General features: G+C 50.6%; 41 protein-coding genes (1 of these 41 running past the window's edge). 19 read left to right on the top strand and 22 right to left on the bottom strand.

All coding sequences use genetic code 11. From position 1 onward, the window contains the following. The 4 genes from DEF47_RS23350 to DEF47_RS23335 all read right to left on the bottom strand — a co-directional run. On the bottom strand, positions 1–200 hold the 5' end (the start) of the coding sequence (locus tag DEF47_RS23350; protein ID WP_012191729.1) for a tetratricopeptide repeat protein. The gene continues 253 nt to the left of window position 1, outside the view; 200 of the gene's 453 nt are visible here — the first part of the coding sequence; it begins with the start codon at positions 198–200; its stop codon lies beyond the left edge, outside the window. 59 nt (positions 201–259) lie between these two features. Further along, a complete protein-coding gene (gene mdh, locus DEF47_RS23345; protein WP_012191730.1) occupies positions 260–1,204 on the bottom strand; it encodes a malate dehydrogenase in 945 nt (314 codons plus the stop codon). A 212-nt stretch (positions 1,205–1,416) separates the two neighbouring features. Next, on the bottom strand, positions 1,417–3,183 hold the full coding sequence (gene accC / locus DEF47_RS23340) for an acetyl-CoA carboxylase biotin carboxylase subunit (RefSeq protein WP_012191731.1): 1,767 nt from the start codon (positions 3,181–3,183) through the stop codon (positions 1,417–1,419). Between the two features lie 61 nt (positions 3,184–3,244). Next, positions 3,245–3,502 carry a hypothetical protein gene (locus DEF47_RS23335; RefSeq protein ID WP_012191732.1) on the bottom strand — a complete coding sequence of 86 codons (258 nt, stop codon included), beginning with the start codon at positions 3,500–3,502 and terminating at the stop codon, positions 3,245–3,247. A 110-nt stretch (positions 3,503–3,612) separates the two neighbouring features. On the opposite strand from DEF47_RS23335, the gene DEF47_RS23330 reads away from it, so the two are divergent. Further along, positions 3,613–4,386 carry a TspO-related membrane protein gene (locus tag DEF47_RS23330; RefSeq protein ID WP_012191733.1) on the top strand — a complete coding sequence of 258 codons (774 nt, stop codon included), beginning with the start codon at positions 3,613–3,615 and terminating at the stop codon, positions 4,384–4,386. Positions 4,387–4,465: 79 nt separating this feature from the next. On the opposite strand, the gene DEF47_RS23325 is transcribed toward DEF47_RS23330, so the two are convergent. From DEF47_RS23325 to DEF47_RS23295, 7 genes are all read right to left on the bottom strand, one after another. Beyond that, entirely contained in the window at positions 4,466–5,731 is a 1,266-nt protein-coding gene (locus DEF47_RS23325) for a vWA domain-containing protein (RefSeq protein ID WP_012191734.1), read from the bottom strand. Between the two features lie 227 nt (positions 5,732–5,958). Then, positions 5,959–7,206 (bottom strand): vWA domain-containing protein, encoded by a 1,248-nt coding sequence (locus DEF47_RS23320; protein WP_012191735.1) that lies wholly within the window; start codon positions 7,204–7,206, stop codon positions 5,959–5,961. Between the two features lie 12 nt (positions 7,207–7,218). Continuing rightward, positions 7,219–8,865, bottom strand: a complete 1,647-nt coding sequence (locus DEF47_RS23315) for a protein phosphatase 2C domain-containing protein (protein ID WP_012191736.1) — start codon at positions 8,863–8,865, stop codon at positions 7,219–7,221. An 80-nt stretch (positions 8,866–8,945) separates the two neighbouring features. Next, positions 8,946–10,313, bottom strand: coding sequence for a VWA domain-containing protein (locus tag DEF47_RS23310; protein WP_012191737.1), 1,368 nt, complete (start codon positions 10,311–10,313; stop codon positions 8,946–8,948). 4 nt (positions 10,314–10,317) lie between these two features. Continuing rightward, positions 10,318–11,082 (bottom strand): glutamate racemase, encoded by a 765-nt coding sequence (gene murI, locus DEF47_RS23305; protein WP_012191738.1) that lies wholly within the window; start codon positions 11,080–11,082, stop codon positions 10,318–10,320. Then, on the bottom strand, positions 11,079–11,840 hold the full coding sequence (locus DEF47_RS23300) for a gamma-glutamyl-gamma-aminobutyrate hydrolase family protein (protein ID WP_012191739.1): 762 nt from the start codon (positions 11,838–11,840) through the stop codon (positions 11,079–11,081). The genes murI and DEF47_RS23300 overlap by 4 nt, the downstream gene beginning before the upstream one ends. A gap of 60 nt (positions 11,841–11,900) precedes the next feature. Further along, positions 11,901–14,054, bottom strand: a complete 2,154-nt coding sequence (locus DEF47_RS23295; RefSeq protein WP_012191740.1) for a diguanylate cyclase — start codon at positions 14,052–14,054, stop codon at positions 11,901–11,903. A gap of 525 nt (positions 14,055–14,579) precedes the next feature. Between DEF47_RS23295 and mgtE the strand changes: the two genes are divergently transcribed. Continuing rightward, complete coding sequence (gene mgtE / locus DEF47_RS23290; protein WP_012191741.1) at positions 14,580–15,938, top strand: magnesium transporter; 1,359 nt, start codon at positions 14,580–14,582, stop codon at positions 15,936–15,938. Positions 15,939–16,037: 99 nt separating this feature from the next. Here mgtE and DEF47_RS23285 read toward each other — a convergent pair whose 3' ends face one another. Beyond that, positions 16,038–16,685: an SH3 domain-containing protein gene (locus DEF47_RS23285; protein ID WP_012191742.1), complete on the bottom strand. Its 648-nt coding sequence runs from the start codon at positions 16,683–16,685 to the stop codon at positions 16,038–16,040. Positions 16,686–16,873: 188 nt separating this feature from the next. Here DEF47_RS23285 and DEF47_RS23280 point away from each other — a divergent pair, with 188 nt between their 5' ends. The 6 genes from DEF47_RS23280 (at position 16,874) to ndk (ending at position 25,380) form a co-directional block, all read left to right on the top strand. After that, positions 16,874–17,851 (top strand): aldo/keto reductase, encoded by a 978-nt coding sequence (locus tag DEF47_RS23280; protein ID WP_012191743.1) that lies wholly within the window; start codon positions 16,874–16,876, stop codon positions 17,849–17,851. A gap of 135 nt (positions 17,852–17,986) precedes the next feature. Next, on the top strand, positions 17,987–18,520 hold the full coding sequence (locus DEF47_RS23275) for an HNH endonuclease (RefSeq protein ID WP_012191744.1): 534 nt from the start codon (positions 17,987–17,989) through the stop codon (positions 18,518–18,520). An 11-nt stretch (positions 18,521–18,531) separates the two neighbouring features. Further along, complete coding sequence (locus DEF47_RS23270) at positions 18,532–18,924, top strand: response regulator (protein WP_012191745.1); 393 nt, start codon at positions 18,532–18,534, stop codon at positions 18,922–18,924. Between the two features lie 210 nt (positions 18,925–19,134). Next, positions 19,135–24,408, top strand: a complete 5,274-nt coding sequence (locus DEF47_RS23265) for a tetratricopeptide repeat protein (protein ID WP_012191746.1) — start codon at positions 19,135–19,137, stop codon at positions 24,406–24,408. Between the two features lie 32 nt (positions 24,409–24,440). Continuing rightward, positions 24,441–24,788: a roadblock/LC7 domain-containing protein gene (locus DEF47_RS23260; protein WP_012191747.1), complete on the top strand. Its 348-nt coding sequence runs from the start codon at positions 24,441–24,443 to the stop codon at positions 24,786–24,788. A 142-nt stretch (positions 24,789–24,930) separates the two neighbouring features. After that, positions 24,931–25,380 carry a nucleoside-diphosphate kinase gene (ndk, locus tag DEF47_RS23255; protein WP_012191748.1) on the top strand — a complete coding sequence of 150 codons (450 nt, stop codon included), beginning with the start codon at positions 24,931–24,933 and terminating at the stop codon, positions 25,378–25,380. A 212-nt stretch (positions 25,381–25,592) separates the two neighbouring features. Here the strand turns inward: ndk and DEF47_RS23250 are convergent, their stop codons facing one another. Beyond that, the gene (locus tag DEF47_RS23250; RefSeq protein ID WP_012191749.1) at positions 25,593–27,797 is read right to left on the bottom strand and encodes a glycosyltransferase family 39 protein; all 2,205 of its coding nucleotides are present in this window, start codon (positions 27,795–27,797) and stop codon (positions 25,593–25,595) included. 270 nt (positions 27,798–28,067) lie between these two features. Here DEF47_RS23250 and DEF47_RS23245 point away from each other — a divergent pair, with 270 nt between their 5' ends. The 4 genes from DEF47_RS23245 to DEF47_RS23230 all read left to right on the top strand — a co-directional run bounded on the left by DEF47_RS23245 (position 28,068) and on the right by DEF47_RS23230 (position 32,701). Continuing rightward, on the top strand, positions 28,068–28,259 hold the full coding sequence (locus DEF47_RS23245) for a hypothetical protein (protein WP_012191750.1): 192 nt from the start codon (positions 28,068–28,070) through the stop codon (positions 28,257–28,259). 146 nt (positions 28,260–28,405) lie between these two features. Beyond that, the gene (gene obgE, locus DEF47_RS23240) at positions 28,406–29,719 is read left to right on the top strand and encodes a GTPase ObgE (protein ID WP_012191751.1); all 1,314 of its coding nucleotides are present in this window, start codon (positions 28,406–28,408) and stop codon (positions 29,717–29,719) included. Then, a complete protein-coding gene (locus DEF47_RS23235) occupies positions 29,695–31,197 on the top strand; it encodes a sugar transferase (protein WP_287045362.1) in 1,503 nt (500 codons plus the stop codon). The genes obgE and DEF47_RS23235 overlap by 25 nt, the downstream gene beginning before the upstream one ends. 250 nt (positions 31,198–31,447) lie before the next feature. Beyond that, entirely contained in the window at positions 31,448–32,701 is a 1,254-nt protein-coding gene (locus DEF47_RS23230; RefSeq protein ID WP_012191753.1) for a phospholipase D-like domain-containing protein, read from the top strand. 94 nt (positions 32,702–32,795) lie between these two features. On the opposite strand, the gene DEF47_RS23225 is transcribed toward DEF47_RS23230, so the two are convergent. Both DEF47_RS23225 and DEF47_RS23220 read right to left on the bottom strand, forming a co-directional pair. Next, positions 32,796–33,923 (bottom strand): ABC transporter permease, encoded by a 1,128-nt coding sequence (locus tag DEF47_RS23225; protein WP_012191754.1) that lies wholly within the window; start codon positions 33,921–33,923, stop codon positions 32,796–32,798. Between the two features lie 19 nt (positions 33,924–33,942). Continuing rightward, positions 33,943–34,857, bottom strand: coding sequence for an ABC transporter ATP-binding protein (locus DEF47_RS23220; RefSeq protein ID WP_012191755.1), 915 nt, complete (start codon positions 34,855–34,857; stop codon positions 33,943–33,945). 148 nt (positions 34,858–35,005) lie between these two features. Here DEF47_RS23220 and DEF47_RS23215 point away from each other — a divergent pair, with 148 nt between their 5' ends. Continuing rightward, positions 35,006–35,710: a class I SAM-dependent methyltransferase gene (locus DEF47_RS23215; RefSeq protein WP_012191756.1), complete on the top strand. Its 705-nt coding sequence runs from the start codon at positions 35,006–35,008 to the stop codon at positions 35,708–35,710. Positions 35,711–36,068: 358 nt separating this feature from the next. Beyond that, positions 36,069–36,614 (top strand): PadR family transcriptional regulator, encoded by a 546-nt coding sequence (locus DEF47_RS23210; protein ID WP_012191757.1) that lies wholly within the window; start codon positions 36,069–36,071, stop codon positions 36,612–36,614. Between the two features lie 56 nt (positions 36,615–36,670). Here DEF47_RS23210 and DEF47_RS23205 read toward each other — a convergent pair whose 3' ends face one another. Together DEF47_RS23205 and DEF47_RS23200 are read right to left on the bottom strand one after the other, a co-directional pair. Then, on the bottom strand, positions 36,671–38,821 hold the full coding sequence (locus DEF47_RS23205; RefSeq protein ID WP_012191758.1) for a hypothetical protein: 2,151 nt from the start codon (positions 38,819–38,821) through the stop codon (positions 36,671–36,673). Between the two features lie 261 nt (positions 38,822–39,082). Continuing rightward, entirely contained in the window at positions 39,083–40,693 is a 1,611-nt protein-coding gene (locus DEF47_RS23200; RefSeq protein WP_012191759.1) for a DUF8689 domain-containing protein, read from the bottom strand. 346 nt (positions 40,694–41,039) lie between these two features. Here DEF47_RS23200 and DEF47_RS23195 point away from each other — a divergent pair, with 346 nt between their 5' ends. Together DEF47_RS23195 and ppc are read left to right on the top strand one after the other, a co-directional pair. Continuing rightward, positions 41,040–41,417 carry a response regulator gene (locus tag DEF47_RS23195; protein WP_012191760.1) on the top strand — a complete coding sequence of 126 codons (378 nt, stop codon included), beginning with the start codon at positions 41,040–41,042 and terminating at the stop codon, positions 41,415–41,417. A gap of 39 nt (positions 41,418–41,456) precedes the next feature. After that, on the top strand, positions 41,457–44,246 hold the full coding sequence (gene ppc, locus DEF47_RS23190; RefSeq protein ID WP_012191761.1) for a phosphoenolpyruvate carboxylase: 2,790 nt from the start codon (positions 41,457–41,459) through the stop codon (positions 44,244–44,246). Between the two features lie 386 nt (positions 44,247–44,632). Here ppc and DEF47_RS23185 read toward each other — a convergent pair whose 3' ends face one another. The 4 genes from DEF47_RS23185 to DEF47_RS23170 are packed head-to-tail and all read right to left on the bottom strand — an operon-like array spanning position 44,633 to position 50,635. After that, positions 44,633–46,216 carry a long-chain-fatty-acid--CoA ligase gene (locus DEF47_RS23185; RefSeq protein WP_012191762.1) on the bottom strand — a complete coding sequence of 528 codons (1,584 nt, stop codon included), beginning with the start codon at positions 46,214–46,216 and terminating at the stop codon, positions 44,633–44,635. A gap of 58 nt (positions 46,217–46,274) precedes the next feature. Beyond that, positions 46,275–46,655 (bottom strand): response regulator, encoded by a 381-nt coding sequence (locus DEF47_RS23180; RefSeq protein ID WP_012191763.1) that lies wholly within the window; start codon positions 46,653–46,655, stop codon positions 46,275–46,277. Further along, on the bottom strand, positions 46,652–49,846 hold the full coding sequence (locus tag DEF47_RS23175) for a response regulator (RefSeq protein WP_012191764.1): 3,195 nt from the start codon (positions 49,844–49,846) through the stop codon (positions 46,652–46,654). Before DEF47_RS23175 ends, DEF47_RS23180 begins: the two co-directional genes overlap by 4 nt. A gap of 3 nt (positions 49,847–49,849) precedes the next feature. After that, entirely contained in the window at positions 49,850–50,635 is a 786-nt protein-coding gene (locus DEF47_RS23170; RefSeq protein WP_012191765.1) for an enoyl-CoA hydratase/isomerase family protein, read from the bottom strand. A 194-nt stretch (positions 50,636–50,829) separates the two neighbouring features. Here DEF47_RS23170 and carA point away from each other — a divergent pair, with 194 nt between their 5' ends. The 3 genes from carA to DEF47_RS23155 all read left to right on the top strand — a co-directional run bounded on the left by carA (position 50,830) and on the right by DEF47_RS23155 (position 54,177). Further along, positions 50,830–51,960, top strand: coding sequence for a glutamine-hydrolyzing carbamoyl-phosphate synthase small subunit (gene carA, locus DEF47_RS23165; protein ID WP_012191766.1), 1,131 nt, complete (start codon positions 50,830–50,832; stop codon positions 51,958–51,960). Between the two features lie 136 nt (positions 51,961–52,096). Then, positions 52,097–52,624, top strand: a complete 528-nt coding sequence (locus DEF47_RS23160; RefSeq protein ID WP_012191767.1) for an RNA polymerase sigma factor — start codon at positions 52,097–52,099, stop codon at positions 52,622–52,624. Further along, the gene (locus DEF47_RS23155) at positions 52,621–54,177 is read left to right on the top strand and encodes an anti-sigma factor family protein (RefSeq protein ID WP_012191768.1); all 1,557 of its coding nucleotides are present in this window, start codon (positions 52,621–52,623) and stop codon (positions 54,175–54,177) included. The genes DEF47_RS23160 and DEF47_RS23155 overlap by 4 nt, the downstream gene beginning before the upstream one ends. A gap of 42 nt (positions 54,178–54,219) precedes the next feature. Here DEF47_RS23155 and DEF47_RS23150 read toward each other — a convergent pair whose 3' ends face one another. Continuing rightward, positions 54,220–57,438: an N-acetylmuramoyl-L-alanine amidase gene (locus DEF47_RS23150; protein ID WP_012191769.1), complete on the bottom strand. Its 3,219-nt coding sequence runs from the start codon at positions 57,436–57,438 to the stop codon at positions 54,220–54,222. Positions 57,439–57,671: the final 233 nt, after the last annotated feature.

Here is a 57,671-nt window from a genome sequence, read left to right as displayed (position 1 = left end):
TCGCCCTCAGGGTCGGCAAACGAAACGTGCTCAAAATGGGATTGGGCTTGCTCGCGATCATTCAATTCGGCATATACGCGGCCACGCTCAACTAGCGCCGCCAGATTGGCTTGGTCAGCGGCGAGCAGTTGGTTCAATATCTGCATAGCGCTCGCATAATCGCCACGCAAACGAGCATTTTGGGCAGTTTCAAGCGTCATTGTTTAAAAAAGGGCGCTGTGGCCAAAAACCACAGCGCTGCTTGCAACCAAACGATCAATTAGAAATCGATCAAGGTGCGTAAGGTATCGACTGAGCTGCGAACCAAGTCGGCTGATTTGGCCATCAAGGCCTTTTCGTCGTCGCTCAATGGCAATTCGAGAATTCTTTCAACACCACCAGCGCCCAAAACAACTGGCACGCCGAAGTAGAGATCGTTAATGCCATATTCGCCTTCGAGATAAGCAGCGGCTGGCAGAACACGCTTCTTATCCTTCAAGATCGCTTCAACCATTTGGATGGTAGCAGCGGCAGGAGCATAGTAGGCTGAGCCAGTTTTGAGCAATGAAACGATTTCGCCGCCACCCTTTTTGGTGCGTTCGACGATTTGGTTCAAGCGTTCAGCGCTGATAAATTCGGTTACAGGAATCCCTGAAACCGTGGTGTAGCGTGGCAATGGAACCATTTCATCGCCGTGGCCGCCCATCAACATGGCTTGAATATCTTCAACTGAAACATTCAATTCTTGCGCCAAGAAAGTGCGATAGCGAGCTGCATCCAACACGCCACCTTGACCCATCACGCGCTCTTTGGGGAAGCCTGAAGCCACGCGAGCGAGGTAGGTCATCGTGTCCATTGGGTTGTTGACCACAATGATACAAGCGTTAGGCGAGGTTTTGGCAACCTTTTCGATGTTTGATTTGGTAATTTCAGCGTTGATTTTGAGCAAATCTTCGCGGGTCATGCCTGGTTTGCGTGGCGCACCTGAGGTCAAAATTACCACATCTGAATCGGTGGTTTCTTCATAGCTGTTGGTGCCGATCACGCTGACATCAAAGCCTTCAACTGGCCCTGATTGTAGTAAATCCAAGCCTTTGCCTTGAGGAATGCCCTCAACAATATCGACTAAAACAACATCGGCGAGTTCTTTGCTTGCCAACCAGTGTGCACAGGTTGAGCCAACAAATCCAGCCCCGATGATGGTTACTTTCTTACGATTAGCCACACATGCCTCCAAAATATCAAGCTGTGGTTACGATTCAAGTGTCGGAGATGCGTCTACGACCCATCTCTCACGCTTGCGCCTTAACCGTAATAAGTTCCCTCACCCCCTAGCCCCTCTCCCGCCCAGCAGGCGAGGGGGAAGCACCTACCTAACTCCCCTCTCCCGCCGCAGTGGGAGAGGGGCTGGGGGTGAGGGATTATCGATAGCCTCATTTATGCTTCGAGGGTTGCTAGCACGCTGCCAGCCTCGATGCTTTTGCCAACCTCGGCATTGATTGTAGCAATTGTACCAGCCCGTGGAGTTGCGATTTCGTTCTCCATCTTCATTGCTTCGACGACAAACACCACTTGGCCAGCCTCAACCGCCGCGCCAACGCTGGTTTTAATCGCCACAATTGTACCTTGAATTGGACAAATCACTGCATTGGGATCTGTCGCAACTTCACGCTTTTTGTTGGCAGCGCGATGGCGGGTTGGCGCAGCCGCTTTATTGCTAGCAATTGGTGTATTCAAACCTTCGCCAGCAACGCGCACAGCAAAGCGTCGCCCATTGACCTCAACCATTAATTCGCGGCTAGGTTGCTCGGCGGCTGGCTCGGTAGTGCTCGGCGTGGCGCTTGGCAATTGCTTGAGTTTTGCTTCCAAATAGCGTGGAATAAAGCTCACCGTCACATCGCCATGCTCAAAAGCTGGCTCAGCCAAAGCCAATTTATGGAAAGGAATCACCGTGGTAATGCCTTCGATCGTGTAATCGTTGAGGGCACGGCGCATGCGTTGCAAGGCTTCGCCACGAGTTGCACCCCAAGTCACCAATTTGGCAAGCATCGAATCGTAGTATGGTGGAATGGTTGTGCCTTGCTCAACCCCAGCATCGACCCGCACGCCATAGCCTTTAGGTTCGTTGTAAGCGCTGATCGTGCCAAGCGCTGGGCGAAAACCTGCCGCCGCATCCTCAGCATTGATCCGGCATTGAATCGCATGGCCGCGTAGCTGAATTTCCTCTTGGGTGAACCAAAGCTTTTCGCCTTGGGCGATGCGGAGTTGGGCTTGCACCAAATCGATGCCCGTAACCATTTCGGTCACAGTATGCTCAACTTGAATCCGCGTGTTCATTTCGAGGAAATAGAATTGACCATCGGGGGCTAGCAAAAACTCCAAAGTGCCAGCGCCAACATAACTCGTTTCGCGGCATAAGCGCAAAGCACATTCGCCCATGGTGCGGCGCAATTCAGGCGAAACTGCTGGCGATGGAGTTTCTTCAATCAATTTTTGGTGGCGACGCTGCACCGAACAATCGCGCTCGCCCAAATACACCACATTGCCATATTGATCAGCCAGAATCTGAATTTCAATGTGGCGTGGATCGAGCACATATTTTTCAACAAACAATTCGCCGTTTTTGAAAGCCGCTTCGGCCTCGCGACGTGCACTTTCGAAGGCAAATTCAACTTCTTCAGGCTGGTAGGCCACCTTCAAGCCACGGCCACCGCCGCCAGCACTAGCTTTGATGGCAATTGGGTAGCCATATTGTTCGCCAAGTTCAAGGGCTTCGGCGACACTTTCAACCGCCTCGGTTGTGCCTGGAACCAGCGGGACATGAGCACGTAAAGCCACTTGACGAGCGTGAATTTTACCGCCCATCAAATCCATGGCATCAGCGGTTGGCCCAATAAAGGCAATGCCCGCCGCATCACAAGTGCGCACAAAATCGGTATTTTCCGAGAGGAAGCCGTAGCCAGGGTGAATCGCGCCAGCGCCACTGCGCCGCGCAACATCGAGGATTGTTTCAGTTTGCAAATAACTTTGGACTGCTGGAGGGGGACCGATCAAAAAGGCATCGTCGGCATAACGGACGTGGAGCGAATCGCGATCCGCTTCTGAGTAGACGGCGACGGTGCGTAAACCTAATTCCTTGCATGCCCGCATCACGCGCAGGGCAATCTCGCCGCGATTGGCGATCAGCACTGTATCGAAACTCATATGCCGTTGCAACTCCGTTGTGCTATGGCAAGTCTTACGTTAATCATTGCCGTATGCGAAATTAGAGTCCCGTAATGCCGTAAAAGCCGCCAGCTGCTCGTCGGCGTAAACGTTCGATGGTGGCCCAGCGTGGCCGGACACCAGTGCGGGCTGGCCGCAGCCCTTGGCGTGAAAGCTTGGCTGAGGCTTGCCAGGTATTGGGCGCGACCGTGATCGCTGGCTCGGCTACAACCTCGGCCAACACACTGACAACTGCCGCACTGAGTGCCGCTAGTTCTGCATCGCTAGGCATTGTTGCGCTTGTCACAATCATATTCATAGCGCTATTATACTCCACTCGGCGGGGGATGCCAATATCCATCCATTGGTCCGATCTTTGCGTTAAACCAATCAGAGCAAGCAGAATTTCAGTCAAATAAGGAGTCTCTGATGAACAGCAAGGTTTTGCGCTTTGCCAATGTGGCAGCGATTATCGCGACGATTGTGATCAACGCCTTAGCCAATATTTTGCCGATCAACGGGCTTGATACTGGCACGATCTCCGATTCGTTTCCAGTGCGTTTCGTGCCAGCGGGCTATGTTTTCAGCATTTGGGGCTTAATTTATTTGGGCCTTAGCGCCTTCGCAGTTTATCAAGCATTGCCTAAGCAGGCCAATAATCCAGCCATTGCTAAAATTGGCTGGTGGTTCGTGGCCTCATGTGGCTTCAATAGCGCTTGGATTTTCGCTTGGCACTATTTGCAATTCCCACTCACAATCGTGTTAATTATTGGTTTGTTAGTTTCGCTGATTATGATTTATCGCCAGTTGAGCAGCGTTCGTGCTGAAGCTAGCACCGCTGATCGTTGGCTGATTCATACGCCGTTTTCCATTTACTTGGGTTGGGCTACGGTGGCAACCATCGCCAATGCCACGATTGTGCTCTACGATGCTGGTTGGCGCGGCGGCCCACTCAGCGATTCAGTTTGGACGGTGATTTTGTTGGTAATTGGGGTTTGTTTGGCAGCCTTCATTACCCTGCGCCAACGCGATATTGCCTATAATGGCGTGCTGTTGTGGGCGTTCATCGGCATTGCAGTTAAACAAGCAGCCTTCCCATTAGTGATGAATGCAGCAATTGTCGCGGCAGTTGCGATTGCCTTGTTGATTGGGCTGGCGCTCATTCGTAGCTTGCCAACGCAACGACGCAAAGCTATGGCGTAGCTGAAACCACAAAGAACACCAAGAGCACGAAGAAATCTTTGACATTGATTTTTCGTGCTCTTGGCGTTCTTAGCGGTTACTAACTTTTTGGTAGATCCAAATCGCTGAGCCGCACGGTTTTGCGGGTACCAAATTTGATGGTTTTTTGACCAGCTGAGGTCATTTGCCCATTGGTTTGTAGATTTTCGATCTCTTGTTGCATGGTTTGGGCTAGCTCGGTTTCGCCTTGGTTGAGCAAGCGGGTCACAGCACCTTGAAGCTTTTGGGTCGCTGCACCAATATTGCCCTCGGCCAAATCTTCTAAGGCCCGAGTTTGCAGCTTGTGGGCGCTGACCTTTTCAACAATATTCATCACTTGGGGCACAACTCCGGTTGCCTGAGCCGGATCAGCCACAAAATTCAACATGACATCGTAGCGAGCTTTTTCGCCAACTACCTGCATTTGAGGAATATCGTAGTTGACCTCGATTTGGCCCAGCCGATATTGGCCCGCCTGCTTGGGATCAACCAGCATTTCGATTAGCACCATCCGATGTTCGTCTTTGGAAATATCGCCGAGGCTCACGCCAACCGCCCGATCGCTAATTGGCCGATAGGGCAATTGTTGAATTAATGGGGTTACTTGCCAAAGGGCGCGTGGCTCAACTCCCTGCACAAAGCGCAAGGTCAAGGCTGAGTTTTGCACCACCGCCGATTGGGCTTGCTGCACCGCACCTTGGAAGAACGAGGCGATATCGTTGGGATTGCTGAAATATTCGGCAACGCCACCTGAGCGATTCGCCATTTCGATCAACAGATCTTCGTTCCAATCGTCGCCAACGCCCAGTGCCGTCAATGGCACACTAGCTTTGCCAATTTCCTCGGCCAAGCGCAAACAATCGCGTTCGCCCTCGGTTTGACCGTCGGTCAGCAAAATAATGCGGCTGATCGTATTGGCATTTTGGCTACGGCGAATTTCATTCAAGGCAGCTTCGAGCGCAGGTGCGATTTTTGTACCACCTGCATCTTTGATTTTACCAACTTCAGCTTGTAAGGCAGCAACGTTGCGAACAGGCTGAGCACTGATAATCGTTTCGCGGCGATGGTCGAAAATCACCACCGAAACAATATCTTGCGGCCCCATCAAGCCCAGAGCGCGTTGGGTAGCTTCGCGCACACAGCGCATTTTGTCGCCCTTCATCGAGCCACTATGATCGAGCACGAAGCTCACATTAACTGGCATTTGAACGTGAGCAACCGCTGGTGTTGCCGTAATATCCAGCAGTAAATAAACAACCTGCTGGGTTTGCAAGGCTGGCAACGCCGGTCGAGCCAACGTACCAGTTAATTGAACTTCACCTGCCATTGGTGATCTCCTTTATAGAGAACATAGAACATAGATTGAGTGTTCTCGTTCCCTCACCCCGACCCCTCGCCCACGGCGGCGGGAGAGGGGAGAAATCCTGGAGTGGTTCCCCCTCGCCTCGCGTGCGGGAGAGGGGGTCAGGGGGTGAGGGAACGCTGGCCGTTGTTAATGCGACAAACTATTACACATAGCCAACAGCCCAATAGCCCAAAGTCTATAGCCCTCGATTACTCTTCTAATTTTTGGGTTAGTTTGCGGGTGGCGTAGCGCAGGGCTTTTTGATCAGCGGCTGCGATTTGACCACCAGCCTCAAGTTGTTGGGCACTTTGTTCCATGGTTTGGGCCAACTCAGTTTCGCCTAAATCGAGCAAACGGGTGGCGGCGGCGCGTAATTTTTGGGTTGCGCTGCCAATATTGCCGGCCTCGGCCTCGGAAAGTGCCCGTGTTTGCAATTTGAAGGCGGTCACTTTTTCGACCGTGTTCATAATTGGCGGATTGACCACGCTGGCCTTGGGATCGACGTTAAAGCTCAAAGGAATGTCAATTTTAATTTTGCCTTCTTTGATACCAAGCACTGGGGCATCGTATTGCAATTCAGCTTGGGCGATGCGGAACGTACCCGCTTCACGCTCTGGCAGCATCACATCGACCAAAACACTGGCTCCATCGCCAGCAATTTCGCCAATGCTGACCGTGACTTCGCGTTCACCAATCGGCTTGTAGCCAAGGTTGGCGATCGTTGGCTGGACGCGATAAACTGCGCGTGGGGTAACTCCAGGCAGCAAACGCAACAGCAACCGCGCATTGACCACGGTGGTAGTTTGGGCGCTTTGCAAGGTTTGTTGGAAATATTTGCTAATTTGGCTGGGGTCGGCAATATAATCCGATTCGCCGTTGGATGCGGTAGCCAAATCGTCGAGCAAGGCCTCGTTCCATTCAGTGCCCAAGCCCAGTGCTGTGATCGAAACGCCTAAATCGCCAATTTGTTTGGCTAAATCGCGGCAGGTATCTTCATCGCCCCAGGTTTGGCCGTCGGTCAAAAGCAGCACGCGGCCAACTCGATCGGCGGCCTGGAATTTTTGCAATTCGGCAAGGCCTGCTTGCAAGCCCAACGACATGGCCGTGCCACCTTGCTCGCCGATTGATTCGATCGCATTTTGCAAGGCTGGGAGATCGTCGGCCAAACGGGCTGGCACGAGAACTTCCAAGGTATCATCGAACAACACAATGCTCACGGCATCGATTGGACGTAAGTTGGCCACAATTTCACGCACAGCTTCGCGCAAATGTTGAATTTTATCGCCAGCCATCGAACCAGAGCGATCAAGCACCAAACAAAAGTTGAGTGGCGGAGCCGCTTGGACAGTCGGCACATGATGTGGTTTGGCCTGAATCAAGACATAATTAACTTGGCTGGTGCCGCTTGGCAAAGGTTCGCGGCTCCAAACTGCTGAAAGTGCTACAGGTTCAGTCATTATTCCATCCTCTTAGTGTTGAACTATTGGAAGGGCATCAAAACGCACCACCACCACGCTGATATTATCTTCGCCGCCACCAGCATTACCAGCCTCAATCAAGGCATCGCAGAGATCGGCGGGGTTGGCATGTTCAGCGAAAAGTGCCGCCATTTTGGGGTCGCGCACCATTTCCCACATGCCGTCAGAGCAGAGAAATAGCGCATCGTTAGGCTGTAATTGCACCTCGAACGTGTCGGTGCCAGGGTCGCCGCTATCGCCAAGCGATTTGAGAATGGCGTTGCGTTGGGGGTGGGTGTAAATATCATCAGGATCAAGTTGGCCAATATCGATTAGGCGCTGGACTAACGAGTGATCTTTGCTGATGCGCTGCAATTTGCCATCGCGATAAAGGTAAGTCCGACTATCGCCAACGTTGCCAACAATCGCCCGATCGCCGATAACCACCGCCATGGTCAGGGTCGTACCCATATCGTTTTTGCGGCGCACGCTTTCTTCGTAAACCGCTTGGTTGGCTTGAAATGCTGCTTGCTTGACCAATTCGGCGAGGTGTTTGCTCGAAACTGGCCCAGCATGTAACTGCGGATCAAGCAAGGTTGGCACGAGGGTTTGAGCAGTAGTCGTGATCGCCAAACCGCTAGCAACCTCGCCGCCTTCGTGACCACCCATACCATCAGCCACTACATACAGACCAACGTTGACTGGCTTGGCATCCCAGTTCAGGCGTAAATCCCAGGTCAGCACGCTATCTTCGTTATGATCGCGAATCATGCCAACATCGGTAGCATAGCCAGTCCGTACTCGCAAACTGATCGGCGTAGCTTGTTCGGCCAGCAGGGTTTCGAGGGTTTGGGCCAAAATGCTAGCATCGGTGATGCGCTTGGCGCGGAGATCACTCAAAATTGTGGCAAAAGCGCTATCGAGCGGCGAAGGATTATTCGAATCATCAAGGCGGCGAGTTTGGCGCTGAATTCCCGCCATTTTTTCTAGCACCAAACCTAAATGCTCAACATCATCAAGTTGATCTTCTTTGCCCAACGAACGGCGAATCGCGCCAGCATCAGCCAGTTTAATTTCGCGCTTGTTGGTCAAAGCCAAATCAGCTAAGGTTAATTGGCCTAGCGCCAACCCGTGGCGATGCAAATAGGCTAAGGCGCGGGCTACTTGAATTCCAATATCAACAGCATCAGTTTGATCAACAAAGGTATTTGGTTCGCTCAGCAACGTGTCGAAACGCACTAAGCTCGTACCATCGGGCAGCACCGCAAACCGTGAATCTTCGCCCACAAAGACCTCGCGCACGGTGGGCAAGGCAGCGCGGGCGGGGTCATCGGGTAAATCATCAAGCAAAGCTGCGCCAATTGGCTGGGCCGCCGGAGTTTCTTGTAACAGAGCAGTTTGTTCTTCGACCTGCGCCCCGCACTCTTCGCAAAACTGATCGCTCGCTTGTAAGGCTGCGCCACAACGAGCGCAATGATCCCATGGCTCCAACAGCGCCACGCGATAGACGCGCAAGGTTGGAGTATCGGTCAGCAAGGCGGTTACCCGATAAATATCCTTCAACACAGTGCCAATCGCAAAGGGTTCGTGTTCCTCTGGCTGGTTGACGGGGTTGAGAGGTTGGGTTCCACCAGTCATCGGTTGAGTCGGCTCAGACACAGGTCAACTCCTCTGAATAGGTCTAGAACAACAAAAAATTCCTTGTTCTTGGACGAATAACATGACTTGAATGTTTCTGATTATCGTTCTTCTGTCAATCTTCTGGTTGCATAGCGCAAGGTTTTGGTTTGCTCAGGGTTAATTTGGCCAGTTTCTTGCAAGGTTTGGCTGGCCGCAGCAGTTTGTTTGGCTAATTCATGCTCGCCCAAATCGACCAAGCGGGTGACTGCGGCCTGCAATTGGCGAGTTGCTCCAGCTTGATCACCCTGAGCAGCTTGCTCCAGCGCTTTGTTTTGCAAGCGCCATGCCGTCACCCGTTCCAAAATCGCTACAAGCTCTGGGTTGAGCGCCTGGTCGGCATTCGGATGATATTCGACCACCACATCGCGGTTAATTGGCTCCAAACTTTGGCCTTGGGGATCGTCGGCCTGCAACGAAAGCCGCAACAAACGATAAATATTTGGCACATGATCAGGGATGCGCAGTTCGAGTAACCAAGCAGCTTTAGCCCGTTGTTCGATTGAGCCTAAACTTAAACTGCCCGAACCAGCCTCAAATTCAGGGATTGGTACTTCGCCCAAGGCTGGCCTAATGCGTAAAATTCGTTTGATATGGACATCGTGAGCGAGCCGCAAATCAAGCCGCGCCTTTTGAGCGATAATCGCATGGGCCTTGCCAAACTCCACATCAAGCAAATTAGGCAGGTCGCTGGGGTCGGTGATAAAACTGGATTGACCACCGCTCTGATCAGCAAAGCTCATCAGCAATTGCTCTTGAAACTCAACCCCCAGGCCAATCGTCGAGACCGGAATTGAGCGGGCAGCCAGATGGCGAGCATAGGCAAAGGCTTGTTGTTCATCTTCAACAAAGCCATCAGTTAGCACAACGATCCGTTGTGAAAAACCAGTGCTGGGCATGCTATCAAGCAGATCGATCGTGCTGCGCAAGCCTGGAGCCAGCCGGGTGCTCCGGCCAAGATCGCCGCGTTCAAGAATGGCGACTGAGCCTTCCAAGCGCACCACATCGGTTGGCGATTTGGCTTTGAGCACTGCATGAGCTTTTTCAGCAAAGCCGATGATCGAAAGTTGATCATCGGCATTTAGGCGCTCAGCTGCGCCACGCACGGCCTGCCCCAGCCAACGACTTGGGCTTTGAGCGCGTCGCCGCACCTCATCCATCAAATCATCGCGAATTTTCCAGACTGGCACGCCATCGAGCATAACCTCATGGGCAGCACCACGGCGCATTAATTCGCGAAACAAGGCCGCATCAGCGATTGGCACACGCATTGAGGGCGAACAATCGACCAACAACACACAATGCACCGGCGCACGCTGGTTGGTTTTGCCTTGACCAACAACCTCAGCTAAAACATACAAAACTTGTTCGCCAGTGTTTGCGGGCACGCTGCTACGTGAAAGGGTGAGCCTGAGATCTAAGCTCGTCATAGGCTTACTCGATTTCTAAACATTGCCGAATCTTAGCAAAATGGGCCGGATCGCCACTGGTGAGCCATTCGATGCTGCCTTGCGATGTTTGTGGGTTGAGCAAATCGGCTGCTGCCAACAAGCGTTGGGTTTGGCGGGCTACCGCCGCACCCGTATCGAGCAAGGCGACGTTTGGCCCAGCAACATCGGCAATCAACGAGCGCAAAAATGGATAATGGGTGCAGCCCAACACAATCGTATCAGCACCTGCCTTGAGCAATGGTGCAACATAACGGGCGACAGCATCGCGAGTTGTTTCACTTTGTAACTCGCCAGCCTCGATTAATTCGACCAAACCTGGACAGGCTTGCGGCACAACCTGCACATCGCCTGCATAACGGGCAATCAAGCGCTGAAATCGTTCACCTGCAACGGTGGCTTGGGTCGCCATCACACCAACCACACCAGTTTTGGTTTGGGCAATCGCAGGCTTGATGCCTGGCTCCATGCCGACGAAACTGATACTGAAATGTTCGCGCAAATAATCAACGGCATGCAGCGTCGCAGTGTTGCAGGCTACCACAATCAATTTAACCCCGCGTTCGAGTAAAATATAGGTGATGCGCTCAGATAAGGCCACAATTTCTTCGTGGGAACGCCCGCCATACGGACAATTACCAGTATCGGCGTAGTAAATAATATCTTCGTGCGGCAAAAGTGCCCGCAGATCACGCAAGGTCGATAAGCCACCAACCCCTGAATCGAACATGCCAATTGGTTGGTCTTTCATGCCTGAATCGCCTCGTTGCGACATGCTTTGGCAGCTTCAACAAAGGCCTTGAAAATTGCCTGCCAGCGCAAATCCTCGCCGCGCACCATTTCTTCGGGGTGGCATTGCACGCCCACAACCCATGGCCGCTGCGGATCTTCGACCGCTTCGATTAGGCCATCATCCGACCAACCGACTGCCTGTAGCTCATTCCCCAGATCTTTGACCCCTTGATGATGCATGGTGTTGACGGCAAAGGGCGTTGTGCCCAGCAATTCAGCCAATTTGGAATCATTGGCGAGGCGTAAGCCGTGGGCTGGCAAATCGCGTTGTTGGCGGGTAAACGATTCATCGTGGTTGAGATTTGGCTGATACTGCGAGGGTAAATCTTGATAGAGCGTGCCGCCATAGGCCACATTCAACAACTGAAAACCGCGGCAGATGGCAAAAACTGGCTTATGAAATTGCTTGGCCCAAGCCAACAGCTGCATCTCAACCCGATCTTGTTCGCGGTTGACCGAGCCAAGCGCTGGATGCGGCTCCTCGCTATAGTAAGCTGGGTCGAGATCAACGCCGCCAGCGAATAACAACCCATCGACAGCCTGAAATGCCGCTAACAGCGTGGCCTCGTGCTGCACCAAAGGAATTAAGAGCGGCACGCCACCTGCAACTTCAACTGCCCGAATATAGGTTTCGTTATTGCCATGAGCGAGAGGATAGGGATGTGGTCGGGCATAGGTTGCGCACGGTATCCCAATAATCGGCAAAGTTGATGGCATAGTACACTCCTTGGTTGTGTTGCTCTTGCCATTCTAGCACGACCGCAAAAAACCTGACGATTATGGGACGCTGATAACCAGATTACGCCCAGAATTTTTGGCGCGATAAAGCGCTTGATCAGCTTGATCGTGCAACGTGTGGGCATCCCAATTGTTGTTGAGGGTGGCAACGCCGACGCTAACCGTAATATGGCCTTGACCAAAAAGATGTTCGGCAGTGCGAACTCGCAGCCGTTCGGCTAACAACACTGCACCTGCTTGATCAGTTTTGGGCAAAATGATTGTAAATTCTTCGCCACCGTTGCGCGAAACAATATCAACATCGCGTACATTTTCGCAAATGAGCCGGGCAAAATCGCGCAGCAGCACATTGCCAACCAAGTGGCCATAGTTATCATTATATTGCTTGAAATAATCAATATCCAAAGCTAATAACGATAATGGATAATTATAGCGATAGGCCAAGGCCACTTCACGATCAAGCATCGTCATAAAATGGCGTTGATTGAACAAGCCAGTTAAGCCATCGGTGATGGCTAATTGTTGGGTAATTGTATATAAATGGGCGTTTTCAATCGCGATTGCTGCTTGAGTGGCAAAAATTTCTAGTACCTGCACCGATTCAAACGATGGTTTCCGCCGATCACGTGGATCATCAACTGAGAGAATACTAATTAAATTATTATCAGAATCGTACAATGGCACGAACAAGGCATCATCTTGATGCCATTCATGTGGACGACGCTCACCTAAATCAGGTCGATACGTATCACTGTTATTGCCCCAAATGGCGGTATAGCTGGTATGGCTATGCGGAATATAATACGAGCGGCTAATCCGAAATTCTTCGCGCATTACGCTGCGATACCATTCAATTGGCACTAATTGATCACGTAATTCAAACCAGCGTTCATCAGGCACACCAACCACGGCACGGCGACGCATAAAGGTTGGTCGTTCTTGATCAACTAAACTCAGCAAGGCAATATTGAAACCCAAACTTGCTTGAATTGCTCGAACAATTTCTGGCAGCAGATCATTTAAATTAAGGTTGGCGCTTAATGCTTGGCTGATACGCAGCACTTCGTTGAGTTGTTGTGAGCGTTGAGCCAACAACGCTTGTTGTTCAACTGCTTGCTGATGAATACGCGCATTATGAATTGAAAGCGCCGCATGATCAGCAATTTGGCTGACAAAGCGCGTCGTATCATCATTAAATGTGCCAACTCGATCACTTTCGAGAATCATTACACCTAGAACTTTGCCACTATGCACAATTGGCACAGTCATTTGGCTCAATGTAGTTGGCCGCGAATTAACATAGTAACTCGAATTACGAATATCAGCAGTCCAATCAGGTTGACCGGTACGTGCAACTAAGCCCGCAATGCCACGATCAATTGGCCAACCTTCAAATTGAAAACGCCGAACTTCAGCTGGATAGCCCTGAATTGCGCGGATAAACATCCGTTGCTGTTCGGTATCAAGCAAACAAACCATCCCAGCATCAGCATGCATAATCGGCTGGATACGGTCAAGTAAGCGATTCAGAATTGTATCAACATCGAGGGTTTCATTTAAATCGCGGATGGTTGCTTCGAGGGTTTCAAGTTGAGCAACGCGGGCTTGCAACTGTTGATCAACGGCGGCAAAGCGCTTGGCATGGGCAATCGCGACAGCGGCCTGATCGGCGATCATGGTCAAAATTTGTTCATCGTGGGCAGAATAGGCCTCGGCTCGTTCGACCGATTGCACACTCATAACCCCAAGAACCTGCTCACCAAGCACAATTGGAACCCCTAAAAATGATTGGACAGGCTGCCCAACAATAATCGGTGCAACCGCAGGATCAAGGTTATGGGCGTTGATCCGCAGGGGGCGGCGATGTTGCAAAATCCATTCGGTTAAACCATTGGCATAGGGGCGGGCGGGCCAAGAGACGCGCTGGCCATTTTCAACTGCCAAGGCAAACTCGATCAATTCTTGTTCAGGCGAGTATAACGCCAAGTAAAATTGGCGGGTATCCATTAATCGCGATGTTTGACTATAAATCTCCTCAAGCACCGTATCCAATTCCAAGGCCTGGTTAATCGCGTGGCGAATCTCGTGTAGCGCATGCAACTCAGTGATCATGCGCCGAATTCGCCAAGGATTGGCTTGAAAGTGAGTTCGTTGCCGCGAGGAGATCCGTAGCACGGATCGTCGCTTGGTCATGTCGCGTCCAGGTCGTTTTGTGCGATTAGTAAACACCGTTATGGCCTATTATAACAGGTTGATTTTCGGCTTGTCTATGCTATTCCAGCAGCGGGCATACCCCTTCTCATGGCTGTATTGTAGCCTACCACGCAAGCGAAGATTGTGCCTGGTTGGCCCAATATAACTCGCTAAAGCAGACTTCATGCCACTGGTTCGGGCCTGAATATCGGCTTTAATCCAGTTTTGGCATCAATCGTTGCAACTATTGTTTAATTGTTTTAATTACTATGGCCTATTGTACACTATGTCACGTAGTACATCCGCGTGCTTAAGACAGTACCAAAGTCATAACCCATCTGGGGTGCATGCTCGCTAGGCTAAGCCAGACTTGGAAGGTAATTAACCCATGGTATACTGCCGAGGTATGAGTACAGATGGTTCTACAACCAAAGATGACACAGAGCAAGCGGAATTACCTCTGATTGGCTAGACCAGTGAGCGGGAATTCCCGCTCGTTGTGTGTTTGCCACATGGAGGTGTCCGATGACCAAAATCCTCGATATTCGGCCAGCCTTAGACGACGTGCGGGCTGCGCTCGACGCTGGTTCAATTGACCAAGCAACCCTATTAGTAGCCAGCCTGCATCCGGCTGATGCAGCTGCCATCCTCGATGAACTCGAATCTGATGAATTGTATGAGGTGTTTGCTCGCCTCAACCTCGAACATGGCGCAGATGTTTTAATCGAGCTTGATACTGATTCGCAGGTGGAACTGGCCGAAACCCTCACCAGCGATCAACTCTCCGATTTGCTTGAGCAGATGGAGCCAGACGATGCTGCCGATGTGTTGGTCGAGCTTGAGCCAGCGCAAATTGCCGCAACCCTCGCTGCAATGGACCCTGAAGATTCCGACGATGTACGCCAATTGATGGAGCACGACGAGGAGAGCGCTGGCGGTTTGATGACCTCACACGTTGTGACCTTGCGCGATCGATTAAACGCCCAGCAAGCAATCGATTTACTGCGTGGTTTGCAGCCAGAAGACGAATCGGTCTACTATTTATATGTAGTTGATGCCAATGATGGCTTGGTTGGGGTAGTCAGTTTGCGCTCGTTGGTAATGGCTCCAGCGCAAACCTTGCTCAGCGAGATTATGGATCGCAACGTCATTACCGCCAGCGTTGAGACCGACCAAGAAGAATGTGCCCGTTTGTTGGCGCGGTACGACTTGTTGGCCCTACCAGTAGTTGATGCGCAACGGCGGATTGTTGGGGCAGTAACTGCCGACGATATTATCGACGTAATCGAAGAAGAAGCTACCGAGGATATGTATCGTTTGGCCAACTTGCCGCAAGATGAAGATGTTGAAGATTCATTATTTCGTTCATCGCGGCGGCGTTTATTTTGGCTATTTATCAATTTGCCCACAGCAATTTTGGCCGCCTGGGTGGTAAGCCAATTTGATGGCACAGTCGAGAAAGTAACAGCATTAGTGCCATTTATGCCAATTATTGCTGGCATGGGTGGTAACGCTGGCATTCAAACCTTGACCTTGATTGTGCGTTCGATTGCCTTGGGCGAGGTGGCAACTGGCCAAGGCTTTCGTGCCTTAGGTCGTGAGGTTGGCATTGGAGCAATCAACGGTGTAGCGTTTGGCAGTGCAATTGGTTTGCTTGGTTGGTTATGGCAAGGGAAGCCAATGTTAGGGGTGGTTGCAGGCTGTGCGATGTTGCTGAATTTAGTATCGGCGGCAATTGCCGGAACCGTCGTACCGCTGACGCTCAAGCTCTTTCGGGTTGACCCAGCCTTGGCTTCCGGCGTGATCGTAACCACGGTAACCGATGTAACTGGCTACAGCTGCCTGCTTGGTTTAGCCACAATCTTGATTCGCTATTTAATCTAGGAGCATGTATGTCTAACGATAACGACCCGCCAGACCAGTAGAACGGCACGAGTTGCAAGAATCAATTGCCTCGTGCCGTTCGTGTTTTTAGCACCAAATTTATTGAGCTGGCACCAAAAATTGAGCTGAACACCACCCCTCAATCTGCGTCTCGACCTCGCGAACCTGATACCACAGAATTCCATTGATATCTTGCTCACTCAGTTTGGTTAGCTGGGTTCCTTCAGGCATGGTTTTAACGATATTACCGCCTGGCTGATCGCGCAGGAACAAGCCATCGCTACCAGTGCCAGTTACCGCAAAAATTGGGCCTTCACTGGGGATTTGGGTATTATCGGTGGGAATCAAGCCCTCAGGAGTGGGTGATGGCCCAACGATAATTTCAGCAGTTGGTTGGTTGGGTAGATTCAATCCTGTATTATTGCCATTAGGATCATCAGTTTGCCCAGGGCGATTGGAATACAAGATGAAAATGATCAGTACAATCACCACGACTGTGGCAATGACAACATAGCGATAACCACCTTTACTCAGCCAAGAGGCAACCCCTTGGGTATTAAAGGTATCGATTGGGCTGGTGCGGCTGGTACTGACGCGGCGGCGATCCGAGCGCCAATCATTGTTGACCATACCTTGCCACGACTGATCATCTTTGCGTAACTCGGCTTGGTCGATCCGACGGGTAGGGGCGGTTGGGCTGGTCTCGTCATCTGGACGGTCATAGGGACGAAAGCGGTTTTGGCTCATCGCCGTCATCCTTTCATCGCTGCAACTACGCGAGGTCGCGTTACTAGTCCGTATTATCAATGAATTTGGTTGTTTGGGCAAGAAGCGAGTAGGATACTGTATGAATGACGAATTATGAGGGAGGAAGGTCAAGCCAAACGCCAATAGCCTTACTTCGTGGTTCATATCATTAACAAGGAGCAATCACCATGCGCTATCGCAAATTAGGCCGAACTGGACTCAAAGTTTCGGAATTATGTTTGGGAACAATGACCTTTGGCTGGAGTGTTGAAGAGCCAGAATCGTTCGCGATTATGAGCCAAGCGCTGGATGCAGGCATTAATTTCTTCGATACTGCCGATGTTTATTCGCGTTGGGACCCCCGTTCATATGCTGGCAAAACCGAGGAAATTATCGGGCGTTGGTTGGCCGAGGAGCCAAGTCGTCGCGATAAAGTGGTGTTAGCAACCAAAGTTCGTGGCCAAATGGGCGATCAGCCGAACGATCAAGGGCTGTCGCGCAAACATATTATTGCAGCGGTTGATGCCAGCTTGCGGCGCTTGCAAACAGATTATATCGACCTCTATCAAACCCACTTTCCCGATAGCGAAGTGCCAATCGAAGAAACCTTGCGGGCGCTTGATGATTTGGTACGAGCTGGTAAAGTGCGCTATATCGGCTGCTCGAATTACCGCGCATGGCAATTGATCGAAGCCCTGTGGACAAGCGATAAACTGAATCTCGCCCGTTACGATTCGCTGCAACCACATTATCATTTGCTCAATCGAGCCGAGTTTGAGCGCGAATTACAACCAGTTTGCGCCAAGTATGGCGTGGGCGTGATTGTCTATAGCCCGTTGGCGGGTGGCTTATTGACTGGCAAGTTTCGGCGTGGCCAGCCTATCCCCGAGGGCACACGGGTTGCTGAACGTGGCCGTGACGACAAACGCCTGAGCGAACCATTGTGGAAATTAATCGATCAGCTGGAAGTGTTAGCTGAGAAGCACCAAAAAACCATTCCCCAACTGGCAGTGGCATGGGTCACGGGTGCACCAGCGATCACCTCGGCGATTATTGGGGCAACCAGCAGTGGGCAACTCCACGATACCTTGGGTGCAGCCGATTTTGAGTTGAGTAGCGAAGATCGGGCCATTTTAGACAACCTAAGTGCTTGGGAGAACGTCTAAACATCATTCGGATGGCCGACGAAGCTCCATCGTAAGATTGGTTTTTGCTGAGAAACGTTGCCAAGGCGTAGGGGCAATGATACAATACCACGGGCAACTACATCGCATCTTCCATGTCGAAGGAGTCTGATCGCGATGAACTCTCCCGTACTCGTCCTCAACCATAATTACGAGCCACTCAATATCTGCTCTGCACGTCGTGCCTTGATGCTTGTGTTGGGTGGTAAAGCCGAAGTGTTGGAACACAACCACGCCGTGTTGCACACGACCAACGACACCATTGCTTGTCCGTCGGTCATCCGACTGGGCCATATGATTCGTCGTCCCTTGCCCAATGTTAAGCTTTCTCGCCGTGAAATTTTCCGTCGCGATCACTACACCTGCCAATATTGTAATCGGAGCAGTGCTGATCTCACGCTTGACCATGTGTTGCCGCGCCATCGCGGTGGTGCCCATAGCTGGGAAAATCTGGTAAGCGCCTGCCGAACGTGTAATCATCGCAAAGGTGGGCGAACTCCCGAGGAGGCACGAATGCGCTTAATTCGGCCACCCTTTCGCCCGTTTGCTAGCCCATACTATTTAATCGAACGCCGAATGCATGGGCTTGGTCTTGAAGAATGGCGTAAATTTCTGCCTGCGTCCTTTCAGACTGTGGAGGACGATCAATAAGGAGTTGTGGTATGTTACAGCGCATAGCGGTGGTCGATGATTCGAGTGAATTTCAACAGTTAATTGATGTGATGTTGCAATACCTTGGCATTCAGGAAATTCACCACTGGGCTTCGAGCCTCGAAGCATTGCCAAAGTTGTTACAAAACCCACCAGAACTCCTGGTTCTTGATGTGATGATGTCGGGAATGGATGGGTTGAACGTTTGGCGTGAATTGCGTGCTCAGCCCCAAACCCACAGCCTACCAGTGATCATCTGTACCGCTGCGATTAATAGCATCGTGCATCAAGAAGCTGATCTCAACAACGATCCATTAACTGTAGTTTTGCCAAAACCGTTTACACTTGATGAATTGCGTCAGGCCATAGGGCGGGTCGCACCACTTTGGCAAGTGGCAGCCTAACGACAAAAAGCCGTAGTTAATTTGGCCTAAAAATGCGAATTAGCGCACTGTAATGCTATTTCTGCTTGCGTAGCATCAACGGGTACGCTATAATACTTTCGCATTTTACGCCATTATTCTTTAGCAATTCGCCCAAATCCACGATCTATAAATTAATTGATCGACACGGATTATCAGATGCGCTGGATGCACAGCGCAGGGAGGAGCGGCATGGCTCTCACCACGATCCAAGCACTCTACGATGAAGCACGGTCTGCTCTCGAAACAGGGAAGGAGGAGCGTGCCATTGGTGCGAGTGAGCATCTGCTTGAATCGTTTCCCTATTATCTTGAAGCGTACCGTATCCTCGGCGAATCGTATCTTAACCGCCAAGATTTAGCCAAAGCCGTCGAAGCCTTTGAACGGGTCTTACGTTCTGACCCCGAAAATATCCCTGTCCATGTGGGCTTGGGGGTAACTTACGAGCGTCAAGGTAACCTCGCAGCGGCGATCCGCGAGTTTGAGCAAGCATTTGAAATTAAGCCCGATTTGCCTGAGTTGCGCTCGCAAGTGTTGCGTTTGTATACCGAGGCTTGGGGTAGCGAAAACGCCCGAATCTTGCTGAAAAAGGCAGGTCTCGGGCGTATGTATGTGCGCGGACGACGCTTCGATAAGGCGATTCAGGAATTTAACGATGTGCTCGCCGATGACCCCAAACGGGTGGATATTGCGGTTGCGCTGGCTGAAGCACTCTGGCGTAACGGCCAAGAGGCTGAAGCCGCCGAAGTTGCCAGCGATATTCTGCGCGATTACCCCGATATGCTCAAGGCTAACTTGATTTTGGGCTATCATTTGTTGGCCGCTGGCGACCCCAAAGGCCGCAAGTTGTGGCAACATGCCCAGCAACTCGACCCCAGTCAAGGCGTGGCCTATGCCTTATTCGATGGCATGCTGCCACCAGTCGAAGCCCCCGATACCAAAATCGAGGCCTTCGATGAAGCCGCTTGGAAAGCCAAAAAAGCTGAAAAGGCCGAAAAAGAGCGGCTTGCCCGCGAAGCTGCCGAACAAGCCGAGCGCGATCGCTTGGCCGCCGAGCAAGCGAGCAAAGCGCCAGCCGCCTCTTGGTTGGCCGAAGTTGAGGCTGCCCCGGTTGCAGTCGGGGTTGCGGCTAACGCCGATGATGATTTCTTGCGTAGCTTGTTGTTTGGCGATTTTGGGGCAGCTCCTGCTAGTCCTGCACCCACAGCGGTTGCAATCGCCGAGCCAGAATACGATGTCGATTTCAATCTCGACGACTTGGGCTTAGATCTTCAGCCCTTCTCGCTCGATGAAGTTGATGACACCCCCAGCAATAAAGCGCCAACGCCTGCGCCCGAGCCTGTGGTTGCTCCAACCAAGCCTGCTCCTGAGCCAGTAGTTGCCAGCAATGATGATTTTGAGTTGCCGGGCGATCTAACGCCCTTCAGTTTTGGCGATTGGGATGAAAGCAGCATCGATGATATTCCGGGCACTGGCGCGGATACTGGCAAGTTGCCTGAGCAATTGCAGCCATTCTCCTTGGAAAATTTTGATGATGTACAACCTGAAACCAGCTCGAAAGCCCAAGATGATGATTTGGCTTTACCAAATACCTTAAAGCCATTCTCACTTGATGAACTGAGCTTTGATTCAATCGACACACCATCAGAGCCAAGCATGCCCTTCAGCCGCGATTTACCCAGCTTCCCCGATACCGATCAAGAATCAGGTGGTTTTAGCTGGCAACAACCACGTTCACGTTCGCGCTCGATTTTTGGGGCACAACCTGAACCAGAGTTCAACCAAGATGAAGAAGATGATGCTGGAATTTTCAACCGCATGGTGATCAAGAAGCAGACGCAAACCCTGCCACCATTGGTTGAGCCAGTCTATGATCCTGCCGATTCTGACGATGAGGCAATGAATTTCTTCTCGAATGATGATGTTGATTTGCGTAATTACGATGAGCATGATCTGCACACTGCTGATACTGAGCCAGCAATTACGCCATTCTCATTAACTGAATTGGGCTTGGATGCTGATGAAATTGCTGATTACAATGCCATGGGCAATCTCAGCCAACCGCAAACCCAAGTCGATGAAGAATTGGAAATTAAGCCCTTCTCGCTGACTGAACTTGGCTTGAGCGACGATGAAATTGCCTTGCTGCAAGCTGGCGAAGATAGCGCTTTGCCCACCGATCCAACTAACGATGAATCGGGCTTAACCCCATTTTCCTTAAATGAATTTGGTTTTGACACGCCTGCGACTAACGATGATCAAGGCTTCAACTTCGATGAGCCAAGTATCACGCCATTCTCGCTCGATAATTTAGGGCTTGATCCTGAGGAGCAAGCGCTTTATTCAGGCGAGTTCAATCCAGCACCTGTGGCTGAACCCACGCCCAAGGTGGAAGAAGAGCCAAATATGACTCCCTTCTCCTTGACCGATTTGGGACTTGATGCTGATGAAATTGCTCAATTTGAAGCAATGAATCAAGCACCAGCTGCCATCGATGATGATGGTTTTGATGGTGGTTTGCAGCCATTCTCGCTCGATGATTTGGGCTTTGATCAAGAACCTCAAGCCTATGAAGAGCCAGTGCGCGAACTAAGTGATAGCTCACAACCCTTCTCCTTGAACGATATTGGTTTATCGGCAGAGGAAATTGCGGCAATCGAGCAAGCTGGCCAAAATCAAAGCGATGATCCAATCTTTGATGCGCTTTTGGGAATTGGTCAACAGCAAGGCTATGTCGATTTGACCGATATCATCAATCAATTCGATGATCCTGAATCGCAAACCGAGGAAATCGACCGCATCGCTTTGGCCTTGCACGATAATGGTATTCAAATTCGCGATGGCGATGAAGTGATTAATATGGACGAGGAGTTCTCTGGTGACGAGGCTGAAGCCTACGAAACCGAAGAACCACTTGAAAACTTCATTGCTGGCGATTTCGACCAGCCAACTGCTGAAGTCGAGCCAGAAATGACTCCGTTCTCGTTGACCGATTTGGGCTTGAGTGCCGAAGAAATCGCGATGTTGAATGGCGAAACCAGCGAAGCGCCGACTGAAGAGCCAGCACCATTCTCCTTCGATAATTTCGAGCTTGAGCAACCCAGTGCCGAAGTCGAGCCGGAAATGACTCCGTTCTCGTTGACCGATTTGGGCTTGAGTGCCGAAGAAATTGCGATGTTGAATGGCGAAACCAGTGAGCCTGCTGCCGAAGAACCAGCACCATTCTCCTTCGATAACTTTGAGCTTGAGCAACCCGCAACGGACGCTGAGCCAGAAATGACTCCGTTCTCGCTGACCGATTTGGGCTTGAGCGCCGAAGAAATTGCCATGTTGAATGGTGAAACCAGCGAAGCGGCGGCAGAAGAACCAGCGCCATTCTCCTTCGATAATTTCGAGCTTGACCAACCCGCAACGGATGCTGAGCCAGAAATGACTCCGTTCTCGCTGACCGATTTGGGCTTGAGCGCTGAAGAAATCGCCATGTTGAATGGCGAAACCAGCGAAGCGGCGGCAGAAGAACCAGCACCATTCTTCTTCGATAATTTCGAGCTTGAGCAACCCGCAACGGACGCTGAGCCAGAAATGACTCCGTTCTCGCTGACCGATTTGGGCTTGAGCGCCGAAGAAATTGCGATGTTGAATGGCGATACCAGCGAAGCGGCGACCGAAGAGCCAGCACCATTCTCCTTCGATAATTTCGAGCTTGACCAACCCGCAACGGATGCTGAGCCAGAAATGACTCCGTTCTCACTGACCGATTTGGGCTTGAGCGCTGAAGAAATCGCGATGTTGAATGGCGAAACCAGCGAAGCAGCGGCGGAAGAACCAGCACCATTCTCCTTCGATAATTTCGAGCTTGACCAACCCGCAACGGATGCTGAGCCAGAAATGACTCCGTTCTCGTTGACCGATTTGGGCTTGAGCGCCGAAGAAATCGCAATGCTGAATGGTGAAACCAGCGAAGTGGCGGCGGAAGAACCAGCACCATTCTCGTTTGATAATTTCGAACTTGAGCAACCAAGTGCGGAAGCCGAGCCAGAAATGACTCCGTTCTCGCTGACCGATTTGGGCTTGAGCGCCGAAGAAATCGCGATGCTGAATGGCGAAACGAGCGAAGCGGCGGCAGAAGAACCAGCACCATTCTCCTTCGATAATTTTGAGCTTGACCAACCCGCAACGGACGCTGAGCCAGAAATGACTCCGTTCTCGTTGACCGATTTGGGCTTGAGTGCCGAAGAAATTGCCATGCTGAATGGTGAAACCAGCGAAGCGGCGGCAGAAGAACCAGCTCGATTCGCATTCGATGATTTTGAGTTTGAGCAACCAAGTGCCGAAGCTGAGCCAGAAATGACTCCGTTCTCGCTGACCGATTTGGGCTTGAGCGCCGAAGAAATTGCTGCTCTGGAAGGCACAAGCGCACCTGAACCTGAGATTGAAGCTGAAGAGCCTGATATGTCGCCCTTCACCTTTGATCAACTAGGCTTGAGCGCCGAAGAAATTGCCGCATTGGAAGGTAACGAGGCTCCAGCAGCCGAGCCAGCCAGCGAGCTAGAGCCTGATCTCACGCCATTCTCGCTAGCCGATTTGGGCTTGAGCGATGATGAAATTGCTTCATTGCAACAAGGCGACGATGATCGGAGCTTGAAGCTGAGCGAAGAAGAATTGATGGGCATCGATTTTGCTTTGCCAAGCGCCGAGCCAGAACCAGAGCCAGTGGTCGAAGCAGCGCCAGCCGAACCCGAAATGACCCCATTCTCGTGGGAAGATTTGGGCTTGAGCGACGACGAAATTGCCATAATTGAATCGCCAGCCGAGCCAGTGGTTGAGGTTACGCCAGTTGTGGTCGTGCCAACGCCGCCTGCAATTGTCGAAACCCCACCAGCAATTAGCGCTACACCAACGCCAAAAGCTGAGCCAGAGGCTGATAACAAACGTGCTCCGTTGTATCCAGTTTCATCACGGCCACGTGAAGAAGAACAACGCCCACGCGCACCGTTGTATAACGTCTCGCCACGCCGTGAACCAAAACCAGCGGCTGAAACGCCAGTGGTTGAAACCTCACCCGTGGTGGCTCAAACCCCAACACCAGTAGCAGTAGCACCTGTGGCTAGCCCAACAGTTACGCCAAGCAGTGGTGGGGCCAGCGGCGATGGCCCAGACTTTAGCGAATACTACCAACAACTTGAGGCCGACCCAAACAACCATGGCTTGCGAATGGCCTTGGCGCGGATGATTAGTCAGACCGCCTCGGTTGATCAAGCCTTAAACGAATACAAACGGCTGATTAAACAAAATCAACTGATGGATCAAGTAGTTGATGATCTGCAAGATCTGATTGAGTCGCACGATGACCCAGGCTTGCTCCAACGGCTGCACCGTGCTTTAGGTGATGCCTATTCTAAGCAAGGACGCTGGCGTGAAGCGATGGATGAGTATGGCTGGGTGCTAAATAAACCACGTCGTTAACGCACCAAGCAACTGAAGAAAGGCTAGACCCTATGCGTCATATCGTTGAGGACTTAATTCGGGTTGAAGGGGTTATCGGCAGCCTCTTAGTGGGCCGCGATGGTTTGGTTATCGCCAGCACTTTAATCGAAGATGAAGATGCTGAAGTATTGGGCGCGATGTCGGCAGCAGTGTTCGGCGAAATTGATAAAGCGACCAAACGGATTGGGATTGGCACGTTGGTTGATGCAATTATTGATGCCAAAGATGGTTCGATTCTGTTGCTCGAAGCTCGTGATGTGATTCTGACGGTGGTAACGCAACGAATGGTTAATCTTGGTTTGGTCAAGATTGAAATGCGCCGCGCTGCCAAAAATATTAGCAAGGCCGTGCCGATTTAAATTTGTTCGATGTTTGATTTGCGAGCTACCTTGATTGGTGGCTCGCTTTTTTTATGGCCGCTTGGCTAAATATGCTACAATGCCCACGGTCGTGTAAACGATTCTTTCTTTGATTAACGAAGCATAATGGAGGCATTTCCCTGTGGAAAAGTCATTGATCATCTTAAAGCCTGATGCAGTTCAACGTGGTTTAATTGGGCCAATTTTGACCCGCTTGGAAGCTCGCGGCTTGAAATTTATCGGCATCAAATTGTCGCAAGTTAGCAGCGAGTTGGCCCACAAGCACTATGGCGTACACGAAGGCAAGCCATTTTTCGCTGGCTTAGTTTCGTACATTACCTCAGGCCCAGTGCTGGTTGTTGCAGTTGAAGGCAAAGATGTGATCGAAATTGTGCGCTCAACCGTTGGCGCAACCAATCCCGTCAAGGCTGCCCCTGGCACAATCCGTGGCGATTTTGGTGTGAACATCGGGCGCAACTTGATCCACGCCTCAGACTCACCTGAAAATGGCGATCATGAAGTGGCCTTGTTCTTCAGCAGCGAAGAATTGATCCGCTCAGAACGCTCAGTCGATCAATGGATTACCGAGTAATCTAGCTGGTTGATACGCCTTGGGATGTACATCCCAAGGCTTTTTATTTTAATTCGACCATAATTTAGATGTTTCGGGTGAAGCAGTGATTAATCAGCATTCACCACCCTTCCGTCCCACCTCAAGGCGGGAGACGCAGGAGGGTTTTCATCCCCCTGCACCCCCTAAAGCACGATTTGCGATCGATATTAAAATCTATAGAACAGACAATCCTATTTAATTTCGACCCGATCAAGCTGAAAGCCCAATAAGCGCAATGGGTCGGAGGCTCGCGAACTGACCCGCGTTGCTAAATCTTCGGGGCCGCTGACAAAGGTGCTACTAGTAAATTCAATCAGCAAATCGCTGCCTTGCGGTTGGGCAGGTAAAGCAATTTCCAGCCAGTGCCAATCGGGTTTGAGTTGATAGCTATCGATCAATTGGCCATTGAGGCTAATGCTGATGCGGGTTGGTTGCCAATCGTTGGTAAAGCCATTCAGATGTAAGCGCAGGGTTTGCGCTTGACCAGTCGCCGCTTGCGGTAAACGCAAAGCCGAGGCTTGGCTGCTCCAGCGAAAATCTGGTTGATTATGCTCGCTCTGATAAAATCCGCGCACATAGCCATAATCCAAGCCAGAGCCAAGATCGATGGTGGTGGTTGGCACAACGGTCAAATAATCCCACGCCCAAGCCAGATCATTAATAATTTCGACATCGCGGAAATTAAAACGGGCGACTGCTGCGCTAAGTTGGCCTTGGCGTTGCAGCAAATTGCCTTCGAGCATCAAAATGCGGGCCGATTGCACCGGATTATTTTTGGGATTAGCCTGTTGGTAGAAGGCCAAGGCTTGCTCTGGTTTAGCTTCGGCTTCGAGCAATTGGCCGTTGATCAAGGCCAAGCAGCGCCGCCCAGTATAGCCACTAACGCTAGTATTTTCGCTGCGACCCTCGGCATCAATGCGGTCGTGCAGTTGGCGAGCTGCCACTACATCGCCAGCTTGCAATAGCTCACGAATTGCCTGGCATTGGTTGGCTTGTTGCACGCCAGCAAAGCCCAAACGCACATCTTGCCAAACGCTGCGTACCCCGACCGATTCTGGTAAATACAGATACGATGGCAACACAATCAGCCACAACAAGCAAGCACTAGCCCAAGCATAACGCTGCTGACGGCTGCTGGCCCAAGCTTGCGACCACTGCACGATTGCCAAGGCGGCATAGATGATCACGAAGGGAATCAGCGGTTGACGAAAACGGGCAATTGCAAAAATCAACGAGCCAACAATAATGTTATAGCCCAACCAACCAAGCACCAAGCCTTTGCCAGCAACCGCTTGCTTGCGCCAAAACCCAAGCACCGCCAAGCCTACAAGCACTACATACAGCGTGTCGTCGAGCAACAAGCCCAAGAGATGGGGCACTGGCACGCGGCCATCAACATAGCCATCGGTCAAATGTTCAGCGCTATCAAAGCGCACTTGTAAAATATCTAATAATTCAAGCGCCGTTTTGCTGATAAAGCGCTGTGGATTTTCGCCTAGCCACTCAAACCCTTGGGCATACGCTTGATTTTGCCGTGCTGCCTGCGAGCCTTGGCAAACTAAGCCATTGCCACCACACAAAATCTCGGCTAGGCGGGTGCCATTACGGCCATCAGGCGTGGCAATTTGCGCACCGAGGGCAAAATTATACCCACCAGTCGTATCGACCAAAATTAAGCCATCGCCGTTGCTCCAACGATTGGTTGCAAAGGCTGTCCACGGCAAGACAATTACACAAACGCTGAGCGTAAAGCCAAGCACTGGTTTAATCATGGCTTGCCAGCGTGGGCGCTGAGTGCGCCAAATTTGCCAAGCAATCCACAAGGCGGGCAACGGCAGCCATGTTAAAATGATCGCTCGGGTCAGGGCAGCAAAGCCAAAGCCTACCCCAGCCAAGAGCAAATCGCGCCAATGGCGGGTGCTAGCCCAGCGCAACAACAATAAATTCGCCGCCAAGAAGATGCTCAAAAACAACGTTTCTGAAAGCATAAAATAGCTGAATGCAGCAAATGAATAGCCCAGCGCCATCAGCCAGCCAGCAATTAAGCTAACCCGTGCTTGGTGTTCAGTTGGAGTGAGCCGCTTGGCAATCCGCATGGTTAGCCAAACGCTCAAAACGCTGATCAAGGCTTGGCTCAGGCGGGGAGCCCACAACGCGCTATTGCCAAAAAGCTTGATATGCGCCGCCAAAAAACTAATATACAGCGGCGGGCGTGTCCAGATCCAGCTATCGAAAAACTGAAATTCGCGGCCTTGCGCTAGCCAGATAGCAGCACCCCAATATTCGCCTTCGTCACTAATCCAATCGTTATAGGGCAAAAGCCACCATGTGGCGAGGCGCAGGCCCAAAGCAACCGCCAAAATGATGCAGGTATGCAGCGTGTATCGTTTCATCATATTCGCAAGATCATCGCTGATCGTTGATCACTAAAATGCATGTCAAGGCTGCAAGCGTAGACCAGATGCCCGAAATATGCAAATAGCTGCCGTAGAGGATGTTAACCACGAAGGACACGAAGAACACTAAGTTTAGGTTTTTGGCTACAAATTCCACGAATCGTATAGCTTCATCCCTCATAATTCATAATTCATCCTTCCAACATTCATGGCATAGGGCTTGCATAGAGCTTGGGTAGATATTCTTTTGTTTAGTTTGGAGTTGCTACGATGACCGACCCACAAGCCCAAACCACCGCTGAAGATAAGACGATTCGGCCAGATGAAAACGAGGTTGATGGTAGCCATGGCGCAACCGAAGATCAAGTTGTGCCAGTCGGTGGCCCACAGTCAGATTCTGATGCTAGCGACGGCGCAGATGAGTTGGGCATTGAACCAGCCGAAGAAATCACCCCAGGTTAGGCCAAATTATGGTATAGTTATAGCTATTCGGCGCTCGCGAGAGCGTCGTTTTTGTGTCTAAACGCATTGGACAGCATGCGATTCTTCATGTATCCTGCGTTACAATCACAATTGAATAATTAACCACACGAAGCGGGTGACTTTTTATGTCTGATTTTATAGATCGTGCGCTGATTACAGTCAAAGCTGGTGATGGTGGCGATGGTATGGCCACCTTCCGCCGAGAAAAATATGTTCCGCGTGGCGGCCCCGATGGTGGCGATGGTGGCCGTGGCGGGAGTGTCTATCTTGAGGTAAGCCCCCATTTAAATACGCTATTGCCTTTTCGTTTTGAAACTCATTTTGAAGCCGATAAGGGCTTGAACGCTGGTCGGCAGCGCAAACGTGGCCGTACAGGCGAAGATACGTTTATTCGTGTGCCACCTGGTACGATTGTGAGTGCCGAAATCGAAGGCGAAGTTCAAACTGTCGATTTGCTGTTTCCTGGCCAAAAATTGTTGGTAGCGCGGGGCGGCAAGGGCGGCTTGGGCAATACCCACTTTGCCACTGCCTCGAATCAAGTGCCACGGATTGCCGAGCTTGGCCAGCCTGGCGAAGAGCGTGAACTACAACTTGAATTAAAAGTCATTGCTGATGTTGGCTTGGTCGGCTTCCCCAACGCAGGCAAATCGACCTTGCTCTCGATGGTCAGCGCTGCGCGTCCGAAAATTGCTAATTATCCATTTACCACACTTTCGCCCAATTTAGGCGTAGCCGAATTCAACGATTTTACCTTTGTGGTAGCCGATATTCCAGGTTTGATCGAAGGAGCCAGCCGTGGGGTTGGGCTAGGTCACGATTTCTTGCGCCATATCGAGCGCACTCGCATTTTGGTGCATGTGCTCGATGCTGCTGGCACTGAAGGCCGCGATCCCTTTGAAGATTTCTTGACGATCAACGCTGAACTCAAGGCTTACTCCAGCGAATTGGCGCAACGCCCGCAACTGGTCGCCTTGAACAAAACCGATATTCCCGATGCCGAGGCTTTTGACGAATTGATGCGTCCGCAAATTATCGCTTGGGGCATTGATCCGGAAAATATCTTTCCAATTTCGGCAGCAACCAACCAAGGCCTGCAACCGTTGCAACGCCGGATTGTTGATATTCTACGTGAAATGCCCGAACGGATTACCCGCCTGCCGTACAGTGAGGAAATTCTGACCTTCCGCTTCAGCAATATCGACCCGAATGATTTCTGGCTCGAAACTGAGGAAGATGGTGTGTTACGTGTCCATGGCGAGAAAATTGAACGGCTTGTTTCAATGACGAACTTTGCCCAAAGCGAATCGCTCGAACGACTCCAACGAGTGTTGGAAGCGATGGGCGTTTCAGCAGCGTTGTTTGCTGCTGGTGTGCGCCATGGCGATCCTGTGCGGATTGAAAAAGCTGAGTTGTTATGGCAAGACGAGTCGATTGGATGATGAGCGATTGGTCTACCAGCCAACCGATTTTTTCGCAGCGCGATGTGCGTCAAACCACATCGCGGCTGGCTCTGACCTTGCTCGATGGATGTTTGATTTTGCTAGCCTTTGCCGTAGCGCACTGGCTGCGTTACGATGTCCGCTTAGGCCGCGATATTTACGACCCAGCTTCATATCGCCAACTCTCGGCCTTCTACCCGATGATGTTGGTGTTTATGCTGACGCTGATTAGCACGTTGCACTGGCGCGGGTTTTATCGCCTGCCCCGTTCAGCCTCAGCCTTCGATTCATTTAGTATTATCGTTACCAGCACCACGATTGCCCTTGCCCTCACGGTCATGTGGCTGTTTATCAATCGCGCCGATTTATGGTCGCGCTTGATTATGGTGTTTGTTTGGTTCTGCGTAATTGTGGCGCTGACGCTGGGTCGGATTAGTTTGCGCATGCTGAGGCGTTGGGCTTGGCGACGCGGCGTTGGCTTAGAGCAAGTCGTGGTGGTTGGCAATCGTGGCCTAGCCAAACAGGTGATGGAAGAATTGCAGTATACGCTCGATCATGGCCATCATTTGTTGGGTTATGTCGAAGGACCGCCTGATGATCGCGACGATGTAGCCGCACCAGGTGAGCAATTTCGCTGGCTTGGCACGCTCAGCCAATTCGAGCAGATTATGCGTCAGCGCCATGTCGATCAAGTGATTATTGCCTTGCCATTTTGGGCGCACACCAGCCTACCCGAAGTTGTGGCAATTTGCCGTAAGTTCAACATTGAATTTCGCGTCGCCCCCGATTTATATGAACTCAGCTTCGATCGCGTCAGCATTCAGCGCTTGAGCACGATTCCCCTGTTGCGCTTGAAAAAGAATGTGATTCGCGGCTGGAATTATGTGTTCAAACGCAGCACCGATTTGCTGATGATTGGCCTGACTGCGCCGATTTGGGCCACAATTTGGGGCTTGGCCGCCTTGATGATCAAACTTTCTGATCCACAAGCGCCGGTAGTGTTTCGCCAACCACGCATCGGCAAGCATGGCCAAACATTTATGGTCTACAAATTACGCACGATGGTGCCCAATGCCGAGGCGCTCAAAAAGAGCCTGATGGATCAAAATGAGGCCGAGGGAGCACTGTTCAAAATCAAAGACGACCCACGAGTCACCCGCTTAGGCCGGATTTTACGCAAACTGAGCATCGATGAACTGCCCCAACTCTACAATGTGCTACGCGGCGAAATGAGCCTGGTTGGCCCACGCCCGCAAGTGCCCGACGAAGTAGCCCAATATCAAGAATGGCACTATCGCCGTTTGGAAGTGACCCCAGGTTTGACTGGTTTATGGCAAGCCTCAGGCCGCTCCAACACCACCTTCGATGATATGGTGCGCTTGGATATTTACTACACCGAGCACTGGTCGCTCTGGCTTGATCTGCGGATTATGATCATGACGATTCCAGCGGTGCTATTTGGTCGTGGCGCATACTAAATATTCCCTCACCCCAACCCCTCGCCCGTAGCGCGGGCGAGGGGCTTTTTAATTTGGTGGTTTTGACATGGATCGCCGTAGAAACATTTGGTGGCTCCCCTCGCCCGCATTTAGTGGGAGAGGGGCTGGGGGTGAGGGAACTTAATCACCAGTGTTGTTTAAGCGTGGCCGTGCTATAGTGGTGGCATTGGAATTGCGACAAGCAAGCTTGGCCTCGGCAATTTGAGGCTAAAGCTGCGAAAGGATCGCTATGCGTTGGCTCAAAGCTGGGTTATGGTTTCTGACTGAGTGGGTGCTTTCGCTGCCACGTTTGCTGCTGGCCAGCATTCTGGCTCAATTGGGCTTGATGGGTGCGCTGATGGCTTACGCTAAGTTGCGCAATCGCAGCGTCGAAAATAGCTTTCCCCAGCTTGATTTGCCGCCAATCGATTTGGGCGAGCATAGCGTGCAATTATTTGATGATGGTGGCTCAGTCTTTCGCCAAATGCTGTTTGATATTTCCCTAGCCAAAGAATCGATTTTGCTCGAAAGCTATATTTTCGAGCGTGATGAGGTTGGGCTAGCCTTCAAACGGGCATTAATTCGCAAAGCCCGCGAAGGTGTGAAAATTTATGTAACCTTCGATGGCATTGGCACGTTGCATGTGCCCGAACGCTTTAAGTTATTTGGCAAGCGCCGCAATATTCGGGTCTTTGAATTTGGCCGCCTCAAATCAATTCGCTCATTTTTCGATACGAACATGTGGATTCGCACCCATCGCAAAATTTTGGTGATCGATGGCAAAATTGGCTATTTAGGCGGCATGAATATTGGCCGCAACTATGCCCGAACTTGGCGTGATACTCATTTAAAAATTGAAGGCCCAATCGCAGCCAATATTGCCGAAGAATTTATCGCTCTGTGGAATAAATACAATAAAAAACATAAAATCAATTTAAGTTACGCAACTACTAGCGATCAACAAGTGGGAATTTGTGCCAACGACCCAATTGAATATCAACTGCCGATTCGCCAAACCTATCTTGATGCAATTAATGATGCCAAACACTATATTTACATTTCAAATGCCTATTTCTTGCCCGACCCGCTGATTCGAGCAACGCTGATTGATGCAGCCAAACGCGGGGTCGATATTCAAATTATGGTGCCCGAAATCTCCGATAATATCGTAGTCGATTGGATTTGTCGCGGTTTATTGGGAGAATTAATGGAGCATGGCGCACGGGTGCTGCTCTATCGTGGCACCATGATTCACGCCAAAACCATGACCGTTGATGGGTTGTGGTCAACCGTGGGTAGCGCTAATTTAGATACCCGCAGTTTGGCCGCGAATTACGAAATCAACGCCACGATCAAGCATCCAGCTTTTGCCCGCCAAATGGAAGCCATGTTTTTGAATGATCGAGCGCAATCGCGTGAAATTAATTATCAAACCTGGCGTAGTCGTTCGATTTTTATTCACCTCGGCGAGCAAGTGCTGCAACCAGCGCGAGGCCTGTTTTAGCAAGGCAAACATCAAAAATCAAAGGGCAAAAAAGCAGAAGCCAAAAAGCGAAGCAATACTACTTTTGCTTTTTGACTTCTGCCTTTTGATTTTCTTAGCGGGCTTCCCACTTGAAGAAGCGGATTGAGAGTACGGTCATCACAATCAGCCACGCTGCTTGAACGAGCAAATTAACCAGTGGCGTACTAATTGGCGGCGCGTTGATCATCACCTGCTTCAAGGCATCAACCGTATAGGTCAAGGGGAAGGCCTTAACCACTACTTGCAACCAATCGGGCAAGCCCGTCACGGGGAAGAACACCCCTGAGAGAAACAACATTGGGAAGTTGATTAACTGGGTGATGGCATTGCCGCTTTCTTCGGTTTTGGCAATTGCAGCCACAAAGAAGCCAATGGCAATAAACATCAAAATGCTCAGCAAGAGCCAACCAATCAACACAAAGATATTGCCCAAAATTGCCACATCAAACATCAGCTTGCCGACTGCGATGATAATGATGGTTTGCAACAAACCAATGGTTAAACGCATCGCTACATAGCTTATCAAGAGCATCCAACGCGGCAAGGGGGTTGCATTGAAGCGTTTCAACACCCCTTGAGTACGCATGGCAATCATCGGTTGAGCCGTGGCAAACAAGCCAAGCTGCATAATCGACATCGCCAAAATCCCAGGAATCAAGAGGTCGATGCCACGGATTTGGCTCGAAAGCACCGATTGAACTTGCATTGTCAGCATTGGCTTGGATTGAGTAATATTTTGATCAACCGATGCGATGATGTTATCAACCACGCCTTGGAAGAAGGGGGCAAAGACTTGACTGGTCTGATCCACTTTGACGGTAACGCTAGCTGACTGACCACTGGTAATACTATCGCTCAGACCAGCCGGAATAATCACTAAGGCTTGCAAATCGCCATTTTGCAATTGAGCCTCAAGCTCGTTGGCCGTGCCACGGCTAAACTTCATGTCCGAAAAGACATTTTCATCAGGATCTTGGCCATCGGGAGTTTTGGTTAAGCCTTCAATCGCGCTAGCGATTTGTGGGCCGATTGGGCCTTGATCTTCCAACACAATCCCGACTTTCTCGTCGAATTTGCTACCGCCGCTATAGAGCAAGCCGAAAATGCTGATAAAAATCAGCGGAAACAGAATCGTAAAAAACAGTGCCATTCGGTCGCGGGAAAATTCGCGCCATTGCGATAGATAGAGTTGCACAAACATTATTTGGTTGCTCCCACACTTAGTCGCGAATCCGCCGACCAGTCAATTTCAAAAACACATCTTCCAAAGTTGCCGCCCGAATCGTAAAACCGCGCAGCTCGGTTTGTTGCTGCTCAACCAACGCCATCAAGGCATTGGTGGTGCGGGCAACCCCAGTTGAATAAAGCGTGGTGATGCCATCTTCATTTTGCACCCGCTCAACTGCTGGAAGGCTAGTCAACAATTGTTCAGGCAAACGCTCATCATCGGAAAATTCGAGCGCCGTTTCATGGAAGTTATCGTGAATTAGGGTTTGTGGTTTGCCTAAGGCGATAATTTTGCCATGATCAACCACGGCCACCCGATCGCATAAACGCTCAGCTTCTTCCATATAGTGGGTAGTCAAAAAGACCGTTTTGCCGCGTTTTTGCAAATTGGACACAACGTCCCACATCGAGCGACGCGCCTGTGGGTCAAGCCCCGTCGTTGGCTCATCGAGGAAGATAATATCGGGGTCGTTGATTAGGGCGATTGCCACTGCAAGGCGTTGGCGTTGGCCACCCGAAAGATCTTTCGAGGCCGTGTTAACCTTTTCTTCTAAGTTAACCAAGCCTATCACTTCATCAATCGGCAGGGTATTTTTAAAAAACGAGGCAAATAATTTAACCAGTTCGCGGGTGGTTAATTTTTGAAATAACGATGTTGTTTGCAGCTGAATCCCAATCCGTTGCTTGATTGGCTCGATATTCTTCAACACATCGTGACCCAAAACATGAATGTTGCCAGCGTCGGGCTTGCGTAAGCCCTCGATCATTTCGGTGGTTGTACTTTTGCCGGCCCCGTTTGGCCCAAGCATCCCAAAGACCTCGCCTTTAGCTACTTCAAAGCTAATGCCATCGACAGCTCGCAATGAGCCATAGATTTTTACGAGGTTCTCAACCTGAATTGCGGTCATAGATTGTCGCTCCACACACACCTAGCTAGCCGATTATTGCAAATCAGCATTGCATTGATCATCTTCTTGTGATAATTCTAGGTGATACTACGATATATGATGAGGGTTCGTTGCGCATCGCCCTTAAGCATTAGAAGGAGCAAAGCCAATGCATGAATCGGATCTTATTCGCCATTATGCCACTATTCCGGTTGGCACGAGTTTTGTGCGGCCCGTTGATGTATTACATTTGCTTCAAAACCAGCCGATTGCCGCCAAGCCTCGGATCTTTGACGTTGGTTGTGGCCAAGGACAGGTAGCAATTGCCATGGCCCAAGCTTGGCCCGATGCCGAAATTATCGCGATTGATCTATCACCTGAGCAAATTGTCAAAGCCCGCCAAGCCGCCGCCCAAGCAGGCATCAACACAATCCAGTTTGGAGCTGCCGATTGGCGTGAGTTTGAGTTGCCGCGTAGCGGCGTTGACATTATCGTCGCAACCCAAGTTATTCAATTTATGCCCGATGAACATGCCTTCGTGGAATATTTGGCTGATGCGCTGGCGCTCGATGGTCAATTGCTCTTACGCAGCGTTTTGCTACCCGAAGAAGAACCTGGTCGCTCATTTGTTGAGCAAGTTGTTCAACAATGGATTGCCCATTCCATTCGCTTTTATAGCGAGCGCAATTTGACCGATTTGCTGCGTGAATGTGGCTTAAGCCGCTTGCGCATTGATAAAGAGGAAATGTGGTTGGACAATCTGCCTGCCGAGCGTCAAGCGAGCCTCAACCGTGCACTGCAACAGCATAGCCTCGGCATCGACGATGTGCAGCAATGGTTTTGGTCGGGAAGTATCAGCGGAGTGCGGCGCTAAATAAGGCAAATACGAAGGATGAAGGCTAGCTGTAATGGCTCATTCGATTGGCAACCATGGTTCATTCCCTCACCCCCGGCCCCTCTCCCACGGCGGCGGGCGAGGGGAACACCCCTGGCGCGGTTCCCCCCTCGCCTCGCATGCGGGAGAGGGGGTAGGGGGTGAGGGAACGCTGGCGGTTGTTAATCTATGAACCATTACAGCTATAGGCTGTTGTTTATAATCCTACAAAACTTCCGATAGCCGATAGCCTTCATCCCTCATCATTCCAACGCTTCCCCCCTGAAATCACCTTGACAAACCGCCGATTGTTCAATAATCTAGATAGACACTATTCTACTACTAGGATATACGTGCTATGAAAAAGTTGACTCAGGCTGAGGCGGCGATTTTAAGCTTGTTGGCAGAGCAGCCACGCTATGGCTATGAGCTCGAACAAATTATTCAGGCGCGGGGGATGCGCTCGTGGACGGAAATTGCTTTTTCGTCGATCTATTATTTGCTCAAAAAGCTTGAGCAAGCGCAATTGGTCGCGGGCGAAACATCTCAGGGCGATGGGCGACCATCACGTATGGTCTACAACATTCTACCAAGTGGGCGGGTTGCTTTGCAAGAGAGCCTACGCACAATGCTGAGTGTGCCACAACAACGCTATTCGGCCTTGCTATTGGGTATGGCCAATTTACCCTTGCTTGAGCTAAGCGAGGTTGTGGTGGCTTTGGAGCAATATTGTGAGGAGTTACGGGCGCAAATCGGGCGGGTGCAACAACGTCGTGCCGAAGAACAAACTCAATCTTGGCATATTCAAGGCTTATTTGACTATACCGAAACCATGATTCAGGCTGAACATGATTGGCTAACCAAGTATTTAGCCCAGATTCGCCAGCAACTTAACCAAGCTTAGACCAAACAGCACCCACGCTACTTGAGTTACCAAGCAGCGTGGGTCGCTAACTAAAATTATTTGACAACTTGGGGAATGAACAATTGATAGGGTAGTGGTTCAGGTTCAGCGGCAAGCTGAAAGCTGGCCACACCTAAACTTGGGTTTGCGCCAATATGGGTAAAATTACCACTCAAATAGAGATAGTTTTCGGTAATTGCCATGTGTTCAACTGTGCCGTTGGGCGTTTGGCTTGGAGCTTGCCAGCTATTGCCATTCCAGCGCACAATGCTACCAAGCTGTTGCTCACCGACTTTGCTAAATGCCCCGCCAACATATAAATAGCGATCGTTGATGTTGGCAAGTTGCAATGGCGCACCATCAAACTCAAATACCATGCTATTGCCAGTATTTTCGAGCCGATGCAACTGATTGCCGTTGGTAAAATACAGCTGATTGCGCCAGGTTACAAATTGTGGAATCGAGCCATTGCTTTGTACAAACAACCCAGTAAAATCAACCCAAGCAGTGCCATTCCAAGTGTCAATATCAATCTCCCACCAATCATGGTTTTGGGTGATCATCAGCGCATAGATACGATTATTGGCATAATAGATCTTGCGAAAATTGGTGTTTAGCCCTAATTCACGCCATTCAGTGCCATTCAGCGCCACGGCCCCACTGATTGGTTGGCTGTTAATCATCGTTATGCCATTAGCCAAAAGCTCGGTTCCTGAAAGCGTCCAGGTGGTTGCCTGACCAATCAATTGCAAGGGAGCAGTCAACGCGCCAGTCGAATCAAATTGCCACAGCGAACTGCTCAATGAACCAGCGGTTTGATATGGATAAGGGTAAGCCAAATAGGCACGATCATCACTGGTGGCGAAAAGGCTAGCCATCCCCTGTAATGCGTAGCTTGTTTGCCAGGTTTGACCATCCCACTGCTTGAGCACATTCGGCCAATTTGGTTTGATAATTGGCAGACCTTGAACGCCGGTTATTTCATCAAGCCGTGGATAAACGCTGGTGCTGGCAAGTGGCGTGAGCGTTGTACCATTCCAATGCACCAATTGCACGGCGTTGCCATCAACTTCAAAATTACCAGCGAGATACAACCCATTGTCATTGCCAACAACTGTATTAATAGAGTTGATCGTCATTGGCAGATTGACCAATTGCCATTGGTTGCCAACTAAGCGCCATAGATCGCTGATAGTATAGGCATATAAATCGTTGCTTTGCGCCACACCAAGCACAAATTCATCGATCCAGCTGCCAAACGCTTGCCACTGATTAGCATTCCAGCGATACATCATGGTTTGTCGCGGATCATAGTTATTGGCCCAGGTATAGAGCGTCGTCCCAATTCGCCCTATTTGATCACGGGCGGCATTTGAGCCTGGCAAGCTGGAGTTTTGCCAGGTTGTGCCATTCCATAAGCCTAAACCTTGAATTGAGGTTTGATTGACGCGGCTTACACTGCCACCAGCAAAAAGCGTATTGGGAATTGCATCGAGATCGCTGATTACGCCATTAAAATCGCCAAACTCGCCAAAGCCGGTCGGTCGCCAGTAGGCTGTGCCGTGGGCATCGAGGCCATTAAATGTATCAAAGTTGCCACCGAGATACAGCGTATCACTCAGGACTTCAATATCATAGACCTGCGAAATAATATTGTTGCGATATGAATCGTTGATGCCACTAACGCCAGTGCCAAAGGCTTGAAATTGGCTACCATCCCAACGGGCAAGGCCATTCGTGGTTTGGTTCGCCAATTGGCGAAAACGCCCAGCCACCACCAATTGGTTTTGGTAGCTATCGAGGGCATTGATCGTATCCACATCATTGGCTTGCAAGCCATAGCCTTGCCAAGTTGTACCATTCCATGCGGCTAGCCCATTAAACAATTGCCCATTGAGGTAATTGAATTTACCAGCGACATACAAACGATTATTGGCATCAAGATGCAACTTGGTGATCGTGCCAGCGGTCGCTAAACTATTGCCAAAGCTCGTATCCCAGGTGCCACTAATCACGCTGCTGTTGGTTAAGGTTAAGGGCGAGGATTGGATGGTTGTTGGTTCAAAAGCCCTGTCTGTCGCTGAGCTGAGCAGCCGCTTTGGCTGAGATTGGGGCTGTTGGGCTTTGACTGTGCCCAAATTGAGCAGGATACCAATTAAGATTAAATAAAATCCGATTCTGTTTCCGACGATCCGTTTCCGCGCCATTGCTGAACTCCAATAGGCATCTGCATGCCACTAGCTATTCCTAGCCAGGTGTAGTTGGACTATAACATATCAACTATGACTACTACCTTGCCTCGTAATTAGTATAGAAAGTCTGTCAATGATTTTATTAAAACCGCTAAATTTTATTACGCCAATTATTAATAAAATAGCTAGCTCTATTTAATTTATTATGTTAGGTTGATTAAATAAAAACAGCCTGTGAATACAACAGGCTGTTCAATAATGATCTGACGAAACTGATTAATCGAGGCGAACTTTGGCACCGAAGTTTTTGGCTTCTTTGCTGACAAAGTACGTGCCACACGCTGCATCAATCAAATCGGGATTAAAGGTGACTTGTTCCATATTATATTTGGCGATGCTGATCATCTGATCGAGAATATCGCGCGGTTGGCACATACGGAAAGGCCGATCATCGGGCTTGTACCATTTTTCCACCAAATAATCTAAGCCCTTGGGGTCGAGGTTAATTTTGCGGCCTTTACAAACCAACGACCAAATTTGTCGCCATTGCGATTCATCGGGGTCGCGCACCTCAATTTTGAATTTGATCCGGCGCAAGAAGGCTTCGTCAGCCACTTGGCTAGGGTCGAGGTTGGTCGAAAAAATCAGCAATTGATCGAATGGAACTTCGATTTTTTGGCCAGTAATCGTGGTCAAATAATCGTAGCGCTTTTCGAGCGGCACAATCCAGCGGTTCAGCAAGTCCATCGGGCGACATTGTTGGCGACCAAAGTCGTCGATCAAGAAAATCCCGCCGTTGGCTTTCATCTGGAAGGGTGCTTCATAAAAACGGCCTGCTTCGTTGAACGTCAAATCGAGCGCTTCAAGCGTTAGTTCGCCCCCGACCACCACCACAGGCCGTTTGATTTTAGCCCAGCGCAGATCATAGGCCGAAGTTCCGATATTGGCCTCTTTATCGACCAACGTATGCACAATGCTATCGTAAACTTTGATAATTTGGCCATCGGCATCTACCGCATACGGCACGAAAATATCATCACCCATCAGGCGGGTGATGCGTTCGGCGATACTGGTTTTGCCATTGCCAGGGTAGCCAAACAAGAAGATCGACGCGCCCGAGTTGACCGCTGGCCCAACTTCGTTCAGCACTTGGTCGGTGATAATCAAATCGCTAAAGGCTTTGCGAATATTGCGCCGTGTGATCACCATATTTTTGATCGTTTGAGCCTTGACCGATTCGAGAAATTGAGCAAAAGGAACTGGAGCTGGCCCGCTATAGTTGCTTTTCTTCATGGCATCTTCGGCAGCTTGCGAGCCACGCGGAGTCAAAATATATTCGTAATTGGTATCGCCAAAGCCACGTTGCCCAGCAATATCGATATATTCCGAGTTGCGCATTTGGGTGATCACCGGATCGACCACGCTATAGAACAAGCGTACTTCTTGGGCTAGCTCCATGCCAGTGACCCGCGAACGGTTATAAATTACCCGTAGCAATTGGTCCTGAATTTGGGTTCGATTCAGGCCAGTTTCTTCAATCGTGGTTGGTACTTGGGGGTGATAGCTATTCCCCGATGGGGCTGACCCGTCATCGTTCGGCACATCCCCCCCAAGTACCCGCGCACCGCTCAATTTGCCACTGGCTTGGGCCTCAGCCACCAGCGCATCAAGCTGTTGTTTGTGCATATTTAAGTGGCGCGTCGCCTCATAATCATTCTTCTCACGCGCTTCCTTCAAGCAATCATACAAGGCACGGGCGACGGCATACTTAATCCCATCGACATACATATGATGCAAATATTCGCCCGGTCGCACGTAGCAGTCGGGTGTATGATCATTGCGGGCTTTCATTTCGTCATACGAACGCGCATCGAGTAAAAATCGCATGCCTCACATCCCTTCGTTTGCTGCGCTTGCAGCAAGCGTTGCTAAATTCTCAAAATCATCTAGGTTAATTATAGGGGGCAAAAATCACCCCATGCAAGCACGACTTTGGGGGGAAATGGTTAAAGTACCTTAATCCCCTCTGCTTGGCCTACTATCGCCGATGACCATAACAGGCCAATACTGCTAATTGTGGATGGGGGGTTTATGCCAACCAACGACTCGCCGCAATATGCTATCGTATAGTCATTATTGTACTACTACATCATATCGTAATTATTCACGATTCTTTAACCACAAGACCATGAGTTGCTAAAGAACTCGTGTAGGATGAGCAAGGAGCGCCAGTATGTTTAAATCAACGCCGCAAAGCGCACAAATTGTGATTATTGAAGATAGCGCGACCGTGCGCGATATGCTTGCGCATATCATCCGCGACGATGGCTATCAGGTTGCAACCTACACAACTGCCGTGGATGGGTTAAAATACCTCCAGTCCAGCCAACCGCCGCGTCTGATTTTGCTTGATCGGGTCTTGCCCTATATGTCGTCGGAAGAATTTCTTGAGGCATTGCAAGCCGAGCCACGGCTCAGCGCGATTCCAGTTGTGATTATTTCAACCTATTTATACGACGAACCAGCGCCGCTCCCATACACGGTTGGCTATCTCGAAAAGCCAATCGCGATCGACGATTTGATGCGTGTGGTGCGTCGCTATTGTGATTAGGCTGCGGCCAGCGTGCCGCTTATGGTTTGGAGTGTGGCGATGTATACACCTGAAACCGACCGCACGCCGCTTTCAATGCTGATCCATTCCCTCGGGAATGTGCTTGGCGATGTGATTGTGGCCCAAGATGGGGTGTCAGCGTTTGAGCTTGAAGAAGATGTGCGCCAACGCACCAAGCAACGCCGAAGCGATGGAACATTGCAAGAGACTCAAACCCTGACTGAGTTGATTAGTCAATTGCCAGTTGCCCAACTCATGGGGCTGATTAAGGCCTTTACTCATTATTTTGGCTTGGTCAATTTGGCCGAAAGCGTTGAGCGCCTACGAGTGCTGGCCGAACGCGACCGCCAAAATGGCGATGCACCACGCTCTGAATCGGTCGAATTGGCATTGCAAGAGTTGCGTGATCGTGGCATTACCGCCCAGCAAGTGCAAGATTTGCTTGATCATGCCGAGATTCGGCCAGTTTTTACTGCCCACCCGACCGAGGCCAAACGCCGAACGACGCTCAAAAAGCACCATCGCATTGCAGGGGCGGCGCGGCAATTAACCGCCGATACGACCTTTCAACGCCAGCGCGAACGCTTGCTCGAATCAATTCGTGAGGAAGTGATCTCGCTCTGGCAAAGCGATGAGGTGCGGATTATCAAGCCAACCGTGATCGACGAAGTGAAGAATAATCTCTATTACTTCGAAGAATCGCTGTTCGATATGATTCCGCAACTCTACCGTGATACCGAGGCCTCGTTGCGCCAAATTTACCCTGAGCACGAATGGCGTGTGCCAGCCTTCCTGCGCTTTGGCTCATGGGTTGGCGGCGATCGCGATGGCAATCCCTTTGTAATTCCCTCGGTCACGGTTGAAACGCTTAAACTGTTGATGGGCCGTTCGTTGCGTGAGCATATTCATTCAGTTGAGCGCTTGAGTCATCGTTTAAGCCAATCGTCGCGCCAAGTACCAATTAGCGAAGAATTAGCCCAATCGCTAATCCATGATGCGCCGTTGTTCCCCGAATTGGCCCAAGTGCTGGAGCGGCGCAATCCGCATGAGCCATATCGCCAAAAATGCTCCTACATTCACGCCAAATTGCATGCCACCTTGGCCTATGTTGAGCGCTACGAGCCAGATTGGGCACGCGGCGGCCATCGCCCAGCTGAAGGCACCTGGTATGCCAATGCCAACCAATATCTCGCCGATTTAGCAACCATGGAATATAGCTTGCGCACCAATGGCGCGGCCTCAGTCGCCGATGGCTTTTTGCGCGATATCCAATGCTCGGCCAAAGTCTTTGGTTTGCACACCGCCACCCTCGATATTCGCCAACACAGCAGCCGCCACACCAACGCCCTGAGCGAAATTTTTGAATATGCAGGCATCTGCGACGATTACGCCAGCCTGAGCCAAGCCGAACGCACGGCTGTATTGGAACGCGAGCTAGCCAATAATCGTCCGTTGATTCCAACTCATCTCTACTACAGCCCCGAAACCGTTGAGATTATCGAAACCTTCCGCACAATTCGCGCAGTGCTTTCCGATTTAAATGCTGAGGCCATCGAAACTTACATCATTTCGATGACCGAAGGCCCAAGCGATATTTTGGCGGTGCTGTTGCTGGCTCGCGAGGCGGGCATTTATCAGCCAGGTGAGCATAGTTGGCTGAATATTGTGCCATTATTTGAAACCGGAGCCGACCTCATCGCCGCGCCGGAGATAATGCACACGCTGCTTTCGAGCGAAGCCTATCGCCAACATTTGGTGTTGCGCAACGATGTGCAAGAAATTATGTTGGGCTACAGCGATTCCAACAAAGATGGTGGTTTTGCCGATGCGCACTGGGCGCTCTATCTCGCTCAAGTGGCCTTGGCCGAAACCTGTTTCCGACATCGAGTGGCCATGCGGCTGTTCCATGGCCGTGGTGGGGCGGTTGGCCGTGGTGGCGGGCCTGCCAACCGTGCGATTTTGGGTCAACCACCAGGCACAGTCGGTGGGCGGATCAAAATCACTGAACAAGGCGAAGTGATTAGCGATCGTTATGCCGAGCCAGAAACGGCCTATCGCCATCAAGAGCAAATTATCAACGCAGTATTGCGCTCATCGTTAGGCGTGAGCATCGCGCATATCAGCCAAGAATGGCACGACGCGATGAGTAGTTTGGCCAAGGTTTCGCGTAAAGTCTATCGCGGCTTGGTCTACGATCATCCGCACTTCTTGGAATACTTCCGCAATGCTACGCCGATTACCGAAATTAGCCGCTTGAACATTGGCTCACGCCCAGCCAGCCGCAAAGCCAGTGACCGGATCGAAGATTTGCGAGCGATTCCCTGGGTTTTTAGTTGGATGCAAAGTCGGCATACCTTGCCAGGTTGGTATGGCTTGGGCAGTGCCTTGGAGCATTTAATCCAAGCTGATGCCAATGGCTTGACCACCTTGCAGGGAATGTACAACGATTGGCCATTTTTCCGCACCATGCTGGATAATGCCCAAATGATTTTATCCAAGGCTGATATGGATATTGCGGCGCAATATGCCCTGCTTGTGCCCGACCAAGCCTTAGCCAACGAAATCTTTGGCCTGATCAAAGCTGAATACACCCGCACCGTTAAATGGATTTGCGAGGTGGCGCAAATTAATGAGCTGCTGGATACTAGCCCAATTTTGCAGCACTCAATTAAGCAGCGCAACCCGTATGTTGACCCATTAAGTTTCGTACAAATCGAATTGCTCCGGCGTTTGCGCACCGATCCCGATGGACTTGAGCATAGCGATCTTGAAGATGCAATTTTGTTAAGTATCAACGGGATTGCCGCAGGCTTGAAAAATACGGGTTAGGGTTCAGGGTCTAGGATTCAGGGGTCAGATCTACGAAGGACACGAAGAAAAGGCTATAGGCGATGGGCTATCGGAACAATTCTCCATCGCCTATAGCCTATAGCCATCAGCTATAAATGCTCATGGTTTATTCGGTTTGCAACCAGTTTTCGTTCCCTCACCCCCTAGCCCCCTCTCCCGCCGAGCGAGGCGAGGGGGAAACCCTTGATCATGATCATTGGAACTCCCCTCTCCGCCGCAGTGGGAGAGGGGTCGGGGGTGAGGGATCTTAAAACCTACCCTTGAAGGAGAGGGGGCAGGGGGTGAGGGCATGCTGGCCGTTGTTAATGCGATAAACCATTACATCTATGTTCTTCTGCCCCTCCGCTCTCATCTCTCACTTGGGCTTAGCGTAATTCGCGTTTGAGAATCTTGCCAGTGGCGCTAATTGGCAATTGATCGCGGAATTCGACGAGGCGTGGGTATTTGTAGGCGGCGAATTGATCGCGACACCATGCCACTACTTCTTCCTCGGTTGCTTCGGCTCCTGGTTTTTTGACGATAAAAGCCTTGACTTCTTCGCCCAGTTTTTCGTCGGGCACACCCAAGACTGCGACCAACGAAACTGCTGGGTGGGTCATCAGCACTTCTTCTAGCTCACGTGGATAGACGTTGTAGCCACCACGCAAAATCATATCTTTTTTGCGATCAACGATTGCTAGATAACCCTCTTCATCGATCACCCCAACGTCGCCAGTGTGGAGCCAGCCATCTTGCAGCGCGGCGGCGGTGGCATCGGGGCGCTTGTAGTAGCCCTTCATCACATTATGGCCACGAATCAGAATCTCGCCCTTTTCGCCAGCTGGCACAGGATTACCAGCATCATCAACACAGCAAACTTCTACGCCCCAAACTGGTTGACCAACCGTTCCTGGCTTTGAGGGCAGATCGATATGATTGAAGGTGGCAATCGGTGAACATTCCGAAAGCCCATAGCCTTCGAGCACCCGCACGCCAAAGGTTTCTTCAAATTGGCGCATTACTTCGACCGGCATGGGCGCACCACCAGATGAGGTTAGGCGCAAGTTGGCAGCAATCGGCGTGGGATCGATCTTATTGGCAGCGATGTATTGCAAGAGTGCCCAGAACATGGTTGGCACGCCTGTCCAAAGGTTGACTTTATCGCGCTCCATGACGGCCAAAACAGCGGCTGGCTCGAAACGGGGCAGCAAGGTCAGGGTTGCACCAGCAAAAATATTGGCGTTCATCTGAGCTGTTTGGCCCGTTGAGTGGAATAATGGCAGGGTAATCAGCACCACATTTGAGCCATCGAGGCTGTTATCAAGAATTGGCCAGGCCAAATCGCGGGCAACCATGGCGTTGAAAAACATATTGGCGTGGGTTAATTCAGCGCCTTTGGGTTGGCCAGTTGTGCCCGAAGTATAAAAAATTACCGCCGTATCATCGGCTTTGGTGGCGTGGGTGGTAAAACTTGGGGCTTGATTGTACATCAATTGACCCAAGGTTTTAACGCCTTCGATTGGCGATGGAGCCGCCGGATTGGTCGTCAGCATAATCATATGCTCACAGTTTGGCGCTTCATCAAAGCCAGCTTTGCCCATTTGACCCAGCGGCAACTCGGCAGTGCCTTCAAAACAGAAGAAGGCCTTGGCATCACAATCGCTCAAGTGGTAGGCGATTTCGCGCGGCTTCAACATAATATTCAAACAGATGATCACTGCGCCAACTTTGAGCGCCGCATAATACACCATGGGGAAATAGGGCAAGTTGGGGCAGGAAAGTGCTACATGATCACCTGGCTTGATGCCCAACGCAACCATACCATTGGCAATTTGGTTGGTCATGGCATTGAGTTGAGCATAGCTGAAGCGCATATCGTTGAAAATGAGGGCAGTGCGGTTGGGGCGTTTCCGGGCATGATCTTCGAGCATTGTGGCCAAATTAAGCGTCGTAGCCGTCTGGGGAATCATCAATGAAACCTCCTAAAAAGCCCAATATAGAAAAAGCTACCACCGCACTGCTCAAACCTTAGCTTGCCAGCGCCGCAGCAATTGTTGATTCAATTTCTCGAATATCAAAGGGTTTGGTAAGATACCGCCAGCAGCCCGCTTGCAAAGCCCGATCACGATCGTGACTATGGGCACGGGCACTCACGCCAGCCACCCGCATTTGTTGGCGTTGTGGGTGCTGGGCTAGCTCTTGCAAAAATTCAAAGCCATCCATCTCTGGCATCATCATGTCAAGCAAAATCAGGCTCGGCAGCTTGCTCTGACCCATGATCCAATTGAGTGCTTCACGCCCATTGGTGGTTTCGACAATCACACAATCGGCGTAATCCTCAAGAATTTCGCGCAAAATATCACGGTTGTATGGATCGTCTTCGACCAGCAAGAAAACTGGTGTGTTCATGGGGTATCCGATTCCTTCAACGGGGCAAACCGTTGGACTTCAGCAACCAGCTTACGCATACTGAGGGTATGTTTGGTCTGAATGGCTTGCGCAGCTTGGCGCAATTGGCGAATTTCTTCATTGGTTAAGTCACGGGCAGTCACAATGATCACGGGAATATTACGAGTTTCAGGATTTGCCCGCAGTTTTTCGAGTAGCTGAAAGCCGTCAACCTCTGGCATCATCAAATCAAGCAAAATTAGTTGGGGATAATTGCCCTGTTGAATCAGATCGAGCGCCGCCGCCCCATCGTATGAGGCTTGGGTAACGTAGCCATGCTCTTGCAAAGTAGCACACAGCAGTTCGGCCATATCATAATCATCATCAACCACCAAGATAAACCCTGTTTGGCCTTGAGCCCCAATCAGTTGACGAATAATCCGAATCAGAATTTGGCTATCAATTGGCTTGACTACATATGTGGAGACACCAACCCCTGGTAGCTCATTGTATACCGAAGCATCGCTTGCGATCAAGACGGGAACTTGCGCTAAATGGTCAATTTCGCGCAAGGCTGCCAAGGTTTCCCAGCTTTCGCTATTGGGCATGAGCAAATCGAGGGTGATTGCCGCTGGTGAATGATCTTTGGCCCAAGTCAAGGCACTATGATGATCAGTCGCCACAATCACTTCAAAACCAGCCGCTTGCAATTGTTCTTCCAAATATTGGGCCGTTTGGTGATCGTTTTCAATCACCAAAATCGAACGCCGTAAGCCTTGAGTGAGGCTCACAAATTGGGCACCGCGGCTGACTGGCAACATAATTGTGAAGCTGCTGCCTTGATTTTCGCCTGCGCTAGTCGCCCATGTCCGTCCACCATGTAATTCAACTAATTGCTGAACGATCGATAAACCTAAGCCTGTGCCCCCAAAACGGCGCGTCGAGCCACCCTCAACTTGATAAAAACGATCCCACAATTTTACGAGCGCTTCGGCTGGCACGCCCACCCCACTATCGCTGACCTGAATCAAGACATATTGGCCTGCCAACATCGGCGGCACTTCGGTCGCCAACACTTGATCCAGCCAGTCAATTTGGCCATGCTCATCAATGTTCAAGGCGGTTGAGGCTAAGGTGATTGTACCTTGCTCTGGCGTAAATTTAATGGCGTTACTCAACAAATTGGTCACTGCTTGGCCAATCCGCTCAGGATCGATCATGAGCAAGGGGATGTGCTGGCCCAGTTGCAAGGTGAGGGTTTGCTGTTTCTCGCGAAGCATCGGCTGCAAAATCGCCACTTGCTCTTGCAACAAGCTATTAATGATGGTGGTTTGGCGTTGCAACTCGATGCGGCCAGCATCAAGCTTGGCAATATCTAGCAGATCGTTGACGAGGCTCAGCAAACGCTGGCCGCCAGTGCGAATCCCCTCAATCTTGGTGGTATGCCAAGGCGTAAGCACTTCGGTGCGGCGTTTGAGCAGCAATTCGCTATAGCCCAAAATGGCAGTGAGCGGCGTGCGCAACTCGTGGCTCATATTGGCAACAAGTTCTTCTTTGAGCCGATCAAGCTCCTTGCGAGCGCTCAAATCTCGCGCCACCAGCACAATGCCTTCAATTGAACCATCGGCAGATCGCAGCGGCGAAACGCTGACTTCGTGAATAATCGGCACACCATCGGAGCGTGATAACGAAACTTCAACATCACGCACGGTTGTGCCAGCCAACGCCTGCTGAATCGGATGCTCATCGAAGCCCAATACATTGCCCTTAGCCGTGCGCCAAACCAAATTATTGGAGAGAAAATCAAAGTGGCGACCAGCAAAAAACTGCGTGCCAGCCTCGTTGATTCGCGTTTGATGACCACGGCTATCGTAGGAAACTACAATATCGTCGAGGCTATCGAAGCTCGTTTGCAGCTCGTTGGCCTGTTGTTTGAGCAAATAAAATAATTGAATATTTTCAAGCCAAGCGGCCAAACGATCAGCGACTTGGCGCACAAACAAGGTTTGATCATGGTCAAACAGCCGTTCAGGCGAATCTGAGGCTGCCGAAATCAGGCCAACTGCTTCATCCTGAATTTTAATCGGCACAGCGATATACGAATAGAGCGTGAATGGCTCCAAGTGTTCGCGAACCTCGTTGGTCAAATAGTTGGGGTGACGTTGCTCAACGGGCACATTGAAGAGTTCAACCAAGGGAGCATGCTGGGTAAAGACTGGCGAATACAGACCATTATCGATGCGAAATTGGACTGTTTGCACCATTTGGTCGATGTAGGCTTGGCGACTGGGCAACGAATGATATGAAGCCACCACATCGAGAAATTCCTCGCGGGGCGGGGGCAAACGCAGCGCAATGCTACACCAGGTATTCAGCACATTACCAACAGTTTGCGCCACAAAGCTATAGGCCTCAGCGGGGGTAGGATTATTGACCAAATAATCGCTGATTTCGCGCAACACCCGCGACTCGTTGATCCGCACGCCCAAAATACTGTTGATAATTGAAAGTTGATTGGTATTGAAATTTAATTCATGGTTGCTTTGCAGCAGTTGACTGCCTTTATCTTCAATTTCGTGAATTAAGTGCTGTTGGGTGCGCCAGAAGCGCACTGTCACAATCATCGAAACCACAATTAATGCTGAGAGCAAACCAATCGAGGCCAGTTTAATCCAATTGTAAGTATCAATTTGGTTGCGATAATCTTCCGAGCGCTGGCGCAATTCAGTGCGCAAGCTGGTTGTCGTGTTAACTACCGCCTCGATTTGTGGGCGACCTTGCTCAAGCGTCAATTCGGCCAACAGCATTTCTTGGTTGGCCACTGCATCCAGCACTGGCTGATAGGTATTGAGCAGCCATTGATCGACTTGCTCAGCGACTTGGGGCAAGCTCGGGTCGGGCGGGTTGACTAAGAGAAATTGCAAACCCTCGGTAACAACTGCCTGTTCTTTTTGAATTTCCGCGTAGAAAATATCTGAGCCAGTGCTGGTATAGCCGCGCAAATTGTTGTGCAACGATAACAGAGCAATATTAACGTCATTTAAACGCACCCGATAGCTCAGCAACGTTTCATCACGATCGCGTAAACGGTTCATGCCAACCGTCAAGAGGGTTGAGGCGATCAGCAACACAACCACCAAGACCGCTTGAATGCCCATTAACCAGATAAAGCGTGAGCGTTGTTGATCTGAGCTATACAGGTTAGCTAGCACGAGTTATCGTCCTTTCCACACAGGTGGGCGTTTTTGCAAGAAGGCCTGAAAGCCTTCAAAGCCATCCTCGCTATTAAAAATTTCGCGTTGATATTCGGCTTCACGACGTAGCGCATCGGCAAAACTTTGATCATTTTGGGCGGCCAACATTGCGCGTTTACCACGGGTTAACGCCAAAGGAGCTTGTGCCGCAATCGTCGCAGCATAAGCTTGCACCTCGTTGGCAAAATTTGCTTCATCAAAGACTGCATTGGCCATACCCCAAGCCAAAGCTCGTTCAGCCTCTACCATCGCCCCGGTAAACATCAATTCCATCGCCCGCCCAAGGCCAATCAGGCGCGGCAACGAATAGGTTCCACCGCCATCGGGAATTAAGCCAACTTTGATAAAAATTTCTGAGAAGCGCCCACGGCTCGAAACCAAGCGCAAATCGCAGGCCAACGCCAAATCTGAGCCAATACCAGCCGCTACGCCATCGACGGCAGCAATCACAGGCCACGACGATTGGCGAATTGCTAACAGCGTTGGGCCATACGATTCAGTTAAAACCCGATATACATCATTTGCCGTGCCACCAGATTGGAGCGCCGCCATAATATCGGCTCCCGATGAAAATGCCCCACCAGCACCAGCAATCACAATACAGCGAGTGCCATCATGCTCGCAAGCCTCAATTTCCGCTCGCAGCGCATCCATGGTTGGCTGATCGACGGCATTGCGTACCGCTGGGCGATTAATCGTGAGAGTGGTTACATTGTCGGCTTTGCTAATCAGAAGCGTGTCAGTCATTGACGATCTTCCTTTGTGCTAAAGAATTTGGTGTTAAACAGCGAGGAAAAGGCAGTGGTTTGGCCTTATCATAGGCCATCTTACGCAGAGCGTCAACGCAAGCAGCAACCCCAAAAAATGCTGATTCCGTTATAATACTCGGTTGGTACTCAGTTTTGGCTGAACCACCCGATTGCTTCTAGCTTGGAGTTGCCATGACACGCGCATTACTGGCATTGGAAGATGGACGCACCTTTTGGGGGCGGGCTGTCGGTGCACGCGGCGAACGTGCAGGTGAAGTTGTATTCAATACCAGCATGACTGGCTACGCTGAAATTTTGACCGATCCTTCATATCGCGGTCAGTTAGTAACCTTAACCGCCTCGCATATTGGCAATTATGGCATTGACGAGGTTGATCTTGAGGCAGCCATGCCTTGGGCCGAAGCCTTGATCGTGCGTTCATTTACCGAGCGGCCATCCAATTGGCGTTCGCGCGAATCTCTCAGCGAGCTATTAGCACGGCGCGGTGTTATGGCGGTGGCTGATTTAGATACCCGAGCCTTGACTCGCCATATTCGGGCAGCCGGCGCAATGCGGGCGGTGCTCTCAACCGAAGATCTTGATCCGGCTAGTTTGGTCGCCAAAGCTCAAGCCATCCCGGTGATGGAAGGCCGCGATTTGGCTAGCGACGTGGGAACCCAAAGCATTTATGAGTGGAATGAAGGCACACCTGCCGATTTCACTACCTTACAACTAGCGATTCCTGAACAATTGCACAACCGCCATGTCGTAGTTTACGATTTTGGGGTCAAACGCAACACCCTGCGGCGCTTGGTCGATCTTGGTTGTAAGGTCACAGTTGTGCCCAATCGCACTTCAGCCGAAGCGACCCTAGCCTTAAAACCTGATGGTATTTTGATTTCAAATGGCCCAGGCGACCCTGCCACCTTGGAGTATGCGGTCGAAACGATTCGCCAGTTGATCGGCAATGTGCCAGTGTTTGGCATCTGCCTTGGGCATCAATTGATTGGCCAAGCCTTGGGTGGTACAACCTTCAAATTGCCTTTTGGTCATCATGCTGGCAATCACCCAGTGTGCGATACCAGCACTGGCAAAGTCCGAATCACTGCTCAAAATCATGGCTTTGCCCTCGATCCAGCCAGCTTGCCCAGCGATGTGCAGGTGACCGAAGTTAGTGGTAACGACCAAACCTGTGAAGGCTTGCAACACAAGAGCTTGCCTGTTTTCAGCGTGCAATATCACCCTGAGGCTGGGCCTGGCCCTCACGATGGAGATGAACACTTCCGGCGTTTTATCAGCCTCGTTGATCAACAACGTAGCTAAATTTCCAAACCGATTGCCCCAAAACCTCGATAATCGGCAAAATTATCGAGGTTTTCTATTTAATCCCATTTAAAACTGAACTTTTTAACGTTACCCTCAGTTTAGTTCAGCAAGCATGCATGAGGGAAAGCTTCCGATGAATTCATCTGTTATGACAGAATTTCAGCAATTGCACAGCGAAACACTCGAATCATTGCATAGTCGCTATCATACAATGGTACTCCGAACTGCCTACTTGATACTGGCAGATTGGGGCCATGCTGAAGATGTCGCCCAAGAAGTTTGGATGCGAGTTAATCGGGCGTTGGTGCGCTTTGACCCTGACCGAGGAGCATGGTCAACATGGTTGCATCACATCACGGTTAATTGCTGTTTAAGCACCCGCAAACGACTAAGCCGCTGGCTCGGCGAACAATTGCGGCCTGAGACAGAACAGCCTCAAGCCACGACCCTTGATAATTTGTTGCGCAGTGAGGAGGAGCAAGTTATCTGGAACGCTATTGGTAATTTATCGTTGAAATTGCGCAGCGTCATCGTCTTGCGCTACTTTCACGACCTAAGCTACGAACAAATTGCAGCTATTTTAGAATGCCCAATTGGTACAGTGCGGTCGCGTTTACACACTGCCCATGCACAACTACGCAACCACTTGGAGGATGTATGAACCACGATCTAGCGGCAGTGCTTGATTATCTTGATCAGCGTTTTGGCTCGTCTGATCGACAAGCTTTTGAAGAACGCTTAGCCCAAGAACCACAATTACGTGAGTTGTTGGAAAAAACCAAATCCATGCAACGCAACTTACGCTCGATCTTTGGTCAGAGCGAGCGTTTAGTTGCGCCAAGCCGCAGTCGGCGACGAGTGGCCAAATTTAGCAGGTTCAAATACACAATCAATGCGCTGATGTTGGTTGTGTTGCTTTTAGGTGGGGTCTATTTGAAAAAGCAATTTGATATCGCGCCCCAAATCAGCAACGAGCCAACCTATTTAGCTTTAGCCAACGAGGAAACATCACTGCCCCAGCAACAAATGCTGTTGGTGAAAGGGATTGATCATGAGCAAAATCACTTTGTCCGCGCCATGCAAGATGATCAAGTGATGTGGCAAGCCAATAATGTCGATGCATTAATCATTGCTGATAATGGCGATCGGATTGAGTTGAGTAAAACTCAATCGCATTATGTCTTAAGTCGTAAAAGCAGCGATGATAACCCTACGTGGCAACAATCTCTACCATTGCAACCCGACACCAGCACTGTTGTAGGACTCTACCAGAGTGCCAATCAACAGGAGCTTTATCTGACAGCCCATACAAAAAAGCCAACCAACCAAACAGCAGATTTAGCCCAATCGGTCACGATCATTCCCCAGCAACAAGTTGATACAACCGTCTATCCATCGGCGAGCTATCCATTAGGTGTAAGTGCCGAGCAGTCAAACTCAATCACCGATGTTTTGGATGATGTGGCAGGTTCAGTAGATCCAATGTCTAGCCCAATCAATCCACCAAATGCACAGGCTGGTCAACAGGCCCAACAAGAAGCTGGCCAAATTCCAACGAATGTTGTAACTAACCAACAATTGTTGATTATTGATAGCACAAATGGCACAATTAAACATCCAAATCAGCAATGCGATTGTCGCTATCTGGCAAGTAATCAAACCTTATATCCCTATGATCAAGCATTTCCATTTACCGATTACTTCAATTATGCTATCTCCGCAAACAACCCTAATCTGCTCAGCCTCATAACTTCTGATCAAGATGTTATAACCTACGATCTCAAAAACCAAACAATCCTCAAGACAAGCAAACTTGCTAGCAATCAACAGCTCAATGATCATTTATATGCTTCACAGCTACAATTTGATCTATTTGGCCAAACTACGTCGATCAATCCTGACCTCGCTAGGATTACCGATGTTCAATTTAGTGGCAATCAACAAACAATTATCATTCGTGATAGTACCGAAGATAAAACAACTTTTTATGCGTTTGATCGCCTAAGTGGCAAACAATTATGGCAACGTTCGATCTTAGCTTCAACCGTGAGTTTTACGCCTAATTGGGATGGTTCTGAGGTGTATGCTGTGCATACATCAAAACCAACTGAAACAGGTTTTAGTACACTCTATACCGTGCAAGCAACGAAAACGACATTTATCGATTACCCGCAGCAACAATTTGAGGAAATAATCATGGTTTACGATTTCTAAAGACCCGCTGCTCAACCAAAGCAGCGGGTCTTACATCCAAGCCTAGTTTTTGCTAACAATCGGTGCAGTTATGCGATAAATATTGGCAGTGCTGGGCACAGTGGCACTGGCATCAACGCCGCTATGCTCAGCCTCGCGATTATCAACCTGATCGATCGCCCGACTACGAAAATCGTAGCGATGCTCGGGCTGACCAATAAATATGGTCGAACTGCTCGGCGGCAGAATTGCCCACACATACCATTGCCCATCAGCCTGATCGCGCACGCTAATTTCGATCTGGCGCACGCCACTGCCTGCATCACTACTGCTCAGGTTCAGGCGCACGGCTCCACTTGGCTCAAGAGTGGCACTGCTAATGCTTGAGCTAGGCGGGCTACCATCAACTTGCCAACTAAGGCTGTGGGTTGCTTCCAAATTGCCAGCCAGATCACGGGCGGCATATTCTAAGTTGAAGTTGCCGCCACTTGGGGTAAGCGTCAAGCTACTGCCTGCATCCTCTTCCCACGTGCTGCCATTGATCCGCCAACGAATGCCAGCCACGCCCGAACCACCATGATCATCAGCAACAATGGTCATTTGAACATTCGGGGCAAAATAGTTGCCATAGCGGGGTACCCCCGCCCCAACACTCACTGGAATCGGGCTAAAATCGTTGCTGCCAGGCGTTTGCCAATCGTAGCTCAGCACAGCTTGAGCAGTGCGCTCAAAATATTTAAAGCCCAGCCGATGTTCGCCAGCATTCAACCAACGCTCACCAATGACCTCGCGCTCAGGGTGCAAGCCATGGGCCTCGGCCACCAGCGTACCATCAATCCAAAGCCAAGCACCATCATCGGAATTAATGCGGAAACGATAGGTTCCGGCAACAGGCGCAACAAAACTACGGGTTTGGCGCACAATAAAGCGATCATTTCGTCCAAAAATCCCGCCATCGCCTAAATCTAAACGTGTGCCGATCCAATCAAAACTGCCCAAAAACGCCCCTTCAGGAATCGAAAGTGGGTTGGCAGTTCGCGCCAGAAAATCATCGGGAATCGCGCCCAGCTCGTAAACCAAGGCTTGGGGTTGCCAATTGGTATAAATCGACGATTGAGGTGCATCATTTTCGGGATTAATTGTGATGGTTTGGCTGGCTTGGTTTTGGCTGAAATAACGCACATATTCTTGAACCAGCCCTGCTCGCAAGGTTACTTGGCGCGGACTGGTGGTGTGATTACGAAAACGGACATAGCCCACCAAATCGCGAGTCTCACCAGGCCCAAGGTCACCGCCAATACTCCAGCGCCATGGATATCCACCAGTATCACCAGCACAATCGAGCGTCAGGCCATCACCGCCAAGCACCAGCCGAAAACGCCCCGATTCCTTGGGATAGGTCGGATAGGCATCGTTGCCATTGCCAAGGAAACATTCGCCCTCATCGTAGGTATAGCCCGTGGTGCTATCGTTGGGGCTGCCCGCGTCGGGAGCTTGGGTTTCAATTGCCACATTGCCAGTGTTACGTACCCGGAACGTTACTTTGAGCAATTCGCCACCAGCCAAGCTTGTACGATCATAATTAACTGATTCGAGCGCTACATTGACTTGGGTATCTTGTTTGACCCAGCGCACGGTATCAAAAATGACCTTACGATTGGCGCTCAATGGCTCGCTGGTCAAATCGGTTAAGTGCACCTCGACTGGCTGGCCCGAAAGTGCCAGCGCATTGGTGGTAATTTCAATCCACTCGGTGGTTGTATCTTGGCTCAACACGCGTTCGCCAATTTGCACCCCATTTTGCCAAATTGTGTAGCGAGCACTCTGGGTTGCATTGAGTAGGCCACAATTTTGGGGCACATGGGCAAAGATGCGATAATTGCCAGCGACAATATTTTCATTACGCCAGCGACCACTATTGCTACTCTCAGCGGGATCATTGGTGGCAAAGGTGTAAAAAATATGGCCCCCGTCACCACACTCAGCCTCATACCATTGGGCCGTCGAGCGAATAAAACTCGATTCCAGATCATCAATCGTCATATCGCCGTTATCGGGCGTACTACTTAAACGCGATTGCACCCGCGAACGAATGGTTGGCAACAAGCCGTAGAGATTATTCCCCGGACAGGAAGTATATCCAACCGGATCATTCGCGACATCGCGATGGCCGGCAATATTGGGGGTAATTGCTCCAGCATTGCCACAGTAGCGCGAAATATCACAGCCATAGTAATACGAGCGACCCAACGGATCGATTCCACGTTGCTCGGCTTTCCACGCCAACAATTCAACCAAGCTATTTTGGGCGGTACTGGTTGGCGGCACACTAGCATAGGTTCCTACCATCGAAACGCCCATCGAGCCATAATTACCAGTATCATGAAAGGCCACGGCATTATCGCCGCCAGCCCGACCCTCGAAAATTGTCCCATCGGGCGCGATCAAATAGTTGTAGCCAATATCGCCCCAACCCCGCGTAAAGGTATGAAACGACCAAATCGCCCGAATCCGATCACCCCACCAGCCTTCGCTCCCGCCCAAACTATTGGCATCGGCGGTATGGTGCACCACCAAATGGGTCACTGGATAGTAGGCTGGGGGCACGCGGCTGCCTTGACCATCGGGGCTACCCCAGCCAGTGCGGCTAATCACGGGCGGCTTGGTCACATCGGTCGCTCGTTCTGCAGCGGTTTCAGGCGTAGCAGGGGTTAATGCACCAACATCAACGGTATCCACGCGCAATTCGCGCAGTATTGGCAAACGCCCATCGGGCGCAGGCCCAAACTCAATTTTAGCTTGCCACCAAGTTGCCACCCCAGCAAAAATCGGCGAACCCCAATGCAAATCAGCGGCATCGCGCTCATCCAAAAAATCGTGTGATTCTTCAACTAAGCCCCAGCGCGACCAAGTATTGCCATCGCTGGAAACTCGCAGCGAAATTTGCAAGGTTGCCGAAAGCGGCACATCGGCTCGCCATGCAGCCAGCAAATCACTAAATTGATCGACCTGTTGTGGCACGGTAATCAACATCCCGCCAGCAGGTTCAGGCCGAATTCCATCTGGTGTGATGCGGGTACGCTGCCCATTACCACGGCCCAAGGCGTTGGTATCCAAAACGGTTGTCACTGGCTCAAATGAAGCCGAACGGCGTTCGCCAGTTTGGGCTGAAGCCGCAACCACAAACAATGCCGCAATAATGGCCGCAGGCCAAGCCAACCAGCGCAATGGCTGACGAATGGTACGCACTAATGCAACCGACCAAAATGCTACTTGGTTCATCGCAACCCCCAAAACTAGGTTAAATCGTAGCTGTTGCTACGAACTGTAGCATGAGCCTTGCAGCAAAAGCAGCCTTTTAAATGACAATCGGATGACAAGGGGGAAAATATAGAGCAGAGAGAGCATAGCTGGAATGGTTCATTGGTTTGGCAACCAGTTCTCGTTCCCTCACCCCCAGCCCCTCTCCCACGGCGGCGGGCGAGGGGAGCGAGCGCGATTCCCCCTCGCCTCGC

This window comes from Herpetosiphon sp. (assembly GCF_003512625.1).
GTDB lineage: Bacteria > Chloroflexota > Chloroflexia > Chloroflexales > Herpetosiphonaceae > Herpetosiphon > Herpetosiphon aurantiacus.
Note: the sequence above shows the minus strand (reverse complement) of the source record. Positions and strands in the feature narration are given on the sequence as shown.

Coding starts and splice junctions, on each gene's coding strand:
- DEF47_RS23185 (WP_012191762.1), bottom strand. CDS start 46,216: ATGATTCCCCAGACGGCTACGACGCTTAATTTGGCCACAATGCTCGAA.
- murI (WP_012191738.1), bottom strand. CDS start 11,082: ATGAAAGACCAACCAATTGGCATGTTCGATTCAGGGGTTGGTGGCTTA.
- DEF47_RS23270 (WP_012191745.1), top strand. CDS start 18,532: ATGTTACAGCGCATAGCGGTGGTCGATGATTCGAGTGAATTTCAACAG.
- DEF47_RS23300 (WP_012191739.1), bottom strand. CDS start 11,840: ATGCCATCAACTTTGCCGATTATTGGGATACCGTGCGCAACCTATGCC.
- DEF47_RS23155 (WP_012191768.1), top strand. CDS start 52,621: ATGAACCACGATCTAGCGGCAGTGCTTGATTATCTTGATCAGCGTTTT.
- DEF47_RS23215 (WP_012191756.1), top strand. CDS start 35,006: ATGCATGAATCGGATCTTATTCGCCATTATGCCACTATTCCGGTTGGC.
- DEF47_RS23280 (WP_012191743.1), top strand. CDS start 16,874: ATGCGCTATCGCAAATTAGGCCGAACTGGACTCAAAGTTTCGGAATTA.
- DEF47_RS23230 (WP_012191753.1), top strand. CDS start 31,448: ATGCGTTGGCTCAAAGCTGGGTTATGGTTTCTGACTGAGTGGGTGCTT.
- DEF47_RS23220 (WP_012191755.1), bottom strand. CDS start 34,857: ATGACCGCAATTCAGGTTGAGAACCTCGTAAAAATCTATGGCTCATTG.
- DEF47_RS23150 (WP_012191769.1), bottom strand. CDS start 57,438: ATGAACCAAGTAGCATTTTGGTCGGTTGCATTAGTGCGTACCATTCGT.
- DEF47_RS23235 (WP_287045362.1), top strand. CDS start 29,695: ATGGCAAGACGAGTCGATTGGATGATGAGCGATTGGTCTACCAGCCAA.
- DEF47_RS23320 (WP_012191735.1), bottom strand. CDS start 7,206: ATGACTGAACCTGTAGCACTTTCAGCAGTTTGGAGCCGCGAACCTTTG.
- DEF47_RS23205 (WP_012191758.1), bottom strand. CDS start 38,821: ATGGCGCGGAAACGGATCGTCGGAAACAGAATCGGATTTTATTTAATC.
- DEF47_RS23210 (WP_012191757.1), top strand. CDS start 36,069: ATGAAAAAGTTGACTCAGGCTGAGGCGGCGATTTTAAGCTTGTTGGCA.
- DEF47_RS23325 (WP_012191734.1), bottom strand. CDS start 5,731: ATGGCAGGTGAAGTTCAATTAACTGGTACGTTGGCTCGACCGGCGTTG.
- DEF47_RS23170 (WP_012191765.1), bottom strand. CDS start 50,635: ATGACTGACACGCTTCTGATTAGCAAAGCCGACAATGTAACCACTCTC.
- DEF47_RS23260 (WP_012191747.1), top strand. CDS start 24,441: ATGCGTCATATCGTTGAGGACTTAATTCGGGTTGAAGGGGTTATCGGC.
- DEF47_RS23285 (WP_012191742.1), bottom strand. CDS start 16,685: ATGAGCCAAAACCGCTTTCGTCCCTATGACCGTCCAGATGACGAGACC.
- obgE (WP_012191751.1), top strand. CDS start 28,406: ATGTCTGATTTTATAGATCGTGCGCTGATTACAGTCAAAGCTGGTGAT.
- DEF47_RS23275 (WP_012191744.1), top strand. CDS start 17,987: ATGAACTCTCCCGTACTCGTCCTCAACCATAATTACGAGCCACTCAAT.
- mgtE (WP_012191741.1), top strand. CDS start 14,580: ATGACCAAAATCCTCGATATTCGGCCAGCCTTAGACGACGTGCGGGCT.
- DEF47_RS23245 (WP_012191750.1), top strand. CDS start 28,068: ATGACCGACCCACAAGCCCAAACCACCGCTGAAGATAAGACGATTCGG.
- carA (WP_012191766.1), top strand. CDS start 50,830: ATGACACGCGCATTACTGGCATTGGAAGATGGACGCACCTTTTGGGGG.
- DEF47_RS23195 (WP_012191760.1), top strand. CDS start 41,040: ATGTTTAAATCAACGCCGCAAAGCGCACAAATTGTGATTATTGAAGAT.
- DEF47_RS23180 (WP_012191763.1), bottom strand. CDS start 46,655: ATGAACACACCAGTTTTCTTGCTGGTCGAAGACGATCCATACAACCGT.
- DEF47_RS23335 (WP_012191732.1), bottom strand. CDS start 3,502: ATGAATATGATTGTGACAAGCGCAACAATGCCTAGCGATGCAGAACTA.
- DEF47_RS23225 (WP_012191754.1), bottom strand. CDS start 33,923: ATGTTTGTGCAACTCTATCTATCGCAATGGCGCGAATTTTCCCGCGAC.
- DEF47_RS23265 (WP_012191746.1), top strand. CDS start 19,135: ATGGCTCTCACCACGATCCAAGCACTCTACGATGAAGCACGGTCTGCT.
- DEF47_RS23295 (WP_012191740.1), bottom strand. CDS start 14,054: ATGACCAAGCGACGATCCGTGCTACGGATCTCCTCGCGGCAACGAACT.
- DEF47_RS23200 (WP_012191759.1), bottom strand. CDS start 40,693: ATGCGATTTTTACTCGATGCGCGTTCGTATGACGAAATGAAAGCCCGC.
- DEF47_RS23160 (WP_012191767.1), top strand. CDS start 52,097: ATGAATTCATCTGTTATGACAGAATTTCAGCAATTGCACAGCGAAACA.
- ppc (WP_012191761.1), top strand. CDS start 41,457: ATGTATACACCTGAAACCGACCGCACGCCGCTTTCAATGCTGATCCAT.
- DEF47_RS23250 (WP_012191749.1), bottom strand. CDS start 27,797: ATGATGAAACGATACACGCTGCATACCTGCATCATTTTGGCGGTTGCT.
- DEF47_RS23330 (WP_012191733.1), top strand. CDS start 3,613: ATGAACAGCAAGGTTTTGCGCTTTGCCAATGTGGCAGCGATTATCGCG.
- DEF47_RS23310 (WP_012191737.1), bottom strand. CDS start 10,313: ATGACGAGCTTAGATCTCAGGCTCACCCTTTCACGTAGCAGCGTGCCC.
- accC (WP_012191731.1), bottom strand. CDS start 3,183: ATGAGTTTCGATACAGTGCTGATCGCCAATCGCGGCGAGATTGCCCTG.